This window comes from Bradyrhizobium sp. SZCCHNS1050 (assembly GCF_032484785.1).
GTDB lineage: Bacteria > Pseudomonadota > Alphaproteobacteria > Rhizobiales > Xanthobacteraceae > Bradyrhizobium.
The window spans coordinates 457,050-513,508 of the sequence record NZ_JAUETR010000001.1; the positions used below are offsets into that span (position 1 = coordinate 457,050).

A 56,459-nucleotide genomic window follows, 5' to 3' on the forward strand; every position below is an offset into this window, starting at 1 on the left:
CGCTCGTCGCACAAGATCCCGACGCCGCAGGGGGCCGGCATTGCCGTGATCGGCGCCACGATCGTTGTCGGCGGCGCGTTCGCCTCCGTTGCCGGTTTCGCGCCGCTGCTGATGCTGTTCATCGCCGTGCCGATGCTGGCGCTGGTCGGCCTGATCGACGACATCAGGCCGATCCCGGTGCTGCCGCGCCTGGTCCTGCAGGGATTGGCCGTCGGCCTCGTCGTATTCACCGCGCCTGACGATCTCAGGCTGTTTCCGATCCCGCTGGCGGTCGAGCGCACGCTGCTGCTGATCGCCGGCCTGTGGTTCGTCAACCTCGTCAACTTCATGGACGGGCTCGATTTGATGACCGTGGCCGAGGCGGTGCCGATCACGGCGACGCTCGTCCTGTTTGGCCTCTCCGGTGAACTGCCCTGGCCGGCGACCGCCATCGCTGCGGCGCTGGGTGGCGCCATGCTCGGCTTTGCGCCCTTCAACCGTCCCGTCGCAAAGGTCTTTCTCGGTGATGTCGGCAGCCTGCCGATCGGGCTGCTGCTCGGCTGGGGCCTGCTCCATCTTGCCTGGCAGGGCTACGTCGCAGCGGCGCTGCTGCTGCCGCTGTATTATCTGATCGATGCCACTTTCACCCTGTTGCGGCGGATGGCACGGCGCGAGCCATTCTGGGCGGCGCACCGCACGCATTTCTATCAACAGGCCACCGATAACGGCTTCACCGTCTCGCGCGTCGTCAGCGAGGTGTTCATCCTCAATGTCGTGCTTGCGACGCTCGCAGCCATCTCGGTCGCGCAGCGTTCCATGACGGCCGACGCTATCCTGCTCGTCTTCGGTCTCGGCGCCGTCACCTGGGTGCTGAGCCGCTTCTCGCGGCGGCGCCATTGAAGACTCAGGCCGCGCTCGAGCCGAATTCCGGCACCGCATCCTTCAGCACCGACTTGATCGTCACTGGATCATTGCGCGCGATCGCCTGATCGAGCGCCGCGATCCAGGCCTTCAGCGTCGGCATCGGCGGCTCGTTCGGGTTGGCGGCCATGATGCCGGCGACACCGATCTCGACCGGCGGCTCCTCGCTCGCAAACAGGATCTCGTTGAGGCGCTCGCCGGGCCGGATGCCCGTGAACACGATCTCGACGTCGTAGCCCGGCTGCAGGCCGGACAGGCGAATCATGCGCTCGGCCAGTTCGACGATGCGGACCGGCTGGCCCATGTTCAGCACATAGACCGAGACATCCGGGCGCTGCGGCGCCAGCGCATGCGAGGCCGCGGTGATCACGAGATCGCAGGCCTCGCGGATGGTCATGAAATAGCGCACCATGTCCGGGTGCGTCACCGTGACAGGACCGCCCGCCTCGATCTGGGCCTTGAACTTCGGCACCACCGAGCCGTTCGACGCCAAAACGTTGCCGAAGCGCACCGAGATCAGCCGCATCGGCGGCCGTCCCGTCGGCCGGTCGGCGAGCTGGCGATCGAGCGCCTGGCAGTACATTTCGGCGAAGCGCTTGGTGAGGCCGAGCATCGACACCGGCTCGATCGCCTTGTCGGTCGAGATCATCACCATGGCCTCGGCCCCTGAGGCCACCGCGGCATCGGCCACGTTGATCGAGCCGAAGATGTTGGTCTTGACGCCCTCGCTCCAGTCGCGCTCGAGGATCGGCACATGCTTCAAGGCGGCGGCATGGAAGACCAGATCCGGTTTGAACTCGCCGATCAGCGCGAACACCCGGTCGCGATCGCGGATGTCGGCGATGCGCCCCTCGACGGCGACGGCAGCCTCGGGATCGGCCGCGAGCACCTCGGTGATCGCGTAGAGCGCCGGCTCGGAATTCTCCAGAATGAGCAGCCGCGCCGCGCCGAATGCCACGACGCGCTGGCAGATCTCGGCCCCGATCGAGCCGCCGCCGCCGGTGACGACCACCGCCTTGCCACGCACCAGCGCTTCGAGACGTCCGTAATCGATCTTCTCGCTCGGCCGCAGCAGGAGGTCCTCGACCGCGACCGGCGCGAGCCTCGGCGCATCGCCGCTCTCCAGCGACGGCAGGCGGCTCACGATCAGGCGCAACCGGCGCGCCCGCATCAGGAAGGTTTCCGGATGACAGTCCGGATCGAACGCCGTCGGCATCATCAGGGCGCGCGCGATCGGCCGGTCGCGGCGGGCGAAGTCGGCCGCGACATCCTCGACATCGTCGATGCCGCCCAGCACCGGCACGCCGCGGATCAATTGGCCGCGGTCGGCGGTCGACGGCGAGAGAATGCCGATCGGCCAGATGCGCTTGACCGCACCGCTCTCGATGCCGCGCAGCACGACCTCCGCGTCGGCCGCACGGCCGATCAGGAGCGCGGGGGCAGCGTCCTCGGACCGCGCGTGCCGTCGCACCCGCGTGTAGCGGAAGTAGCGATAGGCGAAACGCAGCGCGCTCAGCGCAAAGATCTCCAGGAACCAATAGAGAATGATCGTGAGCTTGCCGAAGAAGAAGGTGCCGCGGACGTTAGGCGCGACGATGATGTAGTCGAGAACCAGCAGCGCCAGCGTCAGCACGGTCGCGACCCGCACGATGTTCAGCGCGTCCGGCAACGAGATGAACCGCCACTTCGTCGTCAGAAGGTTCGAGAAGTAGAAGACGACGAAGCTGAAGACGATGAAATACGGCAGCATCTGCAAGAGCAGCGGCACCCGCTCCCAGAAGGTGCTGGCGCCTTCGAAGCGGATATAGAACGCCGCGAACAGCGCGACGACGCTGACCAGGAGGTCATGCGCGGCAATCAGCATATTCCGGTAGGTCAGTTGAGACGGACGCGTCATGGTTCGAGCGTCCCCTGCCTAGCATCAGGCGGCGTCCGCGATCGCCACACCATTCCGCCGGCCACGCCGACGCCGATCACGTACATCCACCCCTCGTGGAAATCGAAGATGTGGGAATTGAACAGCGAGGTGAAGATGTTCTGCACGACGACGAGCAGCCCGATCCAGGGCACCAGCCCGTCGCCGCGGAACAACAGAAGGTGCACGGCCCACATCGCGTAGAGAATCACGATCCCGAGCGCCCCCCATTGGACCGCCACGTAGAGCGTCTGATTGTGCGGATTGCTGACGACCTGGCTCGAGGAGAGGTCGCGCGACCCGCTCGCGGCCAGCTCGAACAGATGACGCGTCGAGCCCGAGCCGTGCCCGATCAGCGGCGCGTCGGCCAGGAACCGCAACGACTTGCGCCAGAACTCGAGCCGCTCGCCGATCGACGTCACCGCGCGATCGTTCCTGTAGTCCTGATATTGGCTCGTGAACGTCGCCACCTTGCCCTGCAATTGCGGGGACACGGTCCATGCCGCGAGGCCCAGCGCAAGGGCAACGGCCGCGATCAGCAGGTTGGCACGCCATTTCAGGTGGATCAGCCCGAACACCGCAAGCAGGATCGGGATCGTCACCAGCGCGGTACGCGAGACAACGATGAAGATCATGTTGGCGAGGAACGCGATCATGATCGCAGTGAGCAGGCCGGCCGGAAGGAAGCGGCGGGCGCGCAGCAACTGGGCGATCGGATAGGCCAGCGCCACGGCGCAGAGCGAGAACTCCTGGCCCTGGTCGATGTAGTTCTTCACGAAGATGCCGCGATCGGCATTGGCCTTGAGCGCGAGCGCAGGATTGAACGCGACCGCGGTCGACACCACGACCATCAGCACGCAGGAGGCGAGAAACGCGGTGAAGATCCACAGGCCGCGCTCCGACCGCTGGAAATGGTAGAGCAGCGCGGGCAGCACCAGAAGCTTGGCCGCAGGTCCCACCGCGTAGAACCGCGCGCCCCATGCCACGTCCGACCACAGCGTTCCCACCAGCGCCAGCAGGAACAGCGCGATCGGCGCCAGCGCGATCGGCCGCTTCAGGACCCGCAGCAGACGCTCGACATCGAGAAACGGCACCATCGTGATCAGCATGACGACGCCGAGGATCGACACCAGCGAGGTCGACCACGGCAGCGAGGCCGCCAGCAGAATCGCCACAACATCGACCGTCGTCCGCCACGCCGCCGGATCGCGCCAGCGGCGCGCCAGCAGCGCCGGGCCGGGATGACCTGCCAGCGCGCTCATCGCGCCTCGCTCCGGGCGCGATCGACCAGCGCGGTCGTGCTGTGCCCTTTCAGGATGTCGATCAGGATCACCTCGCCGCCGCCGGCCTCGACGACCTCATGTCCCACCACCTGCTCGCGCGTATAGTCGCCGCCCTTGACCAGGACGCTCGGCCGGACCAGCTCGATCAAGCGGAGCGGCGTGTCCTCGGCGAAGATGGCGACGAGGTCCACCGCCTCGAGCGCGGCCAGGACCTCGGCGCGCGCGCGCTCGTCCTGCACGGGCCGGCTTTCGCCCTTCAGCCGCTTGACGGAGGCATCGCTGTTCAGCCCGACCACGAGCCGGTCGCAGGCGGCGCGCGCCGCGGTCAGCACCTTGACGTGGCCGGGATGCAGAATGTCGAAGCAGCCATTGGTAAAGCCCACGCGCAGGCCCTCTCCCCGCCAGACCTCGACGCGGGCGGCGAGCTCGTCATCGCTCTCGATGATCTTCTCCTCAGCGGCACGATAGGCATGCGGCAGGATCTTTCGGCGCAGCTCGGCCGATGTCACGCTGGCGGTGCCGTGCTTGCTGACGGCCACCGCCGCCGCGGCGCTCGCCATCCGCAACGCATCCGCCCAGGCGGCGCCGGCCGCGAGCGTCGCGGCAAGCACGGCAACAACCGTGTCGCCGGCGCCGGAGACGTCGCGCACCTTCACGGGATAGGCCGGCACGTGAATCGGATCGCCCTCGCGCGGGACCAACGTCATGCCGCGCTCGCTCTGCGTCACCAGGATCGCCTCGCAGTCCGCGAGATAGATCGCGTCCTGCGCGGCCGCGGCGATCTCCTGTTCGGTCTCGGCGCGGCTGCGGGTCGCTTCCGAAAACTCCTTGCGGTTCGGCGTCAGCACGCTCGCGCCGCGATAGATCGCGAGATTCGCGCTCTTGGGATCGACGATGACGCGCTTGCCGGCCTTGCGCGTCGCGTCGATCACGTTGCGCAACACGCGCGCCGTGAGCACGCCCTTGGCGTAGTCCGACAGCAGTACGATATCGGCCCGCGCGATCAGTGGCAGGATGGCCTCGATCAGCTTCTGCTCGATCTCGCCGGCCGCCGGTGCGGCGCGCTCCCAGTCGGCGCGGAGCATGTGGGTGGAGAAATGCTCGGAGACGAAGCGCACCTTGCGCGTCGTCGGCCGCGAAGGATCACGGACAAGCACGCTCTCGATGCCGCCCTCCTTGGCGAGCTCGGCCGCCAGCTGGTCGCCGGCCGCATCCTGCCCGACGAGACCGACGAAGATGCAGCGGGCGCCGAGCGCGGCGATGTTGCGCGCGACGTTGCCGGCACCGCCGATATTGGTCTCGCTTCGCTGGACCGCGATGACCGGCGCCGGCGCCTCGGGGGAAATCCGCGACACCTCGCCATAGACGAACTCGTCCAGCATGAGGTCGCCGATGCACAGCACCGTCTGGCGGGCGATCGCTTGCGAGAGATCGTCAAAGTCGAACATCAGCGGCAGTCTCGGTGCAATGGTCGGAACCAGATCGTCTAGCGGAAGCGGTCGGCGGAATCGAGATAGTTCCGGATATAGCCAGCGACCGCATCCTCGAGCGACGTGAAGCCGCCGTTGTAGCCGGCCGCCAACAGCCGGTCGACCTTGCTCTGGGTGAAATACTGGTAGCTGCCGCGAATCGCTTCGGGCATGTCGATGTACTCGATCCGCGGCGTCGCACCGAGCGTAGCATAGGCCGCCAGCATCATGTCCTTGAAGCTGCGCGCCTGGCCCGTGCCGACGTTGAACAGGCCCGAGACGGAGGGAGAGGCCAACAGCCACAGCATCACGCGGACGACGTCGTCGACATGGATGAAGTCGCGGCGCTGGTCGCCATCGGCGATGCCTTCGCGGTGCGACTTGAACAGTTGCAGGGTGTGTCCGGCCTTGATGTCGTCGAAGCGGCGGGTCAGCACGCTCATCATCGATCCCTTGTGGTACTCGTTGGGACCGAACACGTTGAAGAACTTCAACCCGGCATATTGCGGCGGCAGCCTCTCGCCGCGCTCGGCGCGCGCAGCCACCGCCATGTCGAACAGATGCTTGCTCCAGCCATAGAGATTCATCGGCCGCAACGTCTTCAGCGCCGCCAGCGACGGCTCATCGACGAAGCCCTGCGCGCCGTCGCCATAGGTCGCCGCCGACGAGGCGTAGATGAACGGTGTGGTGTTGGCCGTACACCAGTCGAGCAGGCGCAAGGAACTGCGGAAGTTGCGCTCCATCACGAGATCGCCGTCGACCACCGTGGTCGCGGAGATCGCGCCCATGTGCAGGACGGCCTCGAGCCGGCGCCCCTTCAGCCAGACGTCCAGATCGGAAGGCGGCACGACGTCGGCCAGCTGCCGCTTGGCCAGGTTGCGCCACTTGCCCTCGCTGCCGAGCGTGTCACAGACCACGACATCGGTCCGGCCGGCGTCGTTCAGCGCCGCGACCAGATTCGATCCGATAAACCCGGCGCCGCCGGTCACCAGCAACATTCCGCAACCCGTCCTGATCCCGAAAACCCCGGCCCTCGCGTAGCGCATGCGGCGGCAAAGTGTAAGCGCTTTGGTGACGGCCCGCTCGGCCCACTTTACCTGCGGCGGCCGAGCGGCTACCAGCGCGCCTGAGCTAGGCAGACAAAGAATGAATTTGAATTCGGCCAAGGTCGAGGTGGACGCGGCGGACACCAGCCCGATCCTGATCATCCCCTATATGTGGATCGGCGATTTCGTGCGCGGCCACACCGTGGTGCGGGTGCTCAAGGAGCGCTGGCCGAATCGGCCGGTCGACCTGCTGGTGACGTCGCTGTGCGCGCCGCTGGTCGATTACATGCCCGGGGTCCGCTCCGGCATCGTCTGGGACCTGCCGCGCAGCCGGCTGGCGCTCGGCCGACAATGGCAGCTCGCCGCGATGTTGCGCGAACGTCGCTATCGGACCGCCCTGGTGATGCCGCGGACCTGGAAATCGGCGCTGGCACCGGCGCTGGCCGGCATCCCCGAGCGGGTGGGCTTCGTCGGCGAGATCCGCTTCGGCCTGCTCAACCGCTGGCGCTGGGGCGAGAAGGCGCTGCCCCGCTTCATCGACAAGAATGCCGCGCTGGCGCTGCCCGACGGGGCGCCGCTGCCGCCGGAATGGCCGGTCCCGCAGCTGCGGGTGCCACCGGAGGACGTCGCGCGCTGGCGCGAGGCCAATGGCCTGGGGAACCGCCCGGCCGTGGCGCTGGCACCGGGATCGGTGGGTGCCGCCAAGCGCTGGCCCTATTACGGCGAGGCGGCCCGGCTGCTGCGCGGGGCCGGCCTCGACGTCTGGGTGGTCGGCGGCCCCGGCGAGAAAGCGCTCGCCGCCGAGATCGTCGCCGCTGGCGGCCCGGACGTCCGCGACCTCACCGGAACCGACCTTCGCAACGGCATCCTGGCCATGGCGGCGGCCAGCGTCGCGATCTCCAATGATTCGGGGCTCATGCACATCGCCGCGGCGCTGGGGACGCCGACCATGGGCATCTTCGGTCCGACCAGCCCATACCATTGGGCGCCGCTGAACGGCCTCGCGGCGACGGTCCAGACCAGGACACAGGTCCCCTGCCAGCCCTGCCACCGGCCGGTCTGCCGGATGAACGACCACCGCTGCATGCGCGACATTCCGGCGAGCGATGTCGCCGCCATCGCCCAGCAGGTCCTTGCCGACGCGGCAATACCGGTCGTGCACTAGCTTGCGAAGCGACACTGCGCCCCATACACCGGCCCTGACGTAACCTGAGCCGCCACGTGACCCGCGCCCTCGACCCGATCGCCAACCATCTCGCCCGCTCCCGCGCCGCCATGGAGCGCGCGGCCGACGATGCCGCGATGCTCGCCAGTGCCGGGCGGATCGCAACGAAAATCATCTCTGCGCTGCGTGGCGGCCACAAGCTGCTGATCGTCGGCAATGGCGGCAGCGCGGCGGACGCGCAGCACATCGCCGCCGAGATCGTCGGCCGCTACAGGCAGGAGCGGCCCGCCTATGCCGCGATCGCGCTGACGACCGATACCTCGGCGCTGACCGCGATCGGCAACGACTACGGCTTCGATCACGTCTTCGCCCGCCAGGTCGAAGGGCTCGGTACACCGGGCGACGTGCTGCTGGCGATCTCGACCTCCGGCCGCTCGCCGAGCATCCTCAACGCGCTGCGCAAGGCGCGCGAGCGCGGACTGGTCACGGTCGGCTTCACCGGCGCCAAGGGCCTCGCGATGGGCGAATTGTGTGACGAACTGCTGGTGGCGCCGAGCGACGACACGCCGCTGATCCAGCAGATCCATCTCGCGACGGCGCATGGCATCTGCGAGATGATCGAGGCGGCGCTGATGCAGGACGAGGGCTAGATGACGACCGCTCAGCTCAAGCCGGCGGCGTTTCTCGACCGCGACGGCGTCATCAATCACGACGACAACTACATCGGCTCGCCCGAGCGCATCCGCTGGATGCCGAACGTGGCGCAGGCGATCCGGCGGCTCAATGACTCCGGCTATCACGTCTTCCTGTTCACCAACCAGTCCGGCGTGGCGCGCGGGCTGTTCTCGGAGGATGACGTCACGGGCCTGCACGACTGGATGCGGGCCGAGCTCGCGGCGCAGGGGGCTGTCATCGACGACGTCCGCTACTGCCCCTACCACACCGAGGGCTCCGTCGAGCGCTATCTGCGCGAGCATCCCTGGCGCAAGCCGGCGCCGGGCATGATCCTCGACCTGATGCAGCACTGGCCCGTCAGGCGCGAGGGCAGCTTCGTGATCGGCGACCGCGCCTCCGACATCGCCGCCGCAGAGGCGGCCGGCCTGCCCGGCTTCCTGTTTGCGGGCGGCGACCTCGACGCGTTCGTCACCGACATCATCGCTCAGACCAGCCGGCGATAGACGGCTGCGATCTTGTCGGCCTCGGCCTCGAGGCTGAATTTCTCCACCACGCGCGTCCGGGCCCGCGCGCCCATCGTCTGTGCGGCATCCGGATCCCGCATCAATGGCTCGAGCGCTGCGACCAGCGCATCGACGTCGCCGGGCGGGACCAGCACGCCTGTGACGCCATCCTCAACCACGATCTCCGCCGCGCCGGCGCGCGCCGCGACCAGCGCCGCTCCTGCCGCCATCGCCTCGATCAGCGTGAGACCAAAACCTTCGTTGCGCGAGGTGAAGGCGTAGATCGTGAGACGCTGGTACCAGCGCTGCACGTCGGCGATGTCGAGCTCGCCGGTGATGACGATGCGCTGCTCCAGGCCCGCGGCGGCGATCTGCTTCTTCAGCTCGCTCGCGAACGGCATCTGCTCCGGCGTCACGGCGCCGACCAGCACCGCGGAAAAATCCGGAAAACGCGGCAGCAGCCGGCACATCGCCGCGACGAACACGTCGCTGCCCTTCTGCGCGCGGACGCGGCCGAAGCAGCCGATGGCATATTTGCCCGGCAGTCCGCTCTCGGCGAAGGCCGCGGCGCGATCCGCCGGCGGGGAATACACGTCGGTGTCGACGCCATGCGTCACCACCGTCGCTTCGCGCTTCAGATAGGACGCCGAGATGTCGCTGGTCGCGATGATCGCGTCCATGCGGCGGATCAGCCAGCGCGTGATCCAGCTGTGATGGCGCTGCGCGGCCGAGGTGAACACCAGCTTCAACGGCCAGCCGAGCGCCCGCATGATCACGCCGACGATCATCTCGTCGTTGCGACGGGCATGCCAGATCAGCGGCCGCCGCCGGCCCCACAATTTGAACAGATCGCTCGCGCGCATCCGCGCGATCCCTTCGGGCGCGTAGGAGCCGAGCCACGCCGCGCGCACCAGCCTCGCCAGCTTCGGCGCCACCATCCGGTTGGTCGCCGTCACGCCGGAATAGCGCCGGTGCAGGTTGGGCACGATCACGTCGAGATCTGCGGCGGAAAACGGCTCGGCTTGCACACTCAACTCCAATTGCAGCGGTTCCCTATACGCAACATTAAGCATCGCCGCCAGTTCGCTATGCACGCAACAGGTCGTTCATTTCGCGGGCGTTAGTCTGCCGGAAACAAACAGGGATCGCGTCAAACAATGACCGTGCTCGTGACCGGCGGCGCCGGCTATATCGGCAGCCACATGGTGCTCGCGCTGGCGGAAGCTGGCGAAAGCGTCGTGGTGATCGACAACCTTTCGAGCGGCTTTTCCGCCTTCGTGCCCGACGGCGTGCCGCTGTTCATCGGCGATGCCGGCGATGAAAATCTCGTCGACGGCGTCATCGGCCAGCACGGCGTCGACAGCATCATCCATCTGGCGGGCTCGGTCGTGGTGCCGGAATCGATGCGCGATCCGCTGCTCTACTACCGCAACAACACCATGACCACGCGCAGCCTGTTGAATGCGGCGGTCAAGCGCGGCGTCAGCCGCTTCGTGTTCTCCTCGACCGCGGCCGTCTACGGCAATCCGGACGAGGTGCCAGTGCCCGAGAGCGCGCCGACCCGTCCGACCTCGCCCTACGGCACCTCGAAGCTGATGGCCGAGATCATACTGCACGACGTGGCCTCGGCACATGACCTCAACTACGTGGTGCTGCGCTACTTCAACGTCGCCGGCGCCGATCCGTTCGGACGAGCCGGGCTTGCCACCGTCGGGGCGACGCACCTGATGAAGATCGCGATGGAGGTCGCCACCGGCCAGCGCGCCAAGATCGACGTCTACGGCACGGATTATCCGACCCCCGACGGCACCTGCATCCGCGATTTCATCCATGTCTGCGATCTCGCCCAGGTGCACCGCTCCGCGCTGGCCTATCTGCGCGCCGGCGGCAGCTCGGTCACGCTGAATTGTGGGTACGGCCGCGGCTATTCCGTGCTCGAGACCATCGAGGCCGTCCGGCGCGTCTCCGGCCGCGCCATTCCCGTCCAATACGCACCGCGGCGCCCCGGCGACATCATGAGCATGGTCGCCGACACCAGCCGTCTGAAGGCGCTGCTCGACTGGACGCCGATCTATGACGATCTGGAAACGATCGCCGCCCATGCGCTGGCCTGGGAGGAGAAACTGTTCCTGGAACGCCACAGCGGCGTGCTGCAGCGGGCCTCGGCCTAGAATCAACGACTTAGCCGGACGCCGGGGGGCTTGAAAAAGCCGCCCCGAGCGGGCAAGCACTGCTGTCCGCCCGGCGATTTGTCCCGGCGGCCAGGGACCAGAATGGCCGAATTTCCGAAGAAGATCACCGACGATCCCTATGGCGCCGCGATCCTGATCCGCCGCCTCGTGATGGAACAGGGCATCCTCTACTGGCGCCGCTATCTCACCGCCTTCGCGCTGATGGCGGTCTCGGCCGGCGCCAGCGCCGGCGCCGCCTACATCCTCGGCCAGGTCATCAACAAGGCCTATGTCGACAAGAGCATCCCCGGCATCGCGGTGCTCTCCGGCGTCACCGTGCTGCTGCTGTTCGTCAAGGGCGTCTCGACCTACGGCTACGCGGTGATCCTGTCGAAGATCTCGAACGCGATCCTCGCCAACAACCAGCGCGCGCTGTTCGCGAAGCTGATGAGCGAGAGCATCGGCTTCTTCTCCGAGCGGCACTCGTCGGAGTTCCTGGCACGCCTCACCGCCGGCGCCAAGTCCATCACCGACGTCCTGACCATGCTGATCAACGCGATCGGCCGCGACCTGCTGCTCTTGATCAGCATGATCGCCGTGATGGTCGCGCAGGACCCCTGGATGTCGCTGCTCGGCCTCGTCGTCGTGCCGCCGGCCATGCTGGTGCTGCGCAAGCTGGTCAAGCGCATCAAGGGCCTCGCCCACAGCCAGTTCACCGGCAATGCGGACATCCTGGAGACCATGCAGGAATCGCTGCAGGGCATCCGCACCGTCAAGGCGTTCACGCTCGAGGACGCGATGCGCGCCCGCATCGACGAGAACATCGCAGTGGTCGAGCGCAACGCCAACAAGATGGCCCGCGTCTCCAACCGTTCCAACCCGCTGATGGAGATGCTCGGCGGCTTCGCCGTCGCCGGCTGCCTGATGTATGGCGGCTATGCCGTGGTCGCGCTCAACGCCACGCCCGGCCAGTTCTTCTCGTTCATGACCGCCTTCCTGATGGCGACCGAGCCGGCGAAGCGGCTGGCGCGGCTCAACATCGATCTCAACAGCCAGCTCGTCGGCGCCCGCATGCTGCTCGAAGTGGTCGACAGCCCCGCCAGCGAGCAGCCGGACGACGACAAGCCGGCGCTGAAGCTGACGCAGGCCAAGATCGAGCTGCGCGACGTCTCCTTCGCCTATCGCGACAACGAGCCGGTGCTCAACCGCATGAGCTTCACGGCCGAGCCCGGCAAGGTCACCGCTTTGGTCGGCCCGTCCGGCGGCGGCAAGTCGACGGTGCTGGCGCTGCTGCTGCGGTTCTACGAGGCGACCGCGGGCGACATCCTGATCGACGGCCAGTCGATCGCGCAGGTGTCGCGCCGTAGCTTGCGCGAGCAGGCCGCCTATGTCGGCCAGGACGTCTACCTGTTCCGCGATAGCATCCGCGCCAACATCGCCTTCGGCAAGCCCGGCGCGACCGAGGCCGAGATCATCGAGGCGGCGAAGGCGGCCTGCGCGCACGACTTCATCATGAGCTTCCCGCTTGGCTACGACACGCCGGTCGGCGAGCACGGCACCCAGCTCTCCGGCGGCCAGCGCCAGCGCATCGCGGTCGCCCGCGCGCTGATCCGCAACGCGCCGATCATCCTGCTCGACGAGGCCACCGCGGCGCTGGACTCCGAATCCGAGCGCCAGGTGCAGGAGGCGATCGAGCATCTCTGCCAGAACCGCACCACCATCGTCATCGCGCATCGCCTGCACACCATCATGAACGCCGACGCCATCCTGGTGGTCGAAGCCGGCGAGATCGTCGAGCGCGGCCGGCATGACGATCTGTTGCGCCGTGGCGGCCGCTATGCTTCGTTCTTCCGCCTGCAACAGCGCGACATGGGGCCTAACGTCATCCCCATGACCGCAACCTCCTGACCCGCTTATTTCACCGCACCCGAGATCCATTTCATGAGCGCCTCCACCGTCATCCCGGCCTTCCCGCAGCCTTCGCTTCCCGTCGTCGGCGAAGCCGGCGTCTTTCCGGTCCGCCGCATCTGGTGCGTCGGCCGCAACTATCTCGAGCACATCCGCGAGATGGGCAATGACGAGCGCGACCCGCCGTTCTTCTTCGCCAAGCATGCCGACATGCTGGAGCCGGACGGCGCCGTGATCCCCTACCCGCCGCTGACCAAGGACATGCATCACGAGGTCGAGCTGGTGGTCGCGCTGAAGAGCGGCGGCCTCAACATTCCGACCGACAAGGCGCTCGACCACGTCTACGGCTACGCCGTCGGCATCGACCTCACCCGCCGCGACCTGCAGCTCGCCTCCCGCAAGATGCAGCGCCCCTGGGAGGTCGGCAAGTCGTTCGACCATTCCGCGCCCTGCTCGGCCATCCAGCCCGCGGCCAAGATCGGCCACCCCGCGAAGGGCAAGATCTGGCTGTCGGTCAACGGCACCGAGCGCCAGACCGGCGACCTCTCCGAGCTGATCTGGAACGTGCCGGAGATCATCTGGAAGCTCTCCCAGCAGGTCGAGCTCGCCGCCGGCGACATCATCATGACCGGCACGCCCGCCGGCGTCGCGGCGGTCGTTCCGGGCGACAAGATCGAATGCGGCGTCGACGGCGTGGGCACACTGAAGGTCTCGATCGGGCCTGCGGCGGCGTAAGCGGCGCCCACGGTCCCTCGCAACACTTCCAAAAAGGCCGCGCTCTGCGCGGCTTTTTTCGGTCTGGCGCCCGATCGCAGCCAGGCACCGGGGTCACCCTCCCCTGGAGGGGGAGGGTCAGACCTGCTTTGCGACATCATCTGATCCACAATCTCAACAGCGTTCAGGCTGAGACGAACATCCACGCTCTCGCGACGCAGTCCGCGCCCTGAACGGCTTTCCTTCATTGAAGCCCAATCGCAGCCGAGGACTGGTTCACCCTCCCCTGGAGGGGGAGGGTCGCCTCACGAGGAGCGAAGCGACACGTGAGGCGGGGTGGGGTGATCTCTCCTCTGGCACCGGTGCGCGTGGAGAGATCACCCCACCCCGCTCGCCCGCTTCGCGCGCGAGCGACCCTCCCCCTCCAGGGGAGGGTGGGCACCGGCCGAGCGGCAACACTGATCCACAATCTCAAACAGCATCAAGGAAGAGACGAGCACCCACCTTCTCGCGACGCATTCCGCGCCCGAGTGATGCTCCAATTCCCGCCCTCTCCAGATGGAGGCCGGGCGCTGGCCGCGCCCGTGGCCCGCCTGCAGAAAAAAAGCAGGCGGCAGTCACCACAGGTCTGGCCGAACACACCCGGCCTTCCCCGCGCGATGGTTTTAACGGGCTATAGCGCGCTCTTCCTGGTGCACCGGGCTTTCTGGCCACCATCCGCTGCGCAAAGCGAAGCTTTGTCGCAACGTTGATACTAGCATCGGAGTATCAGAACCACACGCCTTCACCGTCCACGAGGAAAGCGTTCGTCCGTGCTCATCACACGCCGCCGCCCCGCGTCCACCGCTCCCCGCTGCCAACGTCCGTGACGACCGCGAACCGTCCCCTACCGTGCAACGGGATGGGGCGGACCATAATGCTGATTTGGCGAAATTGTCAAGCAGCTCGTATCTTTTTAGAAGAGGTCGGCAGTCCCCTGATGGTGATCCGCACAGCGGACAGTCTTAGCTCCGTTAGATTCCGCTTAACGAACCATCGCTGCGCCGATAGCGGCCGGGCTTGACGTAGGCAATAACACAATCATCGAGATCTCAACGTCTTGGCCATCCATTTGCCGTTTGCGTCGATTGCGGCAAGGTACCTGAGCCCAGGTGGAGTAGATGCAGAGAAAATTGATAGTGGCGTTGGCAGCAGCACTCGTTGGCGTCTCGGGTGGCACGCCCTCAACCAACGCGCAAGATGCCGGGCGCGCTAACTGTGAAAGCCAACTTTCCACGTTCGTCTTGAAGATCGACAATCTACTGGCGCAGCACCCTCGAGACTTGAATGAAGTTCTTTCGGTCGTGCACCGTCACCTTCCCGCGGAAGGTTGTACGGCCGACGTGGCGTCGAAGGCGATGAAGACTTCGGCGTTCTTCAAGGGAGAGGAACGAAATGACCACAGCATCCAGTTCTCGCTCTTCAATGGGACCTCGGCGGCGCGTGGCGGTGCGGTCCTGCTCGTACTGAACGATTCCGGCCAATGGAGCCCGCCATTTGCGATTTGGCACCCGCCATACCCCTGACCACGGCAGAGTGACCGCGAACGTCCGTTCCGAACCCATCTTTGGAACGCGTAGGGCGGATTAGCCGAAGGCGTAATCCGCCGTCCCTCCGCGGAGAAGAAGCGGCGGATTACGCTCCGCTAATCCGCCCTACTCCCCAATCTCACCGAAACGCCGACACCACGATGGCGCCGACGATCGCCACCGTCAACGTGTACTTCGCCGCATAATACACCGTCCTGTTCCACGCCTTCACCTTCCGCGTGGCCAGATGAAGCTCATACAGCTTGCCGAACACCTTGTTCAGCACGCCGACGTGCTCGCCGTCGACGTTCTGCGTCGCCGAGGCCTTGACGATGTGGTGGCTGACCCAGCGGTTGATGGCGGCGATGAAGCCGAGCTTCATCGGGCGCTCGACGTCGCAGAACAGGATGATGCGGTTGACGTCGGTGGCGTTCTCGGCGCTGTGGATGAAGGTCTCGTCGAACATGAAGGCTTCGCCGTCGCGCCAGACGCAGGGCACGCCGTCGACCAGGATGCGGCACTTGTCGGAGTTCGGCGTGACGAGCCCCAGATGATAGCGCAGCGAGCCGGCGAAGGGATCGCGGTGGGCGCCGAGCTTGCCGCCGGGCGGCAGCATCGCGAACATCGCGCCATGCACGTTCGGGATGGAGTTCAAAAGCTCGACCGTCTTCGGACACAGCGTACGCGCCGACGGTAGGAAGTCGTCGTACCATTTCAGATAGAAGCGCTTCCAGCCGCTCTTGAAGAACGAGTAGAAGCCCCAGTCGTTGTTGGCGGCGGCGGCGCGGATGAAGCCCTCGTCGAACAGGCGTACCGCCTCCTCGCGGATGGTCTGCCAGTTATCGGTGAGCTTCTTCAACTCGGGAAACTGCTCCACCGGGATCACCGGCGTGTTGGGCACAGCCGAGCCGGCATACATCAGCACATTGTAGGGGGCGAGATAGGTGGAGTGGTCGCCGAGCTGGCGGGCGAAGCGCAGCCGCTGCTTGCCGCGGAAGTGGACGTAGATGGTGGCCCCGATCAGGATGTAGAGGCCGATGAGCTGTGGCGCGAAGAGCTGTCTGAGCATGTCCGGGACCCATGATCCGGCCGCTCAGAGCGTGTTGCGCAGATGTGTCGCCTTCTGGGCGAGATCGAAGGGGTGCTCTGATGCCGGCCAAGGGCCTCAATTTAGCCGCAAGCGCGACCGGCCGCATCCCTTCGCACGAGGGTTGTGAACGGGAATCGGGGTTGAAAGTTCTGCGGCGTGACCCGGCTGCAACAGCCGCCGGCCCCGGCTCGCGATCGCGCTAAGCCCGCGTCAGCTCCTGCAGGCCCTTGAAGGTCAGCCGCTTGGGGTCCCGGACGCCGGCCAGATACATGCGGCGGATGAAGGCGGCCACCGCGTCGCGGTCGCAGCCGGTGAGGACGACGATGGCATCCACCGCGGTCTTCTGGGCCTCCATGGGACTGGTCCTCCTGGCAATGCACCCGGCACGCGCAAGCTGTCACGATGCCGATTAACATCGCGTTAACCGTGCGGACGGCCGCCGGTTCCCATGCCGCGATTCCTGCCGCCGCTCCATACGCGAAACCGCGCAGGCCGGAGCGGCCGCCGTCGAGCGCCGCAGGAGCGCCGCCGTCACACCAGGAAGAAGTCCTCCGGCGCCCCGATCAGGCGGTCATCGCCATGGACCACGAGGTTCCGCCGCATCGGGCGCACCGGCGGCGTGATGACCCGCCGTTCGAGCTCGTTGGCGCCTGGCAACTGGTCGACGAAGCGGACGGCGAAGCCGTCGGGGAAATGCCTGATGACACGGCCGATGCAACTGCCCACCGCCAGCGGCGTGCCGATCTCCGGCTGGATCTCCGCCGAGACCGCGGCGCCCGACATCGAGGCATCGATCACGAAGCACGGGATGCAGCTGCCGTCGGCGAGCGTCAGCGCCGAATGCGGCGAGTTCGGCACGAAGCGCGCATCGCGGCGGGAATCGCGGATCGACGGATCCTTCTGCTTCTTCTCCAGCCAGACCAGCTTCTCGGCGAGCTTGGCGCGCTCGGCGCGCGTCATCTCCAGCTCGAGCAGAAAGCCGCCATGCACGGTGTCGCTGATCTCGCCTTCGAACTTGCCGAAGTCGCGGAAATACGAGGTCAGACGATCGCCGACCTTGCCGACCACGGGCACCTCGAGCAGCGCGCGAAACGGCGACACCCGCGTGGTGCGGCAGGCGAAGGATCGCAGCCGTCCTTCCGGGGAATACCAGTTCGGAAGCGTGTAGGACCCGACCGTCTGAATCCTGACCGCGCGCTGCTTCAGGAATCGAGCAACCGACATTGCACGTCTCCCCCCGACCCCATGCTGTCCCCGACGATGGCCCGGCCCACGCCGCGGCACGATATGCCTGTTACAATTTCTACGTGCATTTTCGGTCGAACTAAATCGAATTGGGCAAAGCCGCCATGCCCCGGACCGTGCGCGCAAATTCTTGAGGAAATCTGAATCCGAAACGGAAATCCCGCTCAACGGAATCGTATGTCCAACCCGTTTCTGCTTTCTAAAAATGCCGGCCCGTCGGACTACGGTGCGGCGCGGCACTTGTTCGTTGCGGGCACGAGCGGCTGATCGCATCAGCCGCGGCGCCATCGCGCCACGACGCACACCGTCTCACGATGAGCGTCCGTTCGCGTCCAACGTGATTAGTCAATGATTCATCCTAACGCGCGGCCACCGAGGCGCGGCTGCAACTCACAATTTCATTCAATCTGGTGAGCAACTATCAGCGCGCGCAACCGCGCTGCGAGCAAACAGCTAACACATTCGCGTCGTTTCGCTATTTGCTTGCTAACAACCTGTTCACCACTTGCGCAATCGGTCGGCACGGCAGCTGCTGCAGCCCATGCCGTTCAATTTCGCTTATACTATTGCCGCTTAGTCGTAAGTGAGGGGGACGGCTGTCAGTCGGCTCGCGCGTCGCCCCGGGCGTATGAGTAAGCAGAGTAGTCACGCGTATGATGACCGCACGCATCGTGGTGTTAACCATCGCTCTCGGCGCGGGCGGCGTTGCGGCCTATCTGGTCAGCAATTCCGACGGCCAGCGGCAGGCGCCCGTGGCGCCGGTCGTGCAGTTGCCGACGGTCGAGGTGCTGGTCGCCAAGACCGACATCGGGCTCGGACAGGCGATCAAGCCCGGCGACCTGATCTGGCAGACCTGGCCCGAGGCCGCGAGCAACATCTTCATCCGGCGCGGCGACCGTCCCGAGGCGGCCAATCAGCTGGTCGGCACCATCGCCCGTTCGCCGTTCGTGATCGGCGAGCCGATCCGCGAGCAGAAGCTGGTGAAGGCGGACGGCTCCGGCTTCATGGCGGCGATCCTGCCCGCGGGCATGCGCGCGATCTCCACCGAGATCTCGCCCGAGACCGGCGCCGGCGGCTTCATCCTGCCGAACGACCGCGTCGACGTCATCCTGTCGAAGCGCGACAAGAACCCTGACAAGCCCGGCGCCGCCGACTTCGTCAGCTCCGAGATCATTCTCTCCAACGTCCGCGTGCTCGCGATCGATCAGGCGCCGAAGGAGAAGGAAGGCCAGAACACCGTCGTCGGCAAGACGGTGACGCTCGAGCTCAGGCCCGAGCAGGCCGAGACCCTGGCGCGCGCGCGACAGGCCGGCTCGCTGGCGCTGGCGCTGCGCAGCATCGCCGACGTGAACGCCGCCGACGGCAACAAGACCGAGGCGCAGCAACAGCAGCAGCAGATGGCGCGACGGGGCAGCGCCATCGAGATCATTCGCTATGGGATCACGAGCTCGCTCACGGCGCAGAAGTGACCGAAAGGACGAGGAAGATGATGGGTGGGCATCAACGCGCAAAGTTCGGGACGTGGGTCGTCCGCGCGCTATCGACATCGGCCGTGATCGGGCTTGCGCTCAATCCGGCGCTGACGCCGGTGAAGGCGGCCGACGACAGGCCGGAGACGCCGGTGGTTTCGGTCGGCTCGTCGAAGGTGCGCTTCCTCTCGCTCGGCATCGGCAAGTCGGTGGTCGTCGACTTCCCGCAGGACGTCAAGGACGTGCTGGTCGCCGATCCCAAGGTCGCCAACGCGGTCGTCCGTTCGGCCCGGCGCGCCTACATCATCGGCGCCGCAGTCGGCCAGACCAACGTCGTGTTCTTCGACGGCGAGGGACAGCAGGTCGCCGCCTATGACATCGCGATCAAGCGCGATCTCAACGGCGTGCGCCAGGCGCTGAGCCAGAGCATTCCCGGCGTCAAGATCGACGGCGTCGGCGAAGGCGTGATCCTGACCGGATCGGTGTCGAGCCCGGTCGAGGCGCAGCAGGCCGGCGAGATCGCCGCACGCCTGGTCGGCGGTGCCGACAAGGTGGTCAACTCGATCGTCGTGCGCGGCCGCGATCAGGTGATGCTGAAGGTCAACGTGTCGGAGGTCCGGCGCGAGATCGTCAAGCAGCTCGGCATCGATCTCAGCGCCAGCCTGAACTACGGCACCGCGGTGGTGAACTTCAACAACACCAACCCGTTCACCGCCTATGGCAAGTCGCTGGTCGGCCCCAACGGCCTTTCCGCCACCGGCGGCGGCTTGTCGTCGGTCTCGGCGACGCTGCGCGCCATGGAGACGGCCGGTGTCGTCAAGACGCTCGCCGAGCCGAACCTGACCGCGATCTCCGGCGAATCCGCGACCTTCATCGCGGGCGGCGAGTTCCCGATTCCCGGCGGCTATTCCTGCGATCCCACCACGCGGGTCTGCAGCACGTCGATCACCTACAAGAAGTTCGGCATCTCGCTCAACTTCACGCCCGTCGTGCTCGGCGAAGGCCGCATCAGCCTCCGGGTGATGACGGAGGTGTCGGAGCTGTCGAACGACAACGCGATCACGGTGTCCTATGCGCTGACCTCGGCCTCGACCTCGTCGGTGACGATCCCCGCGATCCGCACCCGCCGCGCCGAGACCACGGTCGAGATCCCCTCCGGTGGCTCGATGGCGATGGCCGGCCTGATCCAGAACCAGACCAAGCAGGCGATCAACGGCCTGCCCGGGCTCAACCAGCTGCCGGTGCTCGGCCAGCTGTTCCGCAGCCAGGACTACGTCAACAACGAGACCGAGCTGATGGTGCTGGTGACGCCCTATGTCGTGCGCGCCGTCGCCCAGAAGGAGCTGTCGCGTCCGGACGACGGCTTCGCGCCGGCCACCGACTCGGAGTCGGCGCTGCTCGGCCGCATGAACCGGCTGTACGGCATCGCCGCCAGGGTCGACGCGGCCACGGGGCAGCCGGCCGGCTTCGGCTTCATCATCGACTGAGATTGCGGGACGACGGGGCACGGGGGAACGATCATGTCGGCAACATCCATACCAGACGGCAGGCGCGCGCTGCGCCGGATCGTCGCCATCGCGGGGCTGGCGCTCACGCTCGGCGCCTGCAACACCACCACCGGTGAGGTCGTCGCGACGATCCCGGACGACTACAAGATCCGCCATCCGATCGCGATCGAGGAAGGCCGGCAGTCGACCGTCGTCTTCATCGGCAGCGGCCGCGGCGGCCTGACCTACCAGCAGCGCGTGGACGTCGCGGGGCTCGCGCGCTCATGGCTGCGCGAAGGCACCGGCGGGATCATGGCGGAGGTGCCGACGGGCACGTCGAATGCGCGCGCCGCGGCCGACGCCTACCGCGAGATCCGCGCCGTGCTGACCGCCGGCGGCGTTCCCTCGCACGCGATCACCCTGCGCAACACCATGCCCGACGATCCGCGGCAGCTCGCCGTCATCCGGCTGAGCTATCCGAAGATCGCCGCCGTCGCCGGTCCCTGCGGGCTGTGGCCCGACGACCTCGGGCCGAACTTCAGCAATCCCGGCTACAGCAGCAACCAGCACTATCAGAATTTCGGCTGCGCCACGCAGCGCAACCTCGCTGCGATGATCGACAACCCGGCCGATCTCGAGCAGCCGCGCTCGGAGATGGCCGCCTACACGCCGCGCCGCTCCGCGCTGTTCGAGAAGTACCGCAAGGGCGAGTCGACGGCGGTGGCGTATCCGGAGTCCGACAAGGCCAAGCTCAGCGATACAGGCAAATGATCAACGCGTCCCGTCAGAGCCAGGATGAGCAGCCCGGCCCCACCGGCCCGGCCCTCGACGATCACATCGCGCCGGTCCCGCGCGTCTCGGTGCAGGCATTCTGCGAAACCGACCAGACCTCGGCCGCGATCCTCGCCGCGAGCCAGGACCGCCGGCTCGGCAAGGCGCACATCACGATCAAGGCGGGCGGCATGCCGCGCGCCATCGAGACCTATCATTCGCAGCCGACGCCGAACGTCATCGTGATCGAGACCAGGCCCGGCGGCGACATTCTCGGCGGCCTCGACGATCTCGCCAGCGTCTGCGATCCCGGCACCCGCGTGGTGCTGATCGGCAGCCCGTCCGACGGCGTCGCCTATCGCGAGCTGGTCCGGCGCGGCGTCAACGACTACGTGCTCGGCCCGGTCGAGACCATCGACGTGATCCGCTCGGTCTGCAGCCTGTTCTCGGCCTCGGAGGCCGTCATCACCGGCCGCATCGTCGCCGTGGTCGGCGCCAAGGGCGGCGTCGGCGCCTCCACCGTCGCCCACAACGTCGCCTGGAGCATGGCGCGCGACCTGACGCTGGATTCGGTCGTGATCGATCTCGACATGGCGTTCGGCACCGCGGGGCTGGACTACAACCAGGATCCGCTGCAGGGCATCGCCAACGCCGTGTTCCAGCCGGACCGGCCGGATACGGCGCTGATGGAGCGCCTGCTCGCCAAATGCACCGAAAATCTCAACCTGCTCGCCGCGCCCGCGACGCTCGACCGCGTCTATGATTTCGGCGCCGACGCATTCGACGCGATCTTCGACACCCTGCGCATGACCCAGCAATGCATCGTGCTCGACGTGCCGCACCAATGGTCGGCCTGGACGCGGCATGCGCTGATCAATGCCGACGACATCCTCGTGGTCGCCGAGCCCGATCTGGCGAACCTGCGCAACGCCAAGAACCTGCTCGGCGTGCTCAAGGCCTCCCGTCCCAACGACCGGCCGCCGCTGTACTGCCTGAACCAGGTCGGCATGCCCAAGCGGCCGGAGATCGACCTGAAGCGCTTCGCCAAGACCGTCGAGGCCGAGCCGGTCGCGGTCATCCCGTTCGACTGCAAACTGTTCGGCACCGCCGCCAACAACGGCCAGATGATCGCGGAGATATCGGGGCTGAGCCGCACGCCAAAACTGTTCCAGGACATCGCGAACCGGCTCACCGGACGGATCGACCACAAGCCGCAGCGCGGCTCGCTGCTGGCGCCGATCGCGAAACTGCTCGGCGCGAAATAGCGCCTGAGATCATGATGCGATTCCAGGGACTCGCATCATGATCTCATCTCTTTGTTTGGGCATGATCTCCGCGTAAATGCCGTTGGCGTTTGTCGCGAGGGAAAACCGGTTTCCACTTTCCGGATCATGCTCTAGTCGTCGGACCGGCTGAGTGCCCGCGCCAGCGCCTTGTCGGGCTCGCCGGCCACCGGACGGTCGCGGCGCGGCGACAGCTCGCGCTGCGCGATCTTGCGGCGCTCCAGGATGCGCTTGACATAGGCGACGCTGGCGCTGGCCTGCTCCGGCGGCAGCCCCGAACGCGCGATGCTCTCGGCCTCGCTCATCCGGCCCTGCAGGCCGACGATGACGGCGAGATTGGTCCGGACCCGCGGGCTGGCATCGGGGTGCGCGCTGGCCTTGCGCAACTGCTCCTCGGCCTTCGGCAGTTCGTTGGAGAGCGCATAGGAGAGACCGAGATTGGACAGCACGGAAGGATCGTCAGGGGCGATCTTCAGCGCCGTCATGTAGTATTGCCGGGCCTCCTCGTTGCGCCCCATCTGGTCGAGCGTGGCGCCCTGCGCCGACAGGATGCGCCAGTCGGGATCCTCGGGCGAATGCGCGCGGCTGAGCACGTCGAACGCCTGCTGGAAATTGCCATTGTCGGCAAGCGCGCGGCCAAAGGCCGCCAGCAGCGCCTTGTTGCCGGGATTGGCGATCGTCGCCTGCTCGAGCACGGCGACCGCCTGCGAGCGCTGGCCGGTGCCGCGCAGGGCGCTGCCATAGCGCAGCGCCACCTCGGGATCGTTGGGATTGGCGCGGAAGCGCTCGCGGAGCTGGTCGATCTCGGCGCGCGGGTCGGCGGCGGCCGCGCGGCTCTTTTCGGGATTGCCGCCCAGTGCCCCCGTGACCTCGCTGAGATCGGTGGTCTGGCAGGCGCCGAGACCGAGCAGCACGGCCGTGAACGACAGCGCGAACGCGGCCGGCCGGAGCAGAGGGAGAGAGCGAAGGGGCCGCGTACGCATGCAACTGAACTACTTCGGGACCAGATGATCTGCACGCTGGCAGATTAACCCTAAGGTCCCGTTAAGCGGGCGCGGCCGGCCCGCTCAATCGATGAATTCGGCGCCGAACTCGCAGCCGATGCGCCAGGCCAGCCGGCACTTGCGCTGGTGGTCGGGCGCGAAGACGATGGTGAACTGCGGGGGAATCTCGACGAATTCGGCGATCACCTTGACGCCGCCGTCGGAAATATCCGTGACCGTGCAGTCCCGCGGCAGGCTGCCGTTGCCATAGTGAATCTTCGCGATCCTCCTGCACAGCCGACGTTCACTCTTGCGACGGTTCGCCAACATCAACATTTCGACGTCTCACCCACTCAATCGTCCAATCCGGAGACCTCGTTTGTAGCGAGGAAACCTTGGGATCTGGCTAGCGCCAAGCCCGGAAATCCGGCGACCGGATTTGGGTTTCGTTTACCCTCTGCATCCCTCAGCGGACCGGCAGCAGCACGCCGTCGAAATACGCCGACAGCCTCCCGACGTCGTCGAGCGGCAGGACGTCGGCGACATACTGATCGGGCCGCACGATCACGATGCAGCCCGCGGCGCGATCGATGCCGCGCATCGCGAAGATGTCCTGGCCGCTCTTCAGATCGGCACAGAACATCTTCTCGTAGTCGATGAGACCGTAACGGCCCTTCCGCGGCAGCAGCAGCTCCGGCATTCGTTCGAGCGCGAGTTCGCGATGCCCCTGCTGGAACACCGCGCGCAGATCGATCACGGAGTCGATGTCGGCGCCCACCTGGGTGTGGCGGCGCACGGGCGAGGCCGAATCCTCGCTGAGGAATGTGCACAGGCGGCGGATCGCGGACCCCGGCGCGGCCGGATCCTCCGCGGCCGCGAAAGCGAAGATGCGGAAGCGGCCGTCGGCTTGCACGACATGTCCGAGCTGCGCCGGCTTGGCGTCGCCGAGCCGGATGACCGGCGCCGAGTGAAAGCGCTTGCCGATGACGAAGCCGGTGGCGAGCGGCTGGAAAGTGTCGTCGCCGGTGAGGACGGAGGGCCGATAGTGCGTGGCGGTGCCCGCCGTGTAGCGGCCGTGACGGACGAAATAGTCCTGCGTCCTGGCCGCATCGGCGCCGCCCTGCTTGGCGGCGGAGGCAAGAATTCCTGACCATTCGCGATCGAAATCGATCAGCTCCTGGGCGATGGCCCGCCGTTCGGCCGAATAGCTGTGCAGGAGCTGCGGCGCGCAACGCCTGCCCAGCACGGCGGCGAGCTTCCAGCCGAGATTGAACGTGTCCTGCATCGACACGTTCATGCCCTGCCCCGCCTTCGGGCTGTGGGTGTGGCAGGCGTCACCGGCGATGAAGACGCGCGGCAGCCGCGTTGCGACCTCGGCGTCCGGCACGTCGTCGAACTTGTCGGTGATGCGCTGGCCGATCTCGTAGACCGACCACCACGCGACCTCCTTCACCTGAAGCGTATATGGCGCGAGAATGCGCCGTGCCTTGGCGATCACTTCGTCGACGGTGATGTTGCGCCCGGCCACGCGCTCGCCGACCTCGAGCTTGGCGAGCTCGACATACAGCCGGACGAGATAGCCGCCCTCACGCGGGATCACCAGCAGGCTGCCGTCCTTGGCGGACTGGATCAGCGATTTGAAGCGGATGTCGGGAAAATCGGTCACGGCGAGCACGTCCATGACGCCCCAGGCGTGGTTGGCGGAATCCCCGTGCAGCTCGCGGCCGATCGCCTTGCGCACGACGCTGCGCGCGCCATCACAGCCGACGACGTAGCGCGCGCGCACCGTCTCCACCTGGCCTTCATGCTCCGGATCAATGCGATCGAAGCTGACTGTCACGCCGTGCGCCTCGATGCCCGCGGCCGGATCGATCCGCAGATCACGCAGTCGCCGCGCGTAGTGCGGCTCGAGCTTCGCGGCCGAACGGCGCATCACGTCCAGGAAGAAATCGTGGACCCGAGCCTGGTTGAGCACGACATGCGGCATCTCCGACAGGCCGTCCTCGACGTCCTGCACGCGACCGCTGCGCGCGATATGCTTGCTGTCTTGGTCGCTCGGCTTCCAGAACGTGGTCTCGTTGATCCAGCACGCTTCCCTCAGCACTTTCTCGGCAAAACCATAGGTCTGGAACATCTCCATGGTGCGGCAGGCGATGCCGTCGGCCTGGCCGAGCAGCAGCCGGCCCGGCTTCTGCTCGACGATGCAGGTCCTGATGTCCGGAAAAGCGGAAAGCTGGGCAGCGAGGTTCAACCCGGCGGGGCCACAGCCGACGATGAGGACATCGGCCTCGGGCGGCAGCGGGCCGGTCGCGCCGGCGCTCGCGACACGTTCGGCCGCGTCGAAGATCTCGGGATCGCCCGGCTGGAAGCCGTTGAGATGAAACTGCACGTGACCACCCTCCCTCGCCATTCTTATTGATCAGTATGCTGATCATCAGTATGCTTGTCAAGCTGGTGACAGGAGATTCGAATTGACCGAGATGCGGGACATGCCGGGGCACCTGGCGCGCCGGTTTCAGCAGATCGCCGTGGCGGTGTTCCTGGCGGAGGTGGAAGCCGCCGGCTTCGACCTGACGCCGGTGCAATATGCGGCACTGGCGGCGATCGCGGCCAACCCGGCCATCGACCAGATCACGCTGGCCGGCCTGATCGCCTATGACCGCACCACGATCACCGGCGTGATCGACCGGCTCGCACAGAAGGGCCTCGTCGTCCGCCGTGCGAGCGCGCGCGACCGCCGGTCACGGGAGCTGTTGATCACCGACGAGGGGAGAAGGACGCTGGAGGCGATCACGCCGGCGGTCGAGGCGGCGCAGCGGCTGATGGTGCGCGGCCTCAGCGAGGCCGAGGCGAAGGAGTTGATCCGCCTCATGCAGAAGGCGATCGCCGCCGGCAACGATCTCAGCCGCGCGCCGCTGCGGGAGGGGGCGGCGGAGCGGTGATGGAGGGCATTGCATTCGGACATGGGGGCGCACGCCGAAAGTGCCTTTCACCCCGGGCGAACTGCGACCTAGTTGCTCATGGTCGGGCTTGTCCCCGACATCCATCTCGTGGTTGCCCGGCATGTCGGCGTGGATGGGCGGGACAAGGCCGGCCATGACGCCGTGGAGAGATCTCGACGCAGACTCACACCACGTTGCCGATTCCCCCTGCCCTCATGAATACCGCATCACGCCGTCGTCGACCTTGCCGAAGCGCAGCGAGACGATATCCAGCGCGTAGTTCTGGTACAGCCGCCACGGCCGCTTGGATCCCTGTTTCGGCAGGTCGGCGACCGCGCGCTGCACATAGCCGGAGCTGAAGCTCAGCGACGGCAGCGGCGTAACGGTGGAATCGTCATTGTGCGGCACGCATTGGCGATAGCCGTGCCGGTCCATGTAGTTCAGGAGCCGGCAGACATATTCGCAGGTGAGGTCGCATTTCAGCGTCCAGGACGCGTTGGTGTAGCCGAGCGTCGCCGCCAGATTCGGCACGTCGGAATACATCATGCCCTTGTAGTTGAGCGTCTTGGCGAAATCGACGGTGCGGCCATCCACGACGACCTCGATGCCGCCGAGCACCTGCAGCACCAGCCCGGTCGCGGTGACCACGATATCGGCCTCGATTTCGCGGCCGTCGGCGAGGCGCAGGCCGCGCTCGGTGAAGGTCTCGATCCCGGCCGTCACCACCGAGGCGCGCTGCTCGCGAATGGTCTTGAACAGGTCGCCATCCGGCACCAGGCACAACCGCTGGTCCCACGGGTTGTAGCGCGGCGTGAAATGGGTGGCGACGTCGTAATCGGGACCCAGCGCGGCGCGCACCCCGCCCAGGATCAGCTGCTTGACCCGCTGCGGCTTGCGCCGGCTGAGCTGGAAGAAATACATCCCGAACAGCACGTTGCGCCAGCGGATCAGGTGATAGGCGAGGCTGGCGGGCAGATGCCGGCGCAGCTTGTTGGCGAGCGCGTCCTGCGCCGGGCGCGACACCACATAGGTCGGTGAGCGCTGCAGCATCGTCACATGCGCGGCAGACTTGGCCATCGCCGGCACCAATGTGACCGCGGTCGCGCCGGAGCCGATCACCACGACGCGCTTGCCGGCATAGTCGAGATCCTCGGGCCAGGCCTGCGGATGCACGATGCGGCCCTTGAAATCCGCCATGCCCTTGAAGTCCGGCAGATAGCCCGACTCGTAGCGGTAGTAGCCGGAGCACATGAACAGGAAGCCGCAGGTCATCCGCACGGTCTCGACCGTGCCCTGCTCCGTCCGGCGCTCGGCCTCGACGGTCCAGCGTGCGTCCGCGCTCGACCACGACGCGCTGATGACCCGATGGTTGAACCGGATGTGGCGGTCGATGCCGTTATCGGTCGCGGTGTCCTGGACGTATTTCAGGATCTGCGGCCCGTCGGCGATCGCCTTCGGATCGGTCCACGGCTTGAACGAATAGCCGAGCGTGTACATGTCGCTGTCGGAGCGGATGCCGGGATAGCGGAACAGGTCCCATGTGCCGCCGATCGCGCCTCGCCCCTCCAGGATCGCGAAGCGCTTGCTCGGGCACTTGTGCTGCAGATGATAGGCGGCGGCGATGCCGGACAGCCCGGCGCCGACGATCAGCACGTCGACATGCTCTGTTGACATGAGGTGTTCCTGGCGTTTCCTGGTGCGGCTTTCTTGCTCTGGCTGCGGACAGTCGCAACCCGGCTCGTCGCTGTCAAATCGCCGGCGCATTCGTCGTCGGTCAACCCTCCTCCGCTATCAGCGGGAAACACCCTCGATACGGATCTGGTGATGAACGCTCCCCACCCGCGCGACGACAGGCCCGGCGACAGCGACAGCCGGGACGGCAGTGGTGCGCCGTCGCAGCGCATCGCCCTGGGCTTTTCGCTGTTCGCAATCGGGCTCGCAGCCTGGTCGCTCTTCCCGAGCTTTCCGGCCGGCCAGCTGATCGCGGTCGTCACCGTCATCCCGCTGGTGGCGCTCATCCTCACCTTGCGCTTTCCCGGGCGGTTCCGCATCGGCCTCGGCTCCGGCTACGGCGCCAATCTCGGCACCGGTTGCATCGTGGCGGCCGGCACGCTCGCCGCGCGCACGCTGTCGGACATCAATCTCGTCGACTGGCTGCCGCTGACAGCCTTCGCGACCGCGGTCGCGATCATTTTCCTCATCGTCGCCGCGCGGTTCGAAACCCAGCTCCGCCGCCGCGGCTGGCGGCTGCTGCTCGCCGCTCTCTTCGTCGCTGCCTATGCGTTCGGGACGCTTGGCCAGTTCAACACCGCGCTCGACCACTCGGCGCCGGCGCTGCTGCGCAGCCGCGTGCTCGCCAAGCATCTCGGCCACAGCCGGCTCGCCACGCATCAGGTGACGCTCGAGCCGTGGGGCCCGTTCGCGCGAGCCACCGATGCCCATGTTGCGCAGGCGCTGTACGAAAGGTTGCAGCCGGGCGACACCGTGTGCCTGCGCCTGGGCGATGGCGCGTTTCGCATGGCGTGGTTCACGGTGGCCGCATGCCGTTGAGACCCGGCGCTGCGGCCGAGACAGGAACGGCCATTTGCGCAGCGCGGCGATGCTGCGTATCGTCGTAGCTTCGTGGCCCGCATGAGCGCAGCGATATGCGGGGCCTCACGCGCCGTCTCGATGAACCCGGACGTCGCTCCGCTCATCCGGGCGATGCGATTGCGAGCCGTTCTGCATGACCGACTTCCTGCCCCGCCCTTTCGCTGTCGATCGTCCCGACGTGCTGGAGCTCGACATCACCGCGCTCGACGCGCGCCCCGGCGCGGTGCTGGTGGCGCGCTCGCCGTTCTATCCCGGCGGCGGCGGCCAGTTGCCGGACCGCGGCACGATCGCGTGGAACGGGATCGTCCGCGTCGTCACCGGGTTCGAGCCGACCGCCGACGGCATCTGGCACCTGATCGGTGATGACGCCATCCCCGACGGGGCGATCGAGCTGCGCGTCGATCCGGCGTTCCGGCAGCGCATGAGCGAGCAGCACACGGTGGCGCATCTCGTCAACAGCGCCGTCTACACCCTGTTCGACGGCGCGCTGCTGACCGGCGTCCGCATGACCGAGACCGACGAGTTCAGCGTCGATTTCGATCTGCCCAAGGTGGCGCCGGAGCAACTGCGCGCGGTGGAGGATGCGGTGAATGCCGCGATTTCGGACGATCGTCCGGTGCGTGCCTTCGACATGCCCTATGACGACGCGCAGGCGACCGCGGGACTGTTTCGCGCCAAATCGGTCGCCCCGCCGCGCCAGGCCGACGGCCTGATCCGCATCGTCGACATCGACGGCCTCGACCGCCAGGCCTGCGGCGGCACGCACCTGGTCTCGACGGCGCAGGCGCGGCGCATCCGCATTCTCAAGGTCGACAACAAGGGCCGGCAGAACCGGCGGTTGAGGATCGGATTCGTCACGGCTTGAGAATCGCGCGGCTCGCGATGAAACGGCCGGCGTCGCAATGCACATTGTCAAACGCGTATATCATCGCTCGACGTCCGATACGATTGTAACGCAGGCGCGTCCGTGATCCCATGGAAGCTCACGTCTTCCTTGCGTTCCGCAACGTCTCCGAGGGCAACTCACCCATCATCTGACGGTACTCGCTGGCAAAGCGGCCCAGATTGCCAAAGCCGCATTTGAAGGCGACCGACACGACGCTTGTGTTGGCATCGGGCCGTCGCAAAAGTTCGGATGCCCGCTGAAGTCGGACGCGCTTGGCAAACTGGCCGGGTGATCCGCGTCCCGACTCCGAGAACTCGCGGAAAATCGACCGGACGCTGACCCCCGCGATCGCGGCAATCTTCTCGAGGTCCAGAGGCTCGTCCCAATGTGCCTCGATATAGGACTCGACGGTATCGACAACCATACGGTTGACTCGCTGGGGCGCATTCAGCAGGCGGCTGCTAAAGCTGTGCCGATTTGCAAGCAGGAGCCGGATCATCAAGCTCCGCTCGAGCTCTGCGATGGCTATCGGCGAGTAGTCCGCTCCGAACATCTGCAACTCACCGGCAAGCCTGAAAACGTCCTGGCGGACGAGAGCCATGACAGCAGGATCGGTTGGGCCTTCGTCAAAGGTCAGATTCGTATCTCTGTCATCGCCGAGCATGGCTCTCAACAGCTGGTGCAAAGGCGCGCTTTCGACCCTGACCACCAGTTGGCAGTAGCCGGCAGGAAATTCGAGATCCAGTCTTGAATCCCCGGATATCAGGGGACTCCAGGCGACGATCGCCTGGTGGCCTCGCGCAGTCCTGTATCCGGCAGTGCCCTGGATCGAGAAGAACTGTCTGTAGATCGTCGATTCCGGAAACGACACCGACGCCGCGCCCGCATATGAGCAGAACGCCAGCCCCGCGGTGCTGAGCCGCGCAAGATTGGCCTCGATGCCGAAGCTGGAGTCGGAGCTGTCGAAACGATCGACGGCGTAGATGCTGAACAAGCGATCGCGCGCGAACTCGCGATCACGCGAGCGAAACAGCGGATATCGATCGAGATATGAGATTTGACCCAAACAGCTCCTCCGCCCGATCGGCATCACCACCTGGTCAACCCTCGTGCAATCGTCAGGCGCGTGAGCACAAGGCCGTGCGTTAGGACACGTGGCAAGCACGAATTTCGTTCAGTTCCACAGTTCGGACAACGTCCCGGCGCGAGGGGGCGTACGATTTTCGCGGTGATAACCGAACACCCCGTATTGTTACGGACAGAATGCTGCCTCGCGGGGCTGGCCGTGGTCTGCGCCGGGTCGTCCAATGGCTCGCTCGGAACAACGGCGTACCAAGCGGCCAAATGCGATGGGTATCGGGGTCATCGGAGCGGCAGCATACGGCCGATCTGTCGGGGATCGGACAAATACTTGGATAATTCGATTCAACTACGATCCGCTCACTCTGGACCAGAGTCGGGCCTCGCGGCGGCGTTTGGCCCCAGCGAACCAAGGTCCTGGAAATCGACAGACGTGCATGTGCCGAAACCCCGGCAGAGCAGACCTAGAGAGGAAAGAGAATGTTCGGCCGCAGACACGCCAAGGGTGACGCACAGGCCATGCTCGACGCGATCAGCCGCTCGCAGGCCGTGATCGAGTTCAACATGGACGGCACGATCATCACGGCAAACAAGAACTTCCTCGATACGCTCGGATACCGGCTGGATGAGATCCAGGGCAAGCATCACAGCATGTTCGTGGCGCCGGCCGAGCGGGACAGCGCGGCCTATCGCGAATTCTGGGCGGCTCTCAACCGCGGCGAATTCCAGGCCGCAGAATTCAAGCGGATCACCAAAGGCGGCGGCGAGGTCTGGATCGAGGCGTCCTACAATCCGGTTCTCGACGGCAACCGCCGACCGGTGAAGGTGGTGAAGTTCGCGACCGACATTACCGCGAAAAAGCTGCGCAGCATGGCGGACGGCTCCAAGATCGCTGCCATCGATCGCGCCCAGGCCGTGATCGAGTTCAAGCTGGACGGAACGGTCGTGACGGCGAACCAGAACTTTTGCGACGTTCTGGGTTATCGGCTCGACGAGATCCAGGGCCGGCATCACAGCATGTTCGTCGAGCCGTCACAGCGCGACAGCGCGGCGTATCGCGAGTTCTGGACGGCCCTCAATCGCGGCGAATATCAAGGCGGCGAATACAAGCGCATCGGCAAGGGAGGCAAGGAGGCCTGGATTCTCGCCACCTACAATCCCATGCTCGATACCGCCGGCAAGCCGTTCGGCGTGGTCAAGTTCGCGACCGACGTCACCGCGCAGAAGCTCAGGAACGCGGATCTGGCCGGCCAGATCGATGCGATCGGCAAGTCGCAGGCTGTGATCGAGTTCAACATGGACGGCACGATCATCACCGCGAACGACAATTTCCTGCATGTGCTCGGCTACACCCTGGCCGAGGTCAAAGGCAAACATCATAGCATGTTCGTGGAGCCTTCGGAGCGCGATGGTGCCGCATATCGCGAGTTTTGGGCCGACCTGAACCGGGGGCAGTATCAGGCGGCGGAATACAAACGCATCGGCAAGGGCGGCAAGGAGGTCTACATCCAGGCCTCGTACAATCCGATCCTCGATCTCAACGGCAAGCCGTTCAAGGTCGTGAAGTATGCGACCGACGTCACCAGGCAGGTGCTGGTGCGCATAGGCAACGAGCGCGTCCGTGCGATGATGGAATCCGTCGCAGCAGGCTCCGAGGAGTTGAACGCGTCTGTGCGGGAGATTTCCGAAGCCATGACCAAGTCCCGCGAGACGGCGATGGGCGCCGTCGGTCAGGTAGCATCCGCCGACGGCCAGGCGCAGCGGCTGTCCGAAGCCACGCAGGCGATGAGCGGCATCGTCGAGATGATCAACAACATCACCGGGCAGATCAACCTGCTCGCGCTCAACGCCACCATCGAATCCGCCCGCGCCGGCGAAGCCGGGCGTGGCTTTGCGGTCGTCGCCGCCGAGGTCAAGAACCTCGCCAACCAGGCCAAGCAGGCCACCGACAAGATCGCCCAGGAAATCGAGAACCTCAACGGCATCTCGGGCGACGTCGTGACGGCGCTCAACTCGATCAAGCAGGCGATCAACAGCGTCAGCGAATACGTCACCTCGACGGCGGCGGCGGTGGAAGAGCAGAGCACGGTGACGAACGAGATGTCGTCCAGCATGGCCCGCGCCGCAGCCGAAGCTCAGGCCTTGGCCGCCCGGACCGCGGCTTAGCTGCGCGCGACCAGGGCGGCGGAGCCCGGCGGGCCGCCGCCCCATAAGCGATCGAATGCGGGCGTTCACCAGAAGGCGCTGACGAGAAGACCGTGGCCGACATCATTCATTTTCCTGCTCCCGATTCCTCGCGATTCGTCGAACAGCACGCCGTGGCGGCTTGTCGGGCACTCCTGCGTCCCCAGACCGAACGCCTCCAGCAAGAGTTGCAGCAGTGGCGCAACGCCTTGGATGAGTTGGATCAGCACATCGGCGCGGACCCGTCATTCGCCGCGCTGCTGTCTGAGAGCGCAAAGGTGCGCGCGCTCATCTCCGCTGCCGAAAGCGCGCTGGACGCAATCTTCTGAGACCAGGCGGTGATCGCCGCGGCACGGCTGACGGTTGCGCGGCGACGCGCACCGCCAGGATTGCCGCCAACAAGCCAGCGGGACGACAGCAGTCCCAGTCGCCGCCGCAAGGTCACGGCCGATGCAAGATCACGTCGAATCCTTCCTCCGGGGTCGGCGCCACGAAGTATGAAGTGAACAGGTCGAACTCCTCGTCGGTCACGGTGAAGGCGTGGCGGCCTTCCGCGTTGCGGGCGCGCAGCCGCGCCTTGCAGACCTCGTCGGGCACGTCGAGATGGTGCAACTGGTGCGGCACGCCGGCGGCTTCGAACAGACCGCGCATCCAGGCGCGGCTCGCCGGCGTGTTGGCGGGGAAGTCGAGCACGACCGAAACGCCGGCCCGCAACAGCGCGACGACGTGCGGCCCCATCACGCTGCGCAGCCGTGACGAATTGCGCACGTAGTCCGCCAGGCTGCTCTGCTCGCCGGGATAGAGCCGCGACAGCCAGTCGTCCTCGGCGACCACGACGGTGGCCGGGCGATGGCCGAGCTCCGCGGTGAGCGTCGATTTGCCGGCAGCGATCTTGCCGCACACGAGGTGCAGCGTCGGTTGGTTGGGAGACACGGATACAGACCTCGCATACGGCGCCGCTTCGGGCGCCAAGAGCATTCACAGGCAATTCTCGCAGGCGGAAGCGCCCGGCCCGACGGATCAGGCCGGGTCGGTAATTCGGCTGCTGACGGCAGCGCCTGCGATGCGAATGCGGAAGGTCATGAGGATATATTTGACAGATGTCGCTGACGGCGTCCAGGCCCGGCCGTCATCCGTTGCGAGACCGCACCGCGATTGAGTTCGACTCGCAAGAATGGCCCGCGCGCATTTCAGTCGCACCGGCCGCTCGCGAATGAGTTGAAGTCACTTCACTGTGGCCGAATTGATCCACTGCGACGGGAGTCGAGCCGGCCGCGTGTCGTCCATTGCCAACCGGATGTCCGCTCCTGTAGGTAGTTGCGAGGGACGGGGGCGTCAGTCGGTGGCTCGTCAAGGGCGTCAACTACAAGGCATCGCATCAGCACGACGTGAGGCGCGCATGCGCTCGGCGCGGCGGCGCGCAGCGCTGTCGCGGCTCGGCGGCGCTCTCGTCTGGTTCGCGGCATGGGCCCTGATCTTCCAGTCCGCGCTGGCGCTCTCCGCGATGAGCGCTGCGGTTGCGGCCCCCGATGCCGTCGCCATCATCTGTCAGAGCTCCGCCGACGATCCAACGTCGGACGACATCGGCACTGCGGCCAAGCAATGCGCGAGTTGTCCGTTCTGTGCGCTCGGGCGCGGCGTCACTGTCCCGCACGTCCCCGCCGTGGCGCGGCCGATGCCGGTGGTCGTGGCGATCCTGATCGAGCGGACAGACCTCGTTGCGGCGCCTCGGCCTGCGCTCGAACTGCCGGTCGCTCGCGGACCACCGGCGGCCCTCTAGGCCGATACTCCAGACATCTCATCCCGTCACGATGCGGCCGGTCTCGTCCGCGCGCGCTGTGGGCTGCCGTCCGGCGGTCGCCGCAGCCGTGCCCGGAGCCGCCTCGTCGCGACATGTTCACGAGGCCACGGCGCGCTCGCAGCCGGGCGCCTCTCCCATTCCTATTCCGAGATCCCCTCATGGACCATTGTTCGACACCCGTCCGGCGGCGGTTGCTCCGCTCAACCACCGTGCTCACATCGCCGGCGCTGCTGGCATTCGCCCTTTCGAGTCCCGTGCTCGCGCAGGACCCATCGCAGGCTCGCTCCGCCGCCACGCTGCCGCAGGTGACGGTCGCTGTCCCGAAGCCCCGGCCGGCCGCCCGAACGGCAGCCCGCCGCAGGGGCGCACATGCGGCGACCAATCCGGCCAGCGCGCCACCGCCGCAGGCGGCCTCATCCGACGGCGTCGGCGCGCCTCCCGGCGCCACTTCGGTTGCACCGGATGACATCCTGGCGAAGCGGGCCACCACGAACGACACGGCTGCGCTGTTTGCGGATGTCCCCGGAGTCAGCCTCTATTCGGCCGGCGGGGTCTCCAGCCTGCCGGCGATCCATGGCCTCGCCGACGACCGCCTGCGCATCAAGGTCGACGGCATGGACACCATCGCCTCGTGTCCCAATCACATGAACCCGGCGCTGTCCTATATCGATCCGGCCCAGGTCGCCGCGGCCAAGGTCTGGGCGGGCATCACGCCCGTGAGCGTCGGCGGCGACTCGATCGGCGGCACCGTCGCCGTCAGCTCGCCGGCGGCCCTGTTCGCGGCGCCGGGGCAGAGCCTGCTGACCAAAGGCAGCATCGGCACCTTCTACCGCAGCAACGGCAACGTGCGCGGCGTCAACCTGTCGGCCACCATGGCCACCGAGAACTACAGCGTCAGCTACAGCGGCGCTGCGGTCAAGGCCGACAACTATACGGCCGGCGGCAACTTCAAGAACTTCACCCTGAGGAGTTCGATCACGCCGGTGCTTCCCCTCGATCAGGTCGGCTCGTCCGCCTACGAGACCAGGAATCATCTGATGGGCATCGCCTGGAGCAAGGACGGCCAGCTCATCGAGCTGAAGGCGGGGGTGCAGGAGGTGCCCTACCAGCTCTACCCGAACCAGCGCATGGACATGCTGGGCAACGACGCCTACAGCCTCAACCTGCACCATCTCGGCCGGTTCGACTGGGGGGATCTGGACACCCGCCTCTATCACCAGTCCGTCGATCACTACATGGACTTCGGCGGCGATCGGCTGTTCTCGTATGGCACACTCAGCCCGCCGAACACGACGGGTGCGCGCTATCCGGTCAACGGCATGCCGATGTATACGCACACCAAGACCAACGGCCTGACCTCCAAGGCCGACATCACGCTGTCGTCCCGCGACGTGGTCCGCGTCGGCGTCGACCTGCAGACCTACCGTCTCGACGACTGGTGGCCGCCGGCCCCCGATTGCGGCGTCGGCAACTGCATCGGCGGCATGGCGCCACTGACGTTCTGGAACATCAACGGCGGCAAGCGCGACCGGGCCGGCGTGTTCAGCGAGTGGGAGGCGAAGTGGAGCCCGTCCTGGCTGTCGCTGCTGGGCGTGCGGTTCGAACGCGTCGAGACCGACACCGGACCGGTCGTCGGCTACAACACCAGCACCACGCCGCTGACATCGGGATTCATGTCCGGCATGTACGAGACGAGCTCTGTCGGCTCCCGCGCGGCGTTCAACGCCATGGATCGCTCGCGAAAGGACAACAATGTCGATCTGACGGCGCTGTTCCGGAACACGCCGAGCGCCCATCTCACCTTCGAGTTCGGCGCGATGCAGAAGACCCGCTCGCCGAATCTCTACGAGCGTTATTCCTGGTCGCGCAACACCATGGCGCTGGAGATGAACAACTTCGTCGGCGACGGCAACGGCTATCTCGGAAACCCCAATCTGAGACCCGAGGTCGCCCATACCGTGAGCTTCACCGGCGCCTGGCACAGCGCCGACCATGAGGCCGAGATCCGGCTCACGCCCTACTACACCCATGTACGCGACTACATCGATGCGGTGCAGTGGAAGGCCGCCACCAACACCGCCGCCGTGCCTGCCGTCGCCAACCAGTTCGTGATCATGAAATACATGAACCAGCAGGCGCGGCTGTACGGGTTCGATCTGTCCGGCAAAGTGCCGCTGGGCACGACGTCGATCGGCGATTTCGGCCTGAAGGGAGTCCTGAGCTATACCAACGGCCGGAATCTCGACACCGGAAGCGGTCTCTACAACATCATGCCGGTCAACGGCAGGCTGACGCTCACGCACCGGCTCGACGGCTGGGACAGCGGCCTCGAGCTGGTGATGGTAGGCCGCAAGTCCGACGTCTCCGTCGCGCGCAACGAGCTCAAGACCCCGGGCTACAGCCTGGTGAACCTGCGCAGCAACTACACCTGGCAGAGGCTGCGCATCAGCTTCGGCGTCGAGAACCTGTTCAACAAGCTCTACTACCTGCCGCTCGGCGGCGCCTATATCGGCGAGGGCGCATCGATGTCGTTCAACAAGGAGGCCGGCACCGTCGCTGCCACCGGCGGCGGCGTATCGGGCACCGCGACGATGTGGGGCACCGCCGTTCCCGGCCCCGGACGTTCGTTCTATCTGGGTGCGAACCTGGAATTCTGACGCCGGCATTCGTATCTCGCCCTGTCCCGCCAGCGGGACAGGGCGAGAGCGGGCGCCAGACGACCACGGCGTCGCGACGAGCGGCACGAGCGAGACGTAACGTCGCGCATCACGCCGTCTGCGTTTCTCGGCCGAAATCGCGGCTCTCACGAACTTGGAAAAGCTCTAAGAGCGATTCCAGCCGCCGCTCCGTTGACACATCGGGGCGGTTGCCGTCTCCACTGATCCCACGATGCATCGTATTTGAATTTGCTCATTGGAGGGATTGATGAGACTGACCATCGCGGCCGTGCTCGGTGCCGCACTCGCCGGCTTCGCCATCTCGCCGGCTCTGGCCGACGGCTACAAGGACTGCACCAAGCTCGACAAGGCCCAGTGGAAGCCGGCCGCCGAGGCGGAAGCCAAGGCCAAGGAAGCGGGCTACGAGGTGCGCCGCTCGAAGATCGAAGGCTCCTGCTACGAGGTCTACGGCGTCAAGGGCGGCAAGCTCCATGAGCTGTTCTACAGCCCGGAGGATCTCAGCCTGAAGCACACGATCGCCAAGTAGTTGGCGCAAGCGTCGTCCAGCGTGCTGGATGACGTGACGTGAGAGCCATGCACGGCACAGCCCCCCGAGCCAGCCTGAAACGCCAGGACACCGCCGACACCGTGCAGGTCTGGGACCTGCCGCTGCGGCTGTGGCACTGGATGCTGGCCGTGCTGGTGCTCATCGCCTGGGTGACGCCGAACGTCCATGACGGCCTGCACCGGATCGCGGGCTACGCGATCCTCGGCTTGCTCGCCTTTCGCCTGATCTGGGGCATTATCGGTACGCGCCATTCGCGCTTCCGCAGTCTCAAGCTCCGGCTGCGCGCGACGCCGGCCTACCTGTGGAATCTGCGGCGCGGCAAGACCGGGCGCTATCTCGGGCTGAATCCCGCGGGCACGGCGATGCAGCTCGCACTGCTGCTTCTGCTCATCGTCTCCGCGATGACCGGCGCGATGCAGGTGACCGTGCGCTTCTTCGGCATCTGGTGGGTCGAGGACACCCACGAGGTGACGTCATATCTCCTGATCCCGCTGGTGGTGCTGCATGTCGCCGGCGTCGTGCTGGTGAGCCGCCTGCAGCGCGAGAATCTCGCCCGCGCCATGCTGACGGGGCGCAAGCTGCTGCGGCGCGGCTCGCGCTGACCGGGCGGCTCAGCCGCGCACGGCGTAGGGCGTCTGCGCCAGACGGTCGGCCCCCACGGCGAGATCGCGCTGCGCATCGGCCAGCGCCTTGCGTTCGCGCTTTTCCTCGGGCAGCGACCAGATCGAGTCCTCGGGCGCGTAGTCCCGGATCAACCTCGTGCCACCGACGATGATCTCGATGGTGCTCATGTAGCCAGCTCCACGAACGAGTTCCAAGAGAGTACGCGGCGCGGCTGGCGTTGGCAACCGAGCGTCGGCCGAAGGCCCTGCGGTCTCCGCCACCTGTCATCGCTGAACGATCGTTCGCAGCGAGTCGCGCCACACACGGAACTCACGATCGTTGCACGCAGGCCACAGTTCTCGCAAAAGCTGCGCGGGCGCGGAGATGCGTTATTGCGCCGGGCCGTCTTGCGCCGAACAATCGCAGGTCTCGGATGCCTGACCGCCCCTCACCAGCAGGGGCTCGGATTTTGGGGAGGCCGGATGATGAGCTCGCAGCAGCTTTTGGCGCGTGCGTTGTGTCGGTCCGTTGTCCTGGTAGCTTGTGCGGCGGCATGGCCCGCGGCCGCCGCCGAGATCGAGGCAGCGACGCCGCCCGTCGCCGCGGAGCCGATCGCGACGTCGCCGCAGCCGACCGCAGCCGAGACTGCGCTGACGACCGCGTCGATCACTCCATCGGCTGTCCTGCCGGCGGACGAACAGGCCGCGCCCGGCGCGGCGACCGAACCGCCCCGGCCCACTGTCGCCAGCGCCGACCGCATCGAGATCCTCGACGAGTGCCCCGACATCGATGCCTGCATCGATCGCTATCTGTGGGCGCTGTACGAGCGCGCGCCGAAGCTCGACAAGATCCGCGAGACCGAGCGCCGCGTCGTCACGGTCAAGCGCAAGGGACGCATGGTGAAGGTGACGCGCAGCTTCACCAAGCTCGTCGACAACGACTTCACCTGGAAGGATCCGAAGGCGGCCGAGCGCATCGGCCGCAGCATGATGGAGTATGTGATCGGCGGCATGGACCGCGGCTTCAAGCTGAAGCTGTTCCACACCTTGCATGCCGCCGAGGCCGCAGGGCTCGCGCCCGGCATCACCAGCGGCTTCCGCGACGACTACCGGCAGGAGATCGCGAGCGGCCTGAAGGCCGCCAGCAACCGCTCCTATCACGGCGGCAGCCTGCGCGGCGGCTACGGCCACGGACTCGCGGCCGACATCGTCAGCGTCAACGGCGCGACGCGCGCACAGCGCTGGGTGGCGACCGAGGCGCTGTGGAAATGGGTCGATGCCAACGGCAAGACGTTCGGCATCGGCCGGCCCTATCTCGATCACGACCCGCCGCATGTCGGCCCGGTCGACGGCGAGGAATATGCCAAGCATCGCGCGCCGGCCGTGAAGGTGGCAGCGGCGGAGACGAAGAAGCACAAGCGGATCGCGGCACGGCCTGAGCATCATGCGGCGAAGCGTACGAAGGCGATCCGCGCGTCGGCGCTGGCCTCGCGGCGAACGAGCTGATTGTCACGTTCACCGCAGGTCGCGGCGTTCCGCTGATTTCATAGAGCGCGCCGCGATCTCCGTCATTGCGAGGAGCAAAGCGACGAAGCAATCCAGAGTCCCGTCCACGACTCTGGATTGCTTCGCGGAGCTTGTCATCGGGCCGCGCACCTGCGGGGACAAGGTGGCTCGCAATGCCGATCGGAGGCAGGCGCAGATTCAACTCACAACTACGCCGAAGCAAGCAAAAGGCCGGGGCAATGCCCCGGCCTTCGCCATGTCAGCCGCGCGGTGCGCCGGATATCAGTAGCGGTAGTGGTCCGACTTGAACGGGCCTTCCGGCTTGACGCCGATGTAGGAGGCCTGGTCGGGGCGCAGCTTGGTGAGATTCACGCCGATCTTGGCGAGATGCAGCATCGCCACCTTCTCGTCCAGCGACTTCGGCAGCACGTAGACTTCCTTCTTGTACTTGCCGTCCTTGTTGTTGGCGTAGAGCTCGATCTGGGCCAAGGTCTGGTTGGTGAAGGACGCCGACATCACGAAGGACGGGTGGCCCATCGCATTGCCGAGGTTCACGAGGCGGCCTTCGGACAGCAGGATCATGCGCTTGCCGTCAGGGAAGGTGATCTCGTCGACCTGCGGCTTGATGTTGGTCCACTTCAGGTTCTTCAGCGAGGCGACCTGGATCTCGTTGTCGAAGTGGCCGATGTTGCAGACGATGGCGCGATCCTTCATCGCGCGCATGTGCTCGATGGTGATGATGTCCTTGTTGCCGGTGGCGGTCACGAAGATGTCGGCGCGCGGCGCGGCGTCCTCCATCGTCACCACCTCATAGCCCTCCATTGCCGCCTGCAGCGCGCAGATCGGGTCGATCTCGGACACCATGACGCGGCAGCCGGCCTGGCGCAGCGAGGCGGCCGAGCCCTTGCCGACGTCGCCGAAGCCGGCGACCATCGCGACCTTGCCCGACATCATCACGTCGGTGCCGCGGCGGATGCCGTCGACCAGCGACTCACGACAGCCATAGAGGTTGTCGAACTTCGACTTGGTGACGCTGTCGTTGACGTTGATCGCGGGCCACAGCAGCGTGCCGGCCTTCTGCATGTCGTACAGGCGGTGCACGCCCGTGGTGGTCTCTTCCGAGACGCCCTTGATCGACTTGGCGATTTCGGCGAAGTAGCCCTTCGGCTTCTCCTTGAGCTGCTTCTTCAGCAGCGCGAAGAACACCTCCTCTTCCTCGGACGCCGGCTTGTCGAGGAACGCGGTGTCGCCGTTCTCCGCGCGCAGGCCGAGATGGACATACATGGTGGCGTCGCCGCCGTCATCGAGGATCATGTTGGGATGGCCGCCGCCGTGCCAGTCGAACAGTTTTGCGGTGTAGTCCCAATAGTCGACCAGCGTCTCGCCCTTGACGGCGAACACCGGAATGCCGGCGGCGGCGATCGCGGCGGCCGCGTGGTCCTGGGTCGAATAGATGTTGCAGGAGACCCAGCGGATGTCGGCGCCGAGCGCCTTCAGCGTCTCGATCAGCACCGCGGTCTGGATGGTCATGTGCAGCGAGCCCGCGATGCGCGCGCCCTTCAGCGGCTGCTTCGGGCCGTACTCCTCGCGCGTCGCCATCAGGCCGGGCATCTCGGTCTCAGCGAGCGAGATCTCCTTGCGTCCGAACTCGGCGAGCGAAATGTCCTTGACGATGTAGTCGTTGAAACCTGGCTTGGCGGTCATGTGGGGTTCCTGTCTGTAAAAGGCGTCATTCCGGGCGCGCGTCAGCGCGAACCCGGAATCCATCACTTCGAGATTCCGGGTTCAGCGCTGTCGCGCGGCCCCGGAATGACGGCACTAAGAGCTACACCGCACGCTTGAGCGCCTCGACGAGGTCGGTCTTCTCCCAGGAGAAGCCGCCCTCATTGTCCGGCGTACGGCCGAAATGGCCGTAGGACGAGGTGCGCGCATAGATCGGGCGATTGAGGTCGAGGTGGGTGCGAATGCCGCGCGGCGTCAGGTCCATCGCCTGAGCGGCCGCCTTCTCGAGCACCTCCTCCGGCACCTTGCCGGTGCCGTGGGTGTCGATATAGATCGACAGCGGCCGCGCCACGCCGATCGCATAGGCGAGCTGCAATGTGCAGCGATCGGCGAGACCGGCGGCGACGATGTTCTTTGCGACGTAGCGCGCGGCATAGGCGGCGGAGCGGTCGACCTTGGTCGGATCCTTGCCGGAGAACGCGCCGCCGCCATGCGGGGCAGCACCGCCATAGGTATCGACGATGATCTTGCGGCCGGTCAGACCAGCGTCGCCATCGGGACCGCCGATGTAGAACTTGCCGGTCGGGTTGATGTGCCAGATCGTCTTCGGCGTGATCCAGCCTTCCGGCAGCGCCTTGCGCACATAGGGCTCGACGCGCTCGCGGACCTGCGCCGAAGTCATGTCCTCGACCAGATGCTGGTGCGACACCACGATCTCGCGCACGCCGACCGGCTTGCCGTTCTCATACTGCACGGTGACCTGGCTCTTGGAATCCGGACCGAGCACCTTCTCGACACCGGCGTGGCGGGCTTCCGAGATCAGCCGCAGGATCTTGTGGGCATAGAAGATCGGCGCCGGCATCAAATCCGGCGTTTCATTGGTCGCGTAACCGAACATGATGCCCTGGTCGCCGGCGCCCTCTTCCTTGACTTCGCCGGGCTGCAGCGCGTCGACGCCCTGGGCGATGTCGGCCGACTGCGGATGCAGCAGGATCTCGATATCGCAGGTCTTCCAGTGAAAACCTTCCTGCTCGTAGCCGATGTCCTTGATGGCCTCGCGGACGACGTGCTCGATGTGCTCGTTGGTGACCGAAGCCGGGCCGCGGGTCTCACCGGCGATCACGACCTTGTTGGTGGTGGCGAGCGTCTCGCAGGCGGCGCGGATCTGCCAGGGGTCGATGCCGGCCTTCGGCCCTTCACGGTAGAACAGGTCGACGATCTCGTCGGAAATACGGTCGCAGACCTTGTCCGGGTGGCCTTCGGACACCGACTCCGAGGTGAACAGATATGACGCGCGCATCAAGCAACCCCTTCTTCGCCGCCCACGGCGGTCGTTTGTATTGATCCCTAAGGAATGTCAGTCGCGACGCCGCGAGATGACGTAGGATTCATCGTAGAACCACAGCCCGTTGTGCTTTCGCAGAACCTCTCTGGCGGCGTCGAGCGCGCGGGACGAGTGGGCCACCTCGGTCAGGCGGTCTTCCTCGATCTGCGCGACATACACCGCCGCGTTCCAGGCTGCAAAGGCCGTCGAGGTTCCGATCGCACCGGTGACCTCGTTGGGCAGAGCCTCCATCTCATACCTGAAAATCGAGCGATTGTCCGCATAGGCGTTAAAATTTAAGTCCCGCCCACTGGAGCCGAGCTCGTATTTCACGGCGCGCAATAGCTCATGGCGGCTGACCGAGAAAGGATTTTCTCCCGGCCAGACCGCCTGGATGATGTCCAGGCCCGGATCCTGGCCGTGGGAGTGGATTCCGATCAGCCGGCCGCCCGGCTTCAGCGCCCGCGCCAGCGGTGCGATGATGCGCTTGGCGCGGAAATTGACCGAGGACCGGGCCCGGTAGGGCTGCGAGGCGATGATCAGGTCGAAATTGGCCTCGACCCGACCGGCCCGCGGGATGATGCCGTCGAGCAGGAAGCGGTGATCCTCGCGATACAGCACCAGGGCGATCGGCCGCTCATAGACCGGCATGCCGGTGCGCGGGGAGACGTTGGCGCGCCAGTTCTGCTCCAGAAACGGCTTCAGCGCCGTGATCTGGGCTTCGAAATCCCCGGACGAATCGCCCTGCAGCACGACCTCGTGCCAGATCATCGAGGCGGCTACCGAAGGCGACGCCGGCGTCAGCCAGGGCGCCTCGGCATAGTTCATGTTGGTGAACACGAACACGCTGGCCGGATGCTCGAACAGCCGGTCCGGGACCTTCTCCAGTGTCAGCCTGACATCCTCGAGGCTCAGCTCCTTGCCGGCCACATAGAACGGAATGTGTGGAAAACGGCCGTGCATGGTGCGCAGGACCTTCGACAGCACGGTGCCGTCGCCGACGCCGGCGTCGAACAGCCGCAGCGCCGGCGGCCGCGGATGGATGCTGGCGAGTTCGAGACCGACGCGCTCGGCCACCACCCGCTTCTCGCTGCAGGTGTGCACGAACAGCAGGTATTTCTGACGGTTCTCGAAGAAGCGGAAATTGCTCTTGGGATCGCGCTTTTCGGGCACGACGTCGAGCCGCGGCGGCGGCAGCGTGCCAGTCGAGGCCGCGATATAGGCCTGGATGCGATCCAGCGTGTCGATGGTGATGCGCTTGCCCTCGCGCAGCCGCTGCACGAGCTTGCCGTCGTTCACGGCGCGCCGGCCGAACGTCGATTCCGCCATGTCCGACTGGCGGCAGAACTCCGTGATCTGGGCGAGCAGCTGGTCGTTCTTCATTCGGCCCGACGGGTGGGAAATAGGAGTGGGCAACGCGCCCTTGGCCCAACCTCCTAGCACCATCTGCCCACCATTGGAAAGAGCCTGAACCCGGAACCTTCCGGACGCAACAAACCGGATAGGTTCCCGCCTCTCGTCCCCCACGGTCCGTGCCGATGCGCCGCTCCCTCCTGCTGCTGATACCGCTGCTGGCTGCCCTCTGGGCGTCTCCCGGCCTCGCCCAGTCGAAGTCCCAGCTTGGCCCCCTCTGTACCACCGAGACGACGCCGGCCGACCAGATGATCGCCGCCTGCACCAAGATCATCGCGCTGAAGGTGTTCTCCGGCAGCCAGCTCGCCACGATCTATTTCTGGCGCGCGGTCGGCTGGAACAAGAAGGGCGACTACACCCACGTCATCGCCGATGCCACCGAGGCGCTGCGGCTGCAGCCGGCGCAGGCGATCTACAATCTGCGCGGCTCGGCCTATTACGACAAGGGCGAGTACGAGATCGCGATCGCCGACTTCAACGACGCCATCAAGAGCGGCGCGCCGAGCGGCACGCTCTTCCACAACCGCGGCAACGCCTATCGCGGCACCGGCGACTACGCCAGGGCGATTGCCGACTATGACCAGGCGATCAGGCTGACGCCGAAATCCGCGCTGTCCTGGCAGAATCGCGGCATCTCCAAGGAAGCGACCGGCGACCTCGACGACGCGCTCGGCGACATCAACGAGGCGATCCGGCTCGATCCGGCGCTGGCCTCGCCGCTGATCAACCGCAGCGTGATCTGGCGCGCCAAGGGCCATCTCGACCGCGCCGTTGCCGACGCCTCCGAGGCGGTCCGGCTGGCGCAGAATCCGCCGGCCAACGTGATGACACCGCCGGGGAGCGTCGTCATCTCAGCCCACGTGCATCGCGCGCTGGCCTATGAGGCCAAGGGCGAGTTCGATGCGGCCAAGGCGGATTACGCCGCGGCGCTGAAGCCCACCGCATCCGATGCCGGCAGCAAGGCCAGCCAGGCCACCGCCAGGGTGCGGCTGTCGCTGCTGTCGGAGCCGGCGGCGCGCCCCCAGCAGCGGCCGGAATCCCCGGCCCCCTCCTCGGCCGCAGCGGTGCCGACCGGGCAGCGCATGGCGCTGGTCATCGGCAACGGCGCCTACACGCACGTGCAGCCGCTGCCCAATCCGCCGCGCGACGCGCGAGCCATCGCCAGGAGCCTGCGCGACATCGGCTTCACGGTGACGGAGGGCCTCGATCTCGACCGCGCGGCGATGCAGGCGAAGACGCGCGACTTCCTGCGCGAGGCGGCGCGGGCGCAGGTCGCCGTGGTGTTCTATGCCGGCCACGGCGTGCAGATCGACGGCCGCAACTATCTCGTCCCCACCGACATTGCGCCGTCTGCAGGCAGCGACGTGGTCACGGCGATGGTCGACATGGACCAGATCCTGGCCGGGCTCGACGACCAGGTCCGCACCAACATCCTGATCCTCGATGCCTGCCGCAACAATCCGTTCGCCCCGCCGGAGACGGCAGGCGCCGGCCCCGGCCGGGGTCTCAGCGCCAGCGGGCTCGCCGCACCAACCTCGCTCGGTACCGGCGCAACGTCCGGGGCCGGCACGCTGATCGCGTTCGCGACGGCGCCGGGCAAGGTCGCGCTCGACGGCGACGGCGACAACAGCCCGTTCTCGGCGGCGCTGACCCGCCACATCGGCACGCCCGGTCTCGAGGTGCAGCAGATGCTGACGCGCGTTCGCGCCGAGGTCGTGGCCGGCACCAAGAACAAGCAGGTGCCGTGGTCGAACTCCTCGCTGCTCGGTGAGGTCTATCTGGCGGCGAGATAGACCTGCGGCTGGGCAGGCGCTGCTCCAGCCCGACCGTCACGGCCCTCGGGGAGTCAGGTGCAGCATGCCCGAATCCTGATATGCTGCCGCACAATGGAGACGAAGCGTATCGCCGTCGGCCCGCCCAATCGCCGACACGATCCGCCGGCAACAAGCTCGTCTCGAAGGATCAGGGAGGCTCGCATGATCGGTCGTTTCGTTGTTGGACTTGGTCTGTCAGTCGTGCTGGCCGCAGGCCCGGCGCTCGCCGACGATGTCACCGGCGTCTGGCTGCGCGAAAGCGGCGCCTCCAAGGTCAAATTCGCGCCCTGCGGCGGCGCCGTCTGCGGCACGCTGGTCTGGATCAAGGAAGGCACCGACACTCCCGCCAAGGTCGGACAGCGGCTGTTCTCCGGGATGAAGCCGACCGGCCCCAATGCCTGGGCCGGCAGCTACAGCAATCCCGATGACGGCAAGACCTATGATGCCAAGATGACGCTCACCGGCGGCACCCTGACGACCGCCGGTTGCGCCTTTGGCGGCGTCATCTGCCGTTCCTCGACCTGGACGCGGGCGAATTAGAGCTCCGTTTGCGAATTCAGACTACGGTCGGGTCGCATCAAGGCATCGATCGTCCATATGGCAGCAAAGACGCAGGCGCGGCTGGGATTCGTGCTGTTTGCGGTGATTGCCGCAGCAGCCGCGACGTTCGTGCTGGCGCGCCGCTCCGCGACGCCGTCGGGCAGCGACCACCGCACGGTTCGCCAGCTCATCGTCCACTACAACCTGATGGGGCGCTCCGATGACCCGATCGTCGTGCTCGGCGACAGCATCGTCGAGGCGGCGACGCTGCCGGCCAGCGCCTGCGGACATCCGATCGTCAACGCCGGTCTCGCCGGCGCCGGGACGCGCAGCGACCTGGCCGGCTGGCTCAAGCCCGCACTCGGCCCGAAACGGCCGTTCGCGATCATCGTCTCCCTCGGCGTGAACGATGCGCTGACCGCCAAGTCCGACTCCGGCGAGGCCTTCGCCGGGCGCTACGAGGCCCTGCTGCGCGAGCTATCAAACCTCACCACGCGCATCTTCGTCACCGAGTTTCCCTCCGTCGAGGCGCGCGGGCCATTCACGCCGGCCATGGAGAAGGCCGCCATGGCGAACATCACCGGCTATCGCGCCATGCTGCCGGACCTCGCGAGGCGCACCGGCGCGACCTTCCTGCCCCTGCCGCCGATGGAATCGCCGTTCACGCTCGAAGGCATCCACCTGAATGCCATGGGCTATCGGTCCTGGGACCAGGCGATCCTGCAGGGAACCGAGCTCGCCTGCCGCTGATCCCGCAGGCTGCGAAAACAATCCTTCACTTCGCGCCGGCTAGGATGGGGGCGCACATCCCGTCGAGACGGTTAACGATCACCGCATGGCCCCGCTTCACACATCGACATCGCCTGGGACTCACAAGCTGCTCGGACTGGAGCTGCTGCGTTTCCTCGCCACGATCTCGGTGCTGCTGTGGCACTACCCGCACTTCGCCTACATCGCCGATGCCCCTGTCGATCTCGTCCGCAGCGAGCTGCCGTTCTACAATGTCCTGTTTCCGTTCTATGAGCTCGGCGAATACGGCGTGGTGATCTTCTGGTGCATCTCGGGCTTCATCTTCTTCTGGAAGTACAGCGCGATCATCCCGGATGGCACGGTCGATGGCTGGACCTTCTTCGTCAACCGGGTGTCGCGGCTCTATCCGCTGCATCTCGCAACGCTGCTGCTGGTCGCGGGGCTGCAGGCCCTCTATGCCGCGCAGCACGGCGTCTTCTTCGTCTACCAGAGCAACGATCTCGCTCATTTCGTCACCCAGCTTTTCATGGCGAGCGACTGGCTGCCGCCGACCGGGGTCAGCTTCAACGGCCCGATCTGGTCGGTCTCGATCGAGGTTCTGGTCTATGCGGCCTTCTTCCTGGCGCTGCGTTTCGTCACCACATCACCGCTGTTGAACCTGGCGATGATCCTGGCCGGCATCGCGAGCGGGACACTGGTCGGCAAGTGTTTCGTGTTCTTCTATGCCGGCGGACTGGCCGCCATGGTGCGGCAGAGCGTCGCCGATGCCCCGTACCGCGCGCGGCTGGAAGCGTTCGCCGCGTGCGCCGTCGTTACAATTCCGCCGGCCCTCTGGCTCTCCGGCGTTGAGCTTGCCGAGCGCTCCGCAGCGCTCCTGCTCGTTTATACACCCATCCTCTTGTTCGTCTGCGCGACGCCCATCACGCTGCCGCGGCGCACCGAAGTCCTGCTGCAGGCCGCCGGCAACATGACTTATTCGTGCTACCTGTTGCACTTCCCGATCCAGCTCACGATCGCGCTGGCTTTCGGCGCGCTTGGACGAGCGATCCCCTACGGCAGCCCCTCGTTCTGGGTCGGCTTCATGGGGCTGACCCTGACCGCGGCGTATCTCACCTATTCCGGGTTCGAGGCCCCGGCACAGCGGCTGATCCGCCGCGCGCTGCTGCGCAAAAAAGAAGCGGAGCGGATTGCTCCGGCCCCGCTTCCGCATCACTGATCAGCACGCCCCATGTCGAGGCGTGCAGTGTTCACGGCGCGCTTACTTCCCCCAGATCTCCTCGGCAAGCTCGACGCAGAGGCGCAGCTTGGCCCACTGCTCTTCCTCGGAGAGGATGTTGCCCTCCTCGGTCGAGGCGAAGCCGCATTGCGGCGACAGCGCGAGCTGGTCGAGCGGGGCGAACTTCGAGGCCTCTTCCAGGCGGCGCTTGATGTCGTCCTTCTTCTCCAGCTCGCCGACCTTCGAGGTCACGAGACCGACGACGACGACCTTGTTGCCCTTGGGCAGGAAGCGCAGCGGCTCGAAGCCGCCGGCGCGCTCGCTGTCATACTCCAGGAAATAGCCGTCGTAATTGGTATTGGCGAGCATGGTCTCGGCGACCGGCTCGTAGCCGCCCGAGGAAATCCAGGTCGAACGGAAATTGCCGCGGCAGACATGCGTGGTGATCGTCATGTCCGCGGGCCGCTCGGCGATCGCGTAGTTGATGATGCGCGAATAGATCTGCTGCAGACCGTCGGGATTGTCGCCGCGCTCGCGCGCCTTCTTGAGCTCGTCCTGCGAGCACAGATAAGCCCAGACCGTATCGTCGAACTGCAGGTAGCGGCAGCCGGCGTCGTAGAAGGCCTTCACGGCCTTGCGATAGGTCTTGCCGAGATCCTCGTAGAAGGCGTCGAGATCGGGATAGACGTCCTTGGAGATCGACTTGCGGCCGCCACGGAAGTGCAGCACCGCCGGTGACGGGATCGTCATCTTCGCCGTGACATGCGCGGTGTCGGCGTGCTTCTTGAGGAAGCGGAAGTGGTCGAGCATCGGATGACTATCCGGGAAGTCGAGCTTGCCGATCACGCGCACCGCGTCATGACGGGTCTGCACGCCGGTGAACTGGATGCCGGTGTCCGGGTGAAACAGCTCGCATCCGGTCAGCTTGGCGAGAAAGTCGAAGTGCCACCAGGAGCGACGGAACTCTCCGTCGGTGGCGAGCTTGAGACCGGTCGAGGCCTGGCGATGCACGACCTTCTCAATCTCCATGTCCTCGATCTTTCGGAGATCGTCGGCCGAGATCTCGCCCTTCTCGAGCTTGGCGCGGGCTTCCTTGATCTTCTGCGGCCGCAAGAGGCTGCCGACTTCGTCGGCGCGGAATGGGGGCTTGGTGCGTTGCATGTGCTCACTCCTTGGAAGGCGTCGATTCGTTGGATAGGGTTGTTGGACCGGCTGCGATCTGTCCTGGCTGGTTACCTGGGCAAAGCGTGATGGACTGGGTCCATCCCCTACCCCGTATCCGGTCGGTATACAATTCTATCGAGGAGAGATCGTGGAGGGGCATGGCGCAATCCATGGCCCGAGCAATGGGCTGACCTACCCTGACCTCGTTCAATGGGGCATCCTGAGGTGAACCCATCAAATCCGCCTCCAGGTGAAGTGCCATCGCGACAACGGCGCTGGCCAGCCTTCCTGCTGTAACGACCGGATCCTGCATACCGGTGTCCACGGCGGCCGCACCATACCGCCGGATCTTCCGGCATGGCCTTCACGCTGACTGCGCGAGCCACACCGTCCCTGCAACCAAGGATGACGCTTCGCCCTGTAGCGTTCAAGCCCGACGATCAGGTCAATGCGCGGCCGCGCTCGCGACGCCGAGGTGCCGCTCCAATGGCGCCGGATCGGCCTTCAAGGCGCTCGACGGCGCGTCATGCACGATGGTGCCACGCTCCAGGATGACGACGCGGTCAGCCAGCGCGAGCAGCTTCTGCGCGTGCTGCTCGACGATCACGGAGCACAGGCCGCCGGCGCGGCTGATGGTGCCGATCGCGGCCAGCAGCTCCTCGACGATGATCGGCGCGAGGCCCTCGGTCGGCTCGTCGAGCAGCAGAACCTTGGGATTCAGGGTGAGCGCGCGGCCGATCGCCAGCATCTGCTGCTCGCCGCCGGAGAGCTGATTGCCGAAATTGTTGCGTCGCTCCTTGAGCCGCGGAAACATCTGGTAGACGCGCTCGATCGTCCAGGGTCCCGGCTGCGCCACCGCCGTCATGTTCTCCTCCACCGTGAGCGAGCGGAAGATGTTGCGCTCCTGCGGCACCCAGCCGATGCCGGCGCGGGCGCGCTGGTCGGCGCGAAGAGCCGTGATGTCGGTGCCGGCGAGCGCGAGCTTGCCGGAGAAGCGGCGGGTGACGCCGACGATGGAGTTGATCAACGTGGTCTTGCCAGTGCCGTTGCGGCCGAGCAGCGCCAGCACCTGGCCCTCGGGCAGCTTGAGCGACATGTTCGGCAGCACGACCGCCTGGCCGTAGCCGGCGCGAAGATTTTCAATCGCGAGCAGATCGGTCATCACGCGGCCTCGCCGAGGTAGACCGCCTTGACCTGCGGATCACGCGCAACCTCGTCGGGCGTGCCTTCAACCAGCAGAGCGCCGGAGACCAGAACCGAGATGCGGTCGGCGAAGGAGAAGACGAGGTCCATGTCGTGCTCGATCAGCAGCACCGTGACGTCGCGCGGCAGCGCGGCGACGGCGGCGAGGATGTCCTTGCGCTCGCCCTCGGGCACGCCGGCGGCGGGCTCGTCGAGCAGCAGCACGCGGGGCTTGGCGGCGATCGCGACCGCGATCTCCAGCAGGCGCTGCTTGCCATAGGGCAAGGTCGAGGTGCGGTCGTTCATCACGTCGAGCAGCCGGAAGCGCTCGAGCGTCTCGGCGATCTCGGCATTGATGTCGTCGCGCGTGCCCATGCGCCGCCACCAATTGCCGCCGCCGCCGAGCCGCTCGGAGACCGCAAGCCCGATGGTCTCCAACGGCGTCAGGTCGGGATACAGCTGGTTGATCTGGAAGGTGCGCGACAGGCCGCGCAGCACGCGCTTGTGCACCGGCAGATCGGTGATGTCCTGGCCTTCGAGCAGGATGCGGCCCGCGCTCGGCTCCAGCACGCCGGTGAGCTGATTGATGACCGTGGTCTTGCCGGCGCCGTTCGGACCGATCAGCGCGTGGCGCGCGCCGGGCGCGATCTGCAGCGACAGGTCGCGGGTGACGTGAAGGCCGCCGAAATGCTTGTCGAGGCCGCGGGTTTCCAATGCGTAGGTCATGGCGCCTCGTTATCGGTGAGGGCCACCGCGGCCTTGCGGCCGGCGATCTGGCGCAGGACGAGGTTGGGCAACCACAGCGCATAGGCGTGGATGCGGTGGCGGCCGACCAGCACGATGACGACCAGCACCAGGCCGATCCAGAACATCCAGTATTGTGGCGTGATCCACTGGAACAGTTCCTGCAACATCCGGAACACGGCGGCGCCGATCAGCCCGCCATAGAGATAGCCGGAGCCGCCGATGACCAGCATCAGCACCAGATCAGCAGAGCGCTCGAACGCGAACACGTCGAGCGAGGCGAGCGCCGTGGTCTGGGTGAACAGTGCCCCGGCAATGCCGGCATAGAACGCCGCGACGGTGTAGATCGCGATCAGGCGCTTGTTGACGGGAATGCCGACGGCGGCGGCGCGCAACGGATTGTTCTTGATCGCGCGCAGCGACAGACCGAAGGGGGAATGCACGATCGTCCGCGCCAGCAGGAACAGCACGAACAGCACCGCGAGCGCATAGAAGAACCCGGTCTTGCCGAACATGTCGAAGGCGAACACGCCGAAGATCGGCTGGATGTCGATGCCCTGGAGACCGTCGGTACCGCCGGTGATGTTGGAGAAGCGCTCCGCCAGCGCCTCCATCAACAGCGCGATGCCGAGCGTCACCATCAGCCGCGTCAGGTCGACGCCGCGGATGACCAGGAAGCTGGTGGCGAAGCCAAGCACGGTGGCGGCGAGGCCGGCCACGATCAGCGCCAGCACCGGCTCGTTGATGATGCCGTGCACCGAGAGCAGGCCCGCGCAATAGGCCCCGACGCCGAAGAAGGCGGCGTGGCCGAGCGAGACGATGCCGGCATAGCCGAGGATCAGGTCGAGCGAGAGCGCGAACAGCGCCAGCCGCAGGATCTCGGTCATGATCAGGTAGCGCGAGGGAAACGCCAGTCCGACCGCCAGCACGACGATCCAGAAGGCGAACTCGCTCCAGTGCCAGCGGCCATGCTGCCTGGCGTGAAATCCGACCTCGGTTTGTGCGTTCGTGGTCATGCGATCCTCACCGCGTCGCCGTGCGACCGAACAGGCCGTTCGGACGCCAGATCAGGATCACGATCATGATGGTGTAGATGACGAAGGGGCCGAGCTTCGGCACGTAGTATTTGCCGGCGACGTCGCCGATGCCGAGCAGCAGCGAGGCCAGGAACGGCCCGGTGATCGAGGACGAGCCGCCCACGGTGACCACGATCAGGAAGTAGATCATGAACTTCAGCGGGAAATACGGATCGAGGCCGAGAATCTCGGCGCTGAGCGCGCCGCCCAGGCCAGCGAGCCCGCAGCCGAACGCGAAGGTGAAGGCGAACACCTGCGGCACGTTGATGCCGAGGCCGCTCGCCGCGCGGGGATCATCGACGGCGGCGCGCAGTCGGCTGCCGAACCGGGTCTTGGAGAGCACCAGCTGCAGCCCCACCGTGAGCAGCCCGCAGATCACGATGATCATCAGCCGATAGCGGCCGATGCCAACGCCGAAGATGTCGAACTGGCCCTGCAACACATCGGGCAGATTGATGAAGATTCGCGAGGAGCCCATGATGTAGTCGACCGCGGCCACCGTCATGAAGACGAGCCCGATCGAGAACAGCACCTGGTCGAGATGGCTGCGCGCATAGAGATGCTGATAGAGCGTCCGCTCCAGCAGCGCGCCGATCATGGCGCTCGCGACGAAGGCCAGCGGCAGCGCCGCGAAGAACGGCCATCCCATCCGGTTGACGAGCACGGCGCAGACATAGCCGCCGGCCATGGCGAAGGCGCCATGGGCGAGGTTGACGAAGTTCATCAGGCCGAGCGTCACGGCGAGCCCGCAGGCCAGCACGAACAGCAGCATGCCGTAGGCGACGCCGTCGAACAGGTTGGTGAGGATGGCGGTCATTGAAGTGTACGTCGGTCCCCGGTCCTATCCCTTCCAGGGAAGGGCACACATGTCACGCTTCGCTCGGTCTGCGCCTCCCCCGCGTGCGGGGGAGGTCGGATCGCATCGAAGATGCGATCCGGGTGGGGGAACTCTCTGCACACGACCAGCGCGCCGCGGGGCGCCCCCACCCCAGCCCTCCCCCGCAAGCGGGAGAGGGAGCGGCACCTGTCGTGCCGCGCGTCCCTCGATGACGCCTATCGCGTCACTTCTTGGCCTTGCCCGGATCCTTGACGGCGTCGAAGGTCTGGAACTCGACGTTGTAGAGCTCGCCGTCGACCTTCTCGACCTTGCGGATGTAGACGTTCTGAACGATGTCGCGCGTCTCCGGATCGATCGAGATGGGACCGCGCGGGCTCTCCCACGCCATGCCCTTCATCGCAGCAATCAGGGAATCGCCGTCGGTCTTGCCACCGGTCTTCTTCAGCGCCTCGTAGATCAGATGGATGCCGTCGTAGCCGCCGACCGCCATGAAGCCTGGACGGCTGTTGAACGCCTTCTTGTAGGCCGCGACGAACTCCTTGTTCTTCGCCGACGGATGCGCCGCCGAATAGATGTGCGCGGTGACGGCGCCGAGCACGGCGTCGCCCATGTCGTTGAGCAGGTCGTCGTCGGTGACGTCACCCGGTCCGATCACCTTGATGCCGCTCTTGTCGAGGCCGCGCTCGGCATATTGTTTCATGAAGTTGCCGCCCTGGCCGGCCGGCACGAACACGAACATGGCGTCCGGCTTGGCGTCCTTCATGCGCTGCAGGAAGGGAGCGAAGTCGGGGTTCGCCAGCGGAACCTTGATTTCCTCGACGATCTCGCCACCGCCAGCGGTGAAATGCTCCTTGAACGAGGCCAGCGCGTCGTTGCCGGGCGCATAGTCCGAGGTCAGCGTGGCGACCTTCTTGATGCCGTTCTTGACCGCCCAGTCGCCGATGATGGTGGAGGACTGCGGCAGCGTGAAGCTGGTGCGGACGATGTAGGGCGACTTCTCGGTGATGATGGAGGTGCCGGCCGCCATGACGACTTCCGGGATCTTGCCCTGGGTGGCGAGCGGCGCGGCGGCGAAGGCCGCCGGCGTCACGCCGAAGCCGGCGATCACGTTGACCTTGTCGTTGACGATCAGTTCCTGCGCCAGACGCTTGGTATTGTCGGGCAGCGCCGCGTCGTCCTTGAGGATGACCTGGATCTTCTTGCCGGCGACGGTGTCGCCGTTCTGCTGCATGTACAGCTTGATCGCGTTGTCGATCTGCTTGCCGGTCGACGCCTGGCCGCCGGTCATCGGCACGATCAGGCCGATCTTGAACACGTCTTCGGCCCGCGCCGCACCCGACGCGAGCGCAGCCGCGGCAAGAGCCGCACTGGCGAGCGTCAGTGTCTTGTTTCGCACGAACATTGAAACTACCTCCCTGGTCGGATCAGGACCGCAGCCCCCGGCCATTGTTGTCTTAACCGTGCGATCTCGTTCGCGATATCGCGGGCGCATCGCTGCGGACTCGGGACCCCGTTGTCAATGGCGATCATGGGAGGCTTCGTGAACGGTAGGTTTCCGCAACGGACCACCAATCCGTGATAGGTATATTAATACCCCAATCATCGAACGGCCAAATTTTGCCAATTGATGGCAAGTCGTTAGGGTCCGGGCCGCGGATCTCCCGCAGCACGAAAGGTCCCCCGTCAATGCCGGCCAGACACCCCCACCGGACCAGACTGTTTCCGGCCGCGATGATGCTTCTGGCCATGGCTGGGCCGATCCTCGCCGGCTGCTCGTCGATCAATGAGAAGGTCGGCGCGGGGATGGGCGACCTGATGCCGCAATGGGCCGGCGGCCTGCCGGCCGGTGCGCCGCCCCGTCCAGGAACCCCGGAATACGACCGTTTCATGCAGGAGCGCGAGCGGCAGCGGCAGATGCCGGCCGCCGAACGCGACAAGGAGACGCAGTCGAACGCCAACGCGCAGGCGACCGTCCCCGGCCGCTGACGGGCGGTCGCGACATCAATCCATGAAGACGACGGTCTTGCGCCCGTTGAGGATGACGCGATCCTCGAGGTGATAACGGATCGCCCGCGCCAGCACGCGCCGCTCGATGTCGCGGCCCTTGCGCACGAGGTCCTCCGGCGTGTCGCGATGGCTGATGCGCTCGACATCCTGGTCGATGATCGGACCCTCGTCGAGATCCCGGGTCACGTAATGAGCTGTGGCGCCGA

General features: G+C 66.2%; 52 protein-coding genes (2 of these 52 cut by a window edge). 27 read left to right on the plus strand and 25 right to left on the minus strand.

The features are described 5' to 3' along the window. On the plus strand, window positions 1-879 hold the 3' portion of the coding sequence (locus QX094_RS02070; RefSeq protein ID WP_315753267.1) for a glycosyl transferase. It extends 123 nt beyond the left edge of the window; only the last 879 of its 1,002 coding nucleotides appear in the window; its start codon lies beyond the left edge, outside the window; the stop codon is at window positions 877-879. Between the two features lie 4 nt (window positions 880-883). Here the strand turns inward: QX094_RS02070 and QX094_RS02075 are convergent, their stop codons facing one another. From QX094_RS02075 to rfaD, 4 genes are read right to left on the minus strand one after another with little or no spacing between them, the layout of a single operon-like run. Then, a complete protein-coding gene (locus QX094_RS02075; protein WP_316187609.1) occupies window positions 884-2,797 on the minus strand; it encodes a nucleoside-diphosphate sugar epimerase/dehydratase in 1,914 nt (637 codons plus the stop codon). Then, window positions 2,794-4,077, minus strand: a complete 1,284-nt coding sequence (locus QX094_RS02080) for an O-antigen ligase family protein (RefSeq protein WP_316187610.1) — start codon at window positions 4,075-4,077, stop codon at window positions 2,794-2,796. The genes QX094_RS02075 and QX094_RS02080 overlap by 4 nt, the downstream gene beginning before the upstream one ends. Continuing rightward, window positions 4,074-5,546 (minus strand): D-glycero-beta-D-manno-heptose-7-phosphate kinase, encoded by a 1,473-nt coding sequence (gene rfaE1 / locus QX094_RS02085; protein WP_315768711.1) that lies wholly within the window; start codon window positions 5,544-5,546, stop codon window positions 4,074-4,076. Before rfaE1 ends, QX094_RS02080 begins: the two co-directional genes overlap by 4 nt. 38 nt (window positions 5,547-5,584) lie before the next feature. Continuing rightward, window positions 5,585-6,565, minus strand: coding sequence for an ADP-glyceromanno-heptose 6-epimerase (gene rfaD, locus QX094_RS02090; protein WP_315768713.1), 981 nt, complete (start codon window positions 6,563-6,565; stop codon window positions 5,585-5,587). A 148-nt stretch (window positions 6,566-6,713) separates the two neighbouring features. Here rfaD and waaF point away from each other — a divergent pair, with 148 nt between their 5' ends. From waaF to QX094_RS02105, 3 genes are read left to right on the plus strand one after another with little or no spacing between them, the layout of a single operon-like run. Beyond that, the gene (waaF, locus tag QX094_RS02095; protein WP_316187611.1) at window positions 6,714-7,778 is read left to right on the plus strand and encodes a lipopolysaccharide heptosyltransferase II; all 1,065 of its coding nucleotides are present in this window, start codon (window positions 6,714-6,716) and stop codon (window positions 7,776-7,778) included. Between the two features lie 56 nt (window positions 7,779-7,834). Then, complete coding sequence (locus QX094_RS02100; protein ID WP_316187612.1) at window positions 7,835-8,428, plus strand: D-sedoheptulose 7-phosphate isomerase; 594 nt, start codon at window positions 7,835-7,837, stop codon at window positions 8,426-8,428. Further along, window positions 8,429-8,956 carry an HAD family hydrolase gene (locus QX094_RS02105; RefSeq protein ID WP_316187613.1) on the plus strand — a complete coding sequence of 176 codons (528 nt, stop codon included), beginning with the start codon at window positions 8,429-8,431 and terminating at the stop codon, window positions 8,954-8,956. Here QX094_RS02105 and QX094_RS02110 read toward each other — a convergent pair. Next, window positions 8,938-9,984 carry a glycosyltransferase family 4 protein gene (locus QX094_RS02110; protein ID WP_316187614.1) on the minus strand — a complete coding sequence of 349 codons (1,047 nt, stop codon included), beginning with the start codon at window positions 9,982-9,984 and terminating at the stop codon, window positions 8,938-8,940. The two genes, QX094_RS02105 and QX094_RS02110, sit on opposite strands and share 19 nt — an antisense overlap. A 129-nt stretch (window positions 9,985-10,113) precedes the next feature. On the opposite strand from QX094_RS02110, the gene galE reads away from it, so the two are divergent. From galE to QX094_RS02130, 4 genes are all read left to right on the plus strand, one after another. After that, window positions 10,114-11,127 (plus strand): UDP-glucose 4-epimerase GalE, encoded by a 1,014-nt coding sequence (gene galE, locus QX094_RS02115; protein WP_316187615.1) that lies wholly within the window; start codon window positions 10,114-10,116, stop codon window positions 11,125-11,127. A gap of 102 nt (window positions 11,128-11,229) precedes the next feature. Continuing rightward, window positions 11,230-13,035 carry an ABC transporter ATP-binding protein gene (locus QX094_RS02120; RefSeq protein WP_316166166.1) on the plus strand — a complete coding sequence of 602 codons (1,806 nt, stop codon included), beginning with the start codon at window positions 11,230-11,232 and terminating at the stop codon, window positions 13,033-13,035. Window positions 13,036-13,068: 33 nt separating this feature from the next. Next, window positions 13,069-13,770, plus strand: coding sequence for a fumarylacetoacetate hydrolase family protein (locus QX094_RS02125; RefSeq protein WP_316166165.1), 702 nt, complete (start codon window positions 13,069-13,071; stop codon window positions 13,768-13,770). A gap of 1,139 nt (window positions 13,771-14,909) precedes the next feature. Beyond that, the gene (locus QX094_RS02130) at window positions 14,910-15,314 is read left to right on the plus strand and encodes a hypothetical protein (protein ID WP_316187616.1); all 405 of its coding nucleotides are present in this window, start codon (window positions 14,910-14,912) and stop codon (window positions 15,312-15,314) included. Window positions 15,315-15,456: 142 nt separating this feature from the next. On the opposite strand, the gene QX094_RS02135 is transcribed toward QX094_RS02130, so the two are convergent. The 3 genes from QX094_RS02135 to QX094_RS02145 form a co-directional block, all read right to left on the minus strand. Then, window positions 15,457-16,386, minus strand: coding sequence for an aspartyl/asparaginyl beta-hydroxylase domain-containing protein (locus QX094_RS02135; RefSeq protein WP_315768730.1), 930 nt, complete (start codon window positions 16,384-16,386; stop codon window positions 15,457-15,459). A 220-nt stretch (window positions 16,387-16,606) separates the two neighbouring features. Next, entirely contained in the window at window positions 16,607-16,762 is a 156-nt protein-coding gene (locus tag QX094_RS02140; RefSeq protein WP_315712861.1) for a hypothetical protein, read from the minus strand. Window positions 16,763-16,938: 176 nt separating this feature from the next. Beyond that, window positions 16,939-17,631, minus strand: coding sequence for a PilZ domain-containing protein (locus tag QX094_RS02145; RefSeq protein ID WP_315753618.1), 693 nt, complete (start codon window positions 17,629-17,631; stop codon window positions 16,939-16,941). A gap of 674 nt (window positions 17,632-18,305) precedes the next feature. Between QX094_RS02145 and cpaB the strand changes: the two genes are divergently transcribed. Genes cpaB through QX094_RS02165 form a run of 4 tightly spaced genes read left to right on the plus strand, consistent with a single transcriptional unit; the run spans window position 18,306 to window position 22,644 of the window. After that, entirely contained in the window at window positions 18,306-19,121 is an 816-nt protein-coding gene (gene cpaB / locus QX094_RS02150) for a Flp pilus assembly protein CpaB (RefSeq protein ID WP_315712864.1), read from the plus strand. A gap of 17 nt (window positions 19,122-19,138) precedes the next feature. After that, entirely contained in the window at window positions 19,139-20,608 is a 1,470-nt protein-coding gene (locus QX094_RS02155; protein WP_410052254.1) for a type II and III secretion system protein family protein, read from the plus strand. A 33-nt stretch (window positions 20,609-20,641) separates the two neighbouring features. Then, the gene (locus QX094_RS02160; RefSeq protein ID WP_315712867.1) at window positions 20,642-21,379 is read left to right on the plus strand and encodes a CpaD family pilus assembly protein; all 738 of its coding nucleotides are present in this window, start codon (window positions 20,642-20,644) and stop codon (window positions 21,377-21,379) included. Beyond that, window positions 21,376-22,644: a CpaE family protein gene (locus tag QX094_RS02165; RefSeq protein ID WP_316187617.1), complete on the plus strand. Its 1,269-nt coding sequence runs from the start codon at window positions 21,376-21,378 to the stop codon at window positions 22,642-22,644. The genes QX094_RS02160 and QX094_RS02165 overlap by 4 nt, the downstream gene beginning before the upstream one ends. Before the next feature lie 131 nt (window positions 22,645-22,775). Here QX094_RS02165 and QX094_RS02170 read toward each other — a convergent pair whose 3' ends face one another. From QX094_RS02170 to QX094_RS02180, 3 genes are all read right to left on the minus strand, one after another. Continuing rightward, window positions 22,776-23,645: a tetratricopeptide repeat protein gene (locus QX094_RS02170; protein WP_315712870.1), complete on the minus strand. Its 870-nt coding sequence runs from the start codon at window positions 23,643-23,645 to the stop codon at window positions 22,776-22,778. A gap of 84 nt (window positions 23,646-23,729) precedes the next feature. Further along, window positions 23,730-23,975, minus strand: coding sequence for a PilZ domain-containing protein (locus QX094_RS02175; protein ID WP_315712872.1), 246 nt, complete (start codon window positions 23,973-23,975; stop codon window positions 23,730-23,732). 136 nt (window positions 23,976-24,111) lie between these two features. Further along, window positions 24,112-26,034, minus strand: a complete 1,923-nt coding sequence (locus QX094_RS02180) for an FAD-binding monooxygenase (protein ID WP_316187618.1) — start codon at window positions 26,032-26,034, stop codon at window positions 24,112-24,114. A 100-nt stretch (window positions 26,035-26,134) separates the two neighbouring features. Here QX094_RS02180 and QX094_RS02185 point away from each other — a divergent pair, with 100 nt between their 5' ends. Beyond that, a complete protein-coding gene (locus tag QX094_RS02185) occupies window positions 26,135-26,587 on the plus strand; it encodes a MarR family winged helix-turn-helix transcriptional regulator (protein WP_315753628.1) in 453 nt (150 codons plus the stop codon). A gap of 213 nt (window positions 26,588-26,800) precedes the next feature. Here QX094_RS02185 and QX094_RS02190 read toward each other — a convergent pair whose 3' ends face one another. Then, entirely contained in the window at window positions 26,801-28,351 is a 1,551-nt protein-coding gene (locus tag QX094_RS02190) for a flavin-containing monooxygenase (RefSeq protein WP_410052917.1), read from the minus strand. Between the two features lie 60 nt (window positions 28,352-28,411). Here QX094_RS02190 and QX094_RS02195 point away from each other — a divergent pair, with 60 nt between their 5' ends. Together QX094_RS02195 and QX094_RS02200 are read left to right on the plus strand one after the other, a co-directional pair. Then, window positions 28,412-29,137: a hypothetical protein gene (locus QX094_RS02195; RefSeq protein ID WP_315753612.1), complete on the plus strand. Its 726-nt coding sequence runs from the start codon at window positions 28,412-28,414 to the stop codon at window positions 29,135-29,137. Between the two features lie 175 nt (window positions 29,138-29,312). Further along, window positions 29,313-30,044: an alanyl-tRNA editing protein gene (locus QX094_RS02200; protein ID WP_315753610.1), complete on the plus strand. Its 732-nt coding sequence runs from the start codon at window positions 29,313-29,315 to the stop codon at window positions 30,042-30,044. A gap of 118 nt (window positions 30,045-30,162) precedes the next feature. On the opposite strand, the gene QX094_RS02205 is transcribed toward QX094_RS02200, so the two are convergent. Continuing rightward, the gene (locus QX094_RS02205) at window positions 30,163-31,155 is read right to left on the minus strand and encodes an AraC family transcriptional regulator (protein ID WP_315753626.1); all 993 of its coding nucleotides are present in this window, start codon (window positions 31,153-31,155) and stop codon (window positions 30,163-30,165) included. 470 nt (window positions 31,156-31,625) lie between these two features. On the opposite strand from QX094_RS02205, the gene QX094_RS02210 reads away from it, so the two are divergent. Together QX094_RS02210 and QX094_RS02215 are read left to right on the plus strand one after the other, a co-directional pair. Then, complete coding sequence (locus tag QX094_RS02210; RefSeq protein ID WP_316187619.1) at window positions 31,626-33,311, plus strand: PAS domain-containing methyl-accepting chemotaxis protein; 1,686 nt, start codon at window positions 31,626-31,628, stop codon at window positions 33,309-33,311. Window positions 33,312-33,403: 92 nt separating this feature from the next. Further along, window positions 33,404-33,658, plus strand: a complete 255-nt coding sequence (locus tag QX094_RS02215; RefSeq protein ID WP_316187620.1) for a hypothetical protein — start codon at window positions 33,404-33,406, stop codon at window positions 33,656-33,658. A gap of 112 nt (window positions 33,659-33,770) precedes the next feature. Here QX094_RS02215 and QX094_RS02220 read toward each other — a convergent pair whose 3' ends face one another. Further along, window positions 33,771-34,262, minus strand: a complete 492-nt coding sequence (locus QX094_RS02220; RefSeq protein ID WP_315753608.1) for an ATP-binding protein — start codon at window positions 34,260-34,262, stop codon at window positions 33,771-33,773. 466 nt (window positions 34,263-34,728) lie between these two features. On the opposite strand from QX094_RS02220, the gene QX094_RS02225 reads away from it, so the two are divergent. The 4 genes from QX094_RS02225 to QX094_RS02240 all read left to right on the plus strand — a co-directional run bounded on the left by QX094_RS02225 (window position 34,729) and on the right by QX094_RS02240 (window position 38,957). Further along, complete coding sequence (locus tag QX094_RS02225) at window positions 34,729-35,109, plus strand: DUF2946 family protein (RefSeq protein WP_316187621.1); 381 nt, start codon at window positions 34,729-34,731, stop codon at window positions 35,107-35,109. 212 nt (window positions 35,110-35,321) lie between these two features. Beyond that, window positions 35,322-37,787, plus strand: coding sequence for a TonB-dependent receptor (locus tag QX094_RS02230; RefSeq protein WP_316187622.1), 2,466 nt, complete (start codon window positions 35,322-35,324; stop codon window positions 37,785-37,787). Window positions 37,788-38,055: 268 nt separating this feature from the next. Next, window positions 38,056-38,334, plus strand: a complete 279-nt coding sequence (locus QX094_RS02235) for a PepSY domain-containing protein (protein ID WP_315825101.1) — start codon at window positions 38,056-38,058, stop codon at window positions 38,332-38,334. A 47-nt stretch (window positions 38,335-38,381) separates the two neighbouring features. After that, window positions 38,382-38,957, plus strand: a complete 576-nt coding sequence (locus QX094_RS02240; RefSeq protein ID WP_316159257.1) for a cytochrome b/b6 domain-containing protein — start codon at window positions 38,382-38,384, stop codon at window positions 38,955-38,957. 9 nt (window positions 38,958-38,966) lie between these two features. On the opposite strand, the gene QX094_RS02245 is transcribed toward QX094_RS02240, so the two are convergent. Then, on the minus strand, window positions 38,967-39,146 hold the full coding sequence (locus QX094_RS02245; RefSeq protein ID WP_315753598.1) for a hypothetical protein: 180 nt from the start codon (window positions 39,144-39,146) through the stop codon (window positions 38,967-38,969). A gap of 294 nt (window positions 39,147-39,440) precedes the next feature. Between QX094_RS02245 and QX094_RS02250 the strand changes: the two genes are divergently transcribed. After that, complete coding sequence (locus QX094_RS02250; RefSeq protein WP_315712887.1) at window positions 39,441-40,463, plus strand: hypothetical protein; 1,023 nt, start codon at window positions 39,441-39,443, stop codon at window positions 40,461-40,463. Window positions 40,464-40,745: 282 nt separating this feature from the next. Here the strand turns inward: QX094_RS02250 and ahcY are convergent, their stop codons facing one another. The 3 genes from ahcY to QX094_RS02265 all read right to left on the minus strand — a co-directional run bounded on the left by ahcY (window position 40,746) and on the right by QX094_RS02265 (window position 44,892). Further along, window positions 40,746-42,167 (minus strand): adenosylhomocysteinase, encoded by a 1,422-nt coding sequence (gene ahcY, locus QX094_RS02255; RefSeq protein ID WP_315712889.1) that lies wholly within the window; start codon window positions 42,165-42,167, stop codon window positions 40,746-40,748. 121 nt (window positions 42,168-42,288) lie between these two features. Continuing rightward, window positions 42,289-43,485: a methionine adenosyltransferase gene (metK, locus tag QX094_RS02260; RefSeq protein WP_315712890.1), complete on the minus strand. Its 1,197-nt coding sequence runs from the start codon at window positions 43,483-43,485 to the stop codon at window positions 42,289-42,291. 57 nt (window positions 43,486-43,542) lie between these two features. Next, window positions 43,543-44,892, minus strand: coding sequence for a hypothetical protein (locus QX094_RS02265; RefSeq protein WP_315712892.1), 1,350 nt, complete (start codon window positions 44,890-44,892; stop codon window positions 43,543-43,545). A gap of 155 nt (window positions 44,893-45,047) precedes the next feature. Between QX094_RS02265 and QX094_RS02270 the strand changes: the two genes are divergently transcribed. From QX094_RS02270 to QX094_RS02285, 4 genes are all read left to right on the plus strand, one after another. Continuing rightward, window positions 45,048-46,715, plus strand: a complete 1,668-nt coding sequence (locus QX094_RS02270) for a caspase family protein (RefSeq protein ID WP_315712894.1) — start codon at window positions 45,048-45,050, stop codon at window positions 46,713-46,715. A gap of 183 nt (window positions 46,716-46,898) precedes the next feature. Beyond that, window positions 46,899-47,276, plus strand: a complete 378-nt coding sequence (locus QX094_RS02275) for a DUF2147 domain-containing protein (protein ID WP_315712895.1) — start codon at window positions 46,899-46,901, stop codon at window positions 47,274-47,276. A gap of 57 nt (window positions 47,277-47,333) precedes the next feature. After that, window positions 47,334-48,026 carry an SGNH/GDSL hydrolase family protein gene (locus tag QX094_RS02280; protein WP_316187623.1) on the plus strand — a complete coding sequence of 231 codons (693 nt, stop codon included), beginning with the start codon at window positions 47,334-47,336 and terminating at the stop codon, window positions 48,024-48,026. A gap of 85 nt (window positions 48,027-48,111) precedes the next feature. After that, window positions 48,112-49,242: an acyltransferase gene (locus QX094_RS02285; RefSeq protein ID WP_316187624.1), complete on the plus strand. Its 1,131-nt coding sequence runs from the start codon at window positions 48,112-48,114 to the stop codon at window positions 49,240-49,242. 42 nt (window positions 49,243-49,284) lie between these two features. Here the strand turns inward: QX094_RS02285 and QX094_RS02290 are convergent, their stop codons facing one another. The 6 genes from QX094_RS02290 to QX094_RS02315 form a co-directional block, all read right to left on the minus strand. Next, window positions 49,285-50,403: a cobalamin-independent methionine synthase II family protein gene (locus QX094_RS02290; RefSeq protein WP_315712900.1), complete on the minus strand. Its 1,119-nt coding sequence runs from the start codon at window positions 50,401-50,403 to the stop codon at window positions 49,285-49,287. A gap of 448 nt (window positions 50,404-50,851) precedes the next feature. After that, window positions 50,852-51,568: an ABC transporter ATP-binding protein gene (locus tag QX094_RS02295; RefSeq protein WP_315712901.1), complete on the minus strand. Its 717-nt coding sequence runs from the start codon at window positions 51,566-51,568 to the stop codon at window positions 50,852-50,854. Then, a complete protein-coding gene (locus tag QX094_RS02300; protein ID WP_315768765.1) occupies window positions 51,568-52,314 on the minus strand; it encodes an ABC transporter ATP-binding protein in 747 nt (248 codons plus the stop codon). The genes QX094_RS02295 and QX094_RS02300 overlap by 1 nt, the downstream gene beginning before the upstream one ends. Then, window positions 52,311-53,348, minus strand: coding sequence for a branched-chain amino acid ABC transporter permease (locus QX094_RS02305; protein ID WP_315753588.1), 1,038 nt, complete (start codon window positions 53,346-53,348; stop codon window positions 52,311-52,313). Before QX094_RS02305 ends, QX094_RS02300 begins: the two co-directional genes overlap by 4 nt. Window positions 53,349-53,355: 7 nt before the next feature. After that, a complete protein-coding gene (locus QX094_RS02310; protein ID WP_315753586.1) occupies window positions 53,356-54,225 on the minus strand; it encodes a branched-chain amino acid ABC transporter permease in 870 nt (289 codons plus the stop codon). Between the two features lie 244 nt (window positions 54,226-54,469). Next, entirely contained in the window at window positions 54,470-55,648 is a 1,179-nt protein-coding gene (locus tag QX094_RS02315) for an ABC transporter substrate-binding protein (protein ID WP_315753584.1), read from the minus strand. Between the two features lie 344 nt (window positions 55,649-55,992). Between QX094_RS02315 and QX094_RS02320 the strand changes: the two genes are divergently transcribed. Beyond that, window positions 55,993-56,232: a hypothetical protein gene (locus tag QX094_RS02320; protein ID WP_315753582.1), complete on the plus strand. Its 240-nt coding sequence runs from the start codon at window positions 55,993-55,995 to the stop codon at window positions 56,230-56,232. Between the two features lie 15 nt (window positions 56,233-56,247). Here the strand turns inward: QX094_RS02320 and purU are convergent, their stop codons facing one another. Beyond that, on the minus strand, window positions 56,248-56,459 hold the 3' end of the coding sequence (gene purU / locus QX094_RS02325) for a formyltetrahydrofolate deformylase (RefSeq protein ID WP_315738990.1). Its footprint extends 652 nt past the window's final position; only the last 212 of its 864 coding nucleotides appear in the window; its start codon lies off the right edge, out of view — the gene reads right to left on this strand; its stop codon occupies window positions 56,248-56,250.

What these genes read in the sequence shown, in the direction of transcription:
- metK (WP_315712890.1), bottom strand. Translation starts at nt 43,485, where the DNA reads ATGCGCGCGTCATATCTGTTCACCTCGGAGTCGGTGTCCGAAGGCCAC.
- QX094_RS02200 (WP_315753610.1), top strand. Translation starts at nt 29,313, where the DNA reads ATGACCGACTTCCTGCCCCGCCCTTTCGCTGTCGATCGTCCCGACGTG.
- QX094_RS02135 (WP_315768730.1), bottom strand. Translation starts at nt 16,386, where the DNA reads ATGCTCAGACAGCTCTTCGCGCCACAGCTCATCGGCCTCTACATCCTG.
- QX094_RS02165 (WP_316187617.1), top strand. Translation starts at nt 21,376, where the DNA reads ATGATCAACGCGTCCCGTCAGAGCCAGGATGAGCAGCCCGGCCCCACC.
- QX094_RS02145 (WP_315753618.1), bottom strand. Translation starts at nt 17,631, where the DNA reads ATGTCGGTTGCTCGATTCCTGAAGCAGCGCGCGGTCAGGATTCAGACG.
- QX094_RS02140 (WP_315712861.1), bottom strand. Translation starts at nt 16,762, where the DNA reads ATGGAGGCCCAGAAGACCGCGGTGGATGCCATCGTCGTCCTCACCGGC.
- QX094_RS02300 (WP_315768765.1), bottom strand. Translation starts at nt 52,314, where the DNA reads ATGACCTACGCATTGGAAACCCGCGGCCTCGACAAGCATTTCGGCGGC.
- QX094_RS02315 (WP_315753584.1), bottom strand. Translation starts at nt 55,648, where the DNA reads ATGTTCGTGCGAAACAAGACACTGACGCTCGCCAGTGCGGCTCTTGCC.
- QX094_RS02225 (WP_316187621.1), top strand. Translation starts at nt 34,729, where the DNA reads ATGCGCTCGGCGCGGCGGCGCGCAGCGCTGTCGCGGCTCGGCGGCGCT.
- QX094_RS02160 (WP_315712867.1), top strand. Translation starts at nt 20,642, where the DNA reads ATGTCGGCAACATCCATACCAGACGGCAGGCGCGCGCTGCGCCGGATC.
- QX094_RS02265 (WP_315712892.1), bottom strand. Translation starts at nt 44,892, where the DNA reads ATGAAGAACGACCAGCTGCTCGCCCAGATCACGGAGTTCTGCCGCCAG.
- rfaE1 (WP_315768711.1), bottom strand. Translation starts at nt 5,546, where the DNA reads ATGTTCGACTTTGACGATCTCTCGCAAGCGATCGCCCGCCAGACGGTG.
- QX094_RS02075 (WP_316187609.1), bottom strand. Translation starts at nt 2,797, where the DNA reads ATGACGCGTCCGTCTCAACTGACCTACCGGAATATGCTGATTGCCGCG.
- QX094_RS02190 (WP_410052917.1), bottom strand. Translation starts at nt 28,351, where the DNA reads ATGCGCCGGCGATTTGACAGCGACGAGCCGGGTTGCGACTGTCCGCAG.
- QX094_RS02210 (WP_316187619.1), top strand. Translation starts at nt 31,626, where the DNA reads ATGTTCGGCCGCAGACACGCCAAGGGTGACGCACAGGCCATGCTCGAC.
- QX094_RS02270 (WP_315712894.1), top strand. Translation starts at nt 45,048, where the DNA reads ATGCGCCGCTCCCTCCTGCTGCTGATACCGCTGCTGGCTGCCCTCTGG.
- QX094_RS02275 (WP_315712895.1), top strand. Translation starts at nt 46,899, where the DNA reads ATGATCGGTCGTTTCGTTGTTGGACTTGGTCTGTCAGTCGTGCTGGCC.
- QX094_RS02155 (WP_410052254.1), top strand. Translation starts at nt 19,139, where the DNA reads ATGATGGGTGGGCATCAACGCGCAAAGTTCGGGACGTGGGTCGTCCGC.
- QX094_RS02170 (WP_315712870.1), bottom strand. Translation starts at nt 23,645, where the DNA reads ATGCGTACGCGGCCCCTTCGCTCTCTCCCTCTGCTCCGGCCGGCCGCG.
- QX094_RS02205 (WP_315753626.1), bottom strand. Translation starts at nt 31,155, where the DNA reads ATGCCGATCGGGCGGAGGAGCTGTTTGGGTCAAATCTCATATCTCGAT.
- QX094_RS02080 (WP_316187610.1), bottom strand. Translation starts at nt 4,077, where the DNA reads ATGAGCGCGCTGGCAGGTCATCCCGGCCCGGCGCTGCTGGCGCGCCGC.
- QX094_RS02295 (WP_315712901.1), bottom strand. Translation starts at nt 51,568, where the DNA reads ATGACCGATCTGCTCGCGATTGAAAATCTTCGCGCCGGCTACGGCCAG.
- QX094_RS02105 (WP_316187613.1), top strand. Translation starts at nt 8,429, where the DNA reads ATGACGACCGCTCAGCTCAAGCCGGCGGCGTTTCTCGACCGCGACGGC.
- QX094_RS02310 (WP_315753586.1), bottom strand. Translation starts at nt 54,225, where the DNA reads ATGACCGCCATCCTCACCAACCTGTTCGACGGCGTCGCCTACGGCATG.
- QX094_RS02125 (WP_316166165.1), top strand. Translation starts at nt 13,069, where the DNA reads ATGAGCGCCTCCACCGTCATCCCGGCCTTCCCGCAGCCTTCGCTTCCC.
- QX094_RS02130 (WP_316187616.1), top strand. Translation starts at nt 14,910, where the DNA reads ATGCAGAGAAAATTGATAGTGGCGTTGGCAGCAGCACTCGTTGGCGTC.
- QX094_RS02120 (WP_316166166.1), top strand. Translation starts at nt 11,230, where the DNA reads ATGGCCGAATTTCCGAAGAAGATCACCGACGATCCCTATGGCGCCGCG.
- waaF (WP_316187611.1), top strand. Translation starts at nt 6,714, where the DNA reads ATGAATTTGAATTCGGCCAAGGTCGAGGTGGACGCGGCGGACACCAGC.
- ahcY (WP_315712889.1), bottom strand. Translation starts at nt 42,167, where the DNA reads ATGACCGCCAAGCCAGGTTTCAACGACTACATCGTCAAGGACATTTCG.
- rfaD (WP_315768713.1), bottom strand. Translation starts at nt 6,565, where the DNA reads ATGTTGCTGGTGACCGGCGGCGCCGGGTTTATCGGATCGAATCTGGTC.
- cpaB (WP_315712864.1), top strand. Translation starts at nt 18,306, where the DNA reads ATGATGACCGCACGCATCGTGGTGTTAACCATCGCTCTCGGCGCGGGC.
- QX094_RS02250 (WP_315712887.1), top strand. Translation starts at nt 39,441, where the DNA reads ATGATGAGCTCGCAGCAGCTTTTGGCGCGTGCGTTGTGTCGGTCCGTT.
- galE (WP_316187615.1), top strand. Translation starts at nt 10,114, where the DNA reads ATGACCGTGCTCGTGACCGGCGGCGCCGGCTATATCGGCAGCCACATG.
- QX094_RS02235 (WP_315825101.1), top strand. Translation starts at nt 38,056, where the DNA reads ATGAGACTGACCATCGCGGCCGTGCTCGGTGCCGCACTCGCCGGCTTC.
- QX094_RS02240 (WP_316159257.1), top strand. Translation starts at nt 38,382, where the DNA reads ATGCACGGCACAGCCCCCCGAGCCAGCCTGAAACGCCAGGACACCGCC.
- QX094_RS02175 (WP_315712872.1), bottom strand. Translation starts at nt 23,975, where the DNA reads ATGTTGGCGAACCGTCGCAAGAGTGAACGTCGGCTGTGCAGGAGGATC.
- QX094_RS02285 (WP_316187624.1), top strand. Translation starts at nt 48,112, where the DNA reads ATGGCCCCGCTTCACACATCGACATCGCCTGGGACTCACAAGCTGCTC.
- QX094_RS02305 (WP_315753588.1), bottom strand. Translation starts at nt 53,348, where the DNA reads ATGACCACGAACGCACAAACCGAGGTCGGATTTCACGCCAGGCAGCAT.
- QX094_RS02245 (WP_315753598.1), bottom strand. Translation starts at nt 39,146, where the DNA reads ATGAGCACCATCGAGATCATCGTCGGTGGCACGAGGTTGATCCGGGAC.
- QX094_RS02185 (WP_315753628.1), top strand. Translation starts at nt 26,135, where the DNA reads ATGCCGGGGCACCTGGCGCGCCGGTTTCAGCAGATCGCCGTGGCGGTG.
- QX094_RS02195 (WP_315753612.1), top strand. Translation starts at nt 28,412, where the DNA reads ATGAACGCTCCCCACCCGCGCGACGACAGGCCCGGCGACAGCGACAGC.
- QX094_RS02320 (WP_315753582.1), top strand. Translation starts at nt 55,993, where the DNA reads ATGGCTGGGCCGATCCTCGCCGGCTGCTCGTCGATCAATGAGAAGGTC.
- QX094_RS02290 (WP_315712900.1), bottom strand. Translation starts at nt 50,403, where the DNA reads ATGCAACGCACCAAGCCCCCATTCCGCGCCGACGAAGTCGGCAGCCTC.
- QX094_RS02280 (WP_316187623.1), top strand. Translation starts at nt 47,334, where the DNA reads ATGGCAGCAAAGACGCAGGCGCGGCTGGGATTCGTGCTGTTTGCGGTG.